General features: G+C 71.6%; 54 protein-coding genes and 2 pseudogenes. 29 read left to right on the top strand and 27 right to left on the bottom strand.

Annotated features, from left to right (window positions below):
• Positions 1-212 precede the first annotated feature (212 nt).
• Together ACFWVP_RS22510 and ACFWVP_RS22505 are read left to right on the top strand one after the other, a co-directional pair.
• Positions 213-1,178: a 5-dehydro-4-deoxyglucarate dehydratase gene (locus tag ACFWVP_RS22510; RefSeq protein ID WP_384499122.1), complete on the top strand. Its 966-nt coding sequence runs from the start codon at positions 213-215 to the stop codon at positions 1,176-1,178.
• Positions 1,175-2,356: a hypothetical protein gene (locus ACFWVP_RS22505; RefSeq protein ID WP_384499120.1), complete on the top strand. Its 1,182-nt coding sequence runs from the start codon at positions 1,175-1,177 to the stop codon at positions 2,354-2,356. The genes ACFWVP_RS22510 and ACFWVP_RS22505 overlap by 4 nt, the downstream gene beginning before the upstream one ends.
• Here the strand turns inward: ACFWVP_RS22505 and ACFWVP_RS22500 are convergent.
• Positions 2,339-3,100: a hypothetical protein gene (locus ACFWVP_RS22500; protein ID WP_384499118.1), complete on the bottom strand. Its 762-nt coding sequence runs from the start codon at positions 3,098-3,100 to the stop codon at positions 2,339-2,341. The genes ACFWVP_RS22505 and ACFWVP_RS22500 overlap by 18 nt on opposite strands.
• A gap of 90 nt (positions 3,101-3,190) precedes the next feature.
• On the opposite strand from ACFWVP_RS22500, the gene ACFWVP_RS22495 reads away from it, so the two are divergent.
• The 11 genes from ACFWVP_RS22495 to ACFWVP_RS22445 all read left to right on the top strand — a co-directional run bounded on the left by ACFWVP_RS22495 (position 3,191) and on the right by ACFWVP_RS22445 (position 14,945).
• Entirely contained in the window at positions 3,191-3,337 is a 147-nt protein-coding gene (locus ACFWVP_RS22495; protein ID WP_384499116.1) for a hypothetical protein, read from the top strand.
• Between the two features lie 243 nt (positions 3,338-3,580).
• Entirely contained in the window at positions 3,581-4,237 is a 657-nt protein-coding gene (locus tag ACFWVP_RS22490; protein ID WP_384499114.1) for a GntR family transcriptional regulator, read from the top strand.
• Positions 4,238-4,287: 50 nt separating this feature from the next.
• Entirely contained in the window at positions 4,288-5,190 is a 903-nt protein-coding gene (locus tag ACFWVP_RS22485) for a dihydrodipicolinate synthase family protein (protein ID WP_384499225.1), read from the top strand.
• Positions 5,187-6,926, top strand: coding sequence for an L-arabinonate dehydratase (araD, locus tag ACFWVP_RS22480; protein WP_384499112.1), 1,740 nt, complete (start codon positions 5,187-5,189; stop codon positions 6,924-6,926). Before ACFWVP_RS22485 ends, araD begins: the two co-directional genes overlap by 4 nt.
• A gap of 131 nt (positions 6,927-7,057) precedes the next feature.
• Positions 7,058-7,990: a carbohydrate ABC transporter permease gene (locus ACFWVP_RS22475; protein WP_384499110.1), complete on the top strand. Its 933-nt coding sequence runs from the start codon at positions 7,058-7,060 to the stop codon at positions 7,988-7,990.
• Positions 7,987-8,898, top strand: coding sequence for a carbohydrate ABC transporter permease (locus ACFWVP_RS22470; RefSeq protein WP_384499108.1), 912 nt, complete (start codon positions 7,987-7,989; stop codon positions 8,896-8,898). Before ACFWVP_RS22475 ends, ACFWVP_RS22470 begins: the two co-directional genes overlap by 4 nt.
• 97 nt (positions 8,899-8,995) lie before the next feature.
• Positions 8,996-10,165, top strand: coding sequence for a Gfo/Idh/MocA family protein (locus ACFWVP_RS22465; protein ID WP_384499106.1), 1,170 nt, complete (start codon positions 8,996-8,998; stop codon positions 10,163-10,165).
• Positions 10,162-10,986: a PmoA family protein gene (locus ACFWVP_RS22460; protein ID WP_384499104.1), complete on the top strand. Its 825-nt coding sequence runs from the start codon at positions 10,162-10,164 to the stop codon at positions 10,984-10,986. The genes ACFWVP_RS22465 and ACFWVP_RS22460 overlap by 4 nt, the downstream gene beginning before the upstream one ends.
• Positions 10,983-12,512 (top strand): family 43 glycosylhydrolase, encoded by a 1,530-nt coding sequence (locus tag ACFWVP_RS22455; protein WP_384499102.1) that lies wholly within the window; start codon positions 10,983-10,985, stop codon positions 12,510-12,512. The genes ACFWVP_RS22460 and ACFWVP_RS22455 overlap by 4 nt, the downstream gene beginning before the upstream one ends.
• Positions 12,513-12,618: 106 nt before the next feature.
• Positions 12,619-13,953, top strand: coding sequence for an ABC transporter substrate-binding protein (locus ACFWVP_RS22450; protein ID WP_384499100.1), 1,335 nt, complete (start codon positions 12,619-12,621; stop codon positions 13,951-13,953).
• A 164-nt stretch (positions 13,954-14,117) separates the two neighbouring features.
• Positions 14,118-14,945 (top strand): rhamnogalacturonan acetylesterase, encoded by an 828-nt coding sequence (locus ACFWVP_RS22445; protein WP_384499098.1) that lies wholly within the window; start codon positions 14,118-14,120, stop codon positions 14,943-14,945.
• Here the strand turns inward: ACFWVP_RS22445 and ACFWVP_RS22440 are convergent.
• The gene (locus tag ACFWVP_RS22440; RefSeq protein WP_384499096.1) at positions 14,923-15,060 is read right to left on the bottom strand and encodes a hypothetical protein; all 138 of its coding nucleotides are present in this window, start codon (positions 15,058-15,060) and stop codon (positions 14,923-14,925) included. The genes ACFWVP_RS22445 and ACFWVP_RS22440 overlap by 23 nt on opposite strands.
• Before the next feature lie 47 nt (positions 15,061-15,107).
• Between ACFWVP_RS22440 and ACFWVP_RS22435 the strand changes: the two genes are divergently transcribed.
• The 3 genes from ACFWVP_RS22435 (at position 15,108) to ACFWVP_RS22425 (ending at position 18,816) form a co-directional block, all read left to right on the top strand.
• Positions 15,108-16,439, top strand: a complete 1,332-nt coding sequence (locus tag ACFWVP_RS22435) for a polysaccharide lyase family 1 protein (protein ID WP_384499094.1) — start codon at positions 15,108-15,110, stop codon at positions 16,437-16,439.
• A 146-nt stretch (positions 16,440-16,585) separates the two neighbouring features.
• Complete coding sequence (locus tag ACFWVP_RS22430) at positions 16,586-17,689, top strand: pectinesterase family protein (RefSeq protein WP_384499092.1); 1,104 nt, start codon at positions 16,586-16,588, stop codon at positions 17,687-17,689.
• A complete protein-coding gene (locus ACFWVP_RS22425; protein ID WP_384499090.1) occupies positions 17,686-18,816 on the top strand; it encodes a dienelactone hydrolase family protein in 1,131 nt (376 codons plus the stop codon). Before ACFWVP_RS22430 ends, ACFWVP_RS22425 begins: the two co-directional genes overlap by 4 nt.
• A gap of 198 nt (positions 18,817-19,014) precedes the next feature.
• Here ACFWVP_RS22425 and ACFWVP_RS22420 read toward each other — a convergent pair whose 3' ends face one another.
• Together ACFWVP_RS22420 and ACFWVP_RS22415 are read right to left on the bottom strand one after the other, a co-directional pair.
• Positions 19,015-19,920 (bottom strand): serine hydrolase, encoded by a 906-nt coding sequence (locus ACFWVP_RS22420; RefSeq protein ID WP_384499224.1) that lies wholly within the window; start codon positions 19,918-19,920, stop codon positions 19,015-19,017.
• 5 nt (positions 19,921-19,925) lie between these two features.
• Positions 19,926-20,798, bottom strand: a complete 873-nt coding sequence (locus ACFWVP_RS22415) for a LysR family transcriptional regulator (protein ID WP_384499088.1) — start codon at positions 20,796-20,798, stop codon at positions 19,926-19,928.
• A 369-nt stretch (positions 20,799-21,167) separates the two neighbouring features.
• On the opposite strand from ACFWVP_RS22415, the gene ACFWVP_RS22410 reads away from it, so the two are divergent.
• Together ACFWVP_RS22410 and bla are read left to right on the top strand one after the other, a co-directional pair.
• Complete coding sequence (locus ACFWVP_RS22410; RefSeq protein ID WP_384499086.1) at positions 21,168-22,667, top strand: penicillin-binding transpeptidase domain-containing protein; 1,500 nt, start codon at positions 21,168-21,170, stop codon at positions 22,665-22,667.
• A 52-nt stretch (positions 22,668-22,719) separates the two neighbouring features.
• Positions 22,720-23,694 carry a class A beta-lactamase gene (gene bla / locus ACFWVP_RS22405; protein ID WP_384499084.1) on the top strand — a complete coding sequence of 325 codons (975 nt, stop codon included), beginning with the start codon at positions 22,720-22,722 and terminating at the stop codon, positions 23,692-23,694.
• Here the strand turns inward: bla and ACFWVP_RS22400 are convergent.
• The 9 genes and pseudogenes from ACFWVP_RS22400 to ACFWVP_RS22360 all read right to left on the bottom strand — a co-directional run bounded on the left by ACFWVP_RS22400 (position 23,681) and on the right by ACFWVP_RS22360 (position 30,961).
• Positions 23,681-24,523: a pectate lyase gene (locus ACFWVP_RS22400; RefSeq protein ID WP_384499082.1), complete on the bottom strand. Its 843-nt coding sequence runs from the start codon at positions 24,521-24,523 to the stop codon at positions 23,681-23,683. The two genes, bla and ACFWVP_RS22400, sit on opposite strands and share 14 nt — an antisense overlap.
• Before the next feature lie 118 nt (positions 24,524-24,641).
• Positions 24,642-25,343, bottom strand: a complete 702-nt coding sequence (locus tag ACFWVP_RS22395; RefSeq protein ID WP_384499080.1) for a hypothetical protein — start codon at positions 25,341-25,343, stop codon at positions 24,642-24,644.
• Entirely contained in the window at positions 25,343-25,915 is a 573-nt protein-coding gene (locus ACFWVP_RS22390) for a SigE family RNA polymerase sigma factor (RefSeq protein WP_384499078.1), read from the bottom strand. The genes ACFWVP_RS22395 and ACFWVP_RS22390 overlap by 1 nt, the downstream gene beginning before the upstream one ends.
• A gap of 436 nt (positions 25,916-26,351) precedes the next feature.
• Positions 26,352-26,584: pseudogene (locus ACFWVP_RS22385) on the bottom strand (penicillin-binding protein 2); the annotation flags it as partial.
• Between the two features lie 84 nt (positions 26,585-26,668).
• Positions 26,669-27,328 (bottom strand): response regulator, encoded by a 660-nt coding sequence (locus tag ACFWVP_RS22380; protein WP_384499077.1) that lies wholly within the window; start codon positions 27,326-27,328, stop codon positions 26,669-26,671.
• The gene (locus ACFWVP_RS22375; protein ID WP_384499075.1) at positions 27,325-28,572 is read right to left on the bottom strand and encodes a histidine kinase; all 1,248 of its coding nucleotides are present in this window, start codon (positions 28,570-28,572) and stop codon (positions 27,325-27,327) included. Before ACFWVP_RS22375 ends, ACFWVP_RS22380 begins: the two co-directional genes overlap by 4 nt.
• Entirely contained in the window at positions 28,569-29,588 is a 1,020-nt protein-coding gene (locus ACFWVP_RS22370) for a hypothetical protein (RefSeq protein WP_384499073.1), read from the bottom strand. The genes ACFWVP_RS22375 and ACFWVP_RS22370 overlap by 4 nt, the downstream gene beginning before the upstream one ends.
• A 125-nt stretch (positions 29,589-29,713) precedes the next feature.
• Complete coding sequence (locus ACFWVP_RS22365; protein ID WP_384499071.1) at positions 29,714-30,187, bottom strand: GNAT family N-acetyltransferase; 474 nt, start codon at positions 30,185-30,187, stop codon at positions 29,714-29,716.
• 3 nt (positions 30,188-30,190) lie between these two features.
• Positions 30,191-30,961 (bottom strand): IclR family transcriptional regulator, encoded by a 771-nt coding sequence (locus tag ACFWVP_RS22360; protein ID WP_329212353.1) that lies wholly within the window; start codon positions 30,959-30,961, stop codon positions 30,191-30,193.
• A gap of 165 nt (positions 30,962-31,126) precedes the next feature.
• Here ACFWVP_RS22360 and ACFWVP_RS22355 point away from each other — a divergent pair, with 165 nt between their 5' ends.
• The 3 genes from ACFWVP_RS22355 to ACFWVP_RS22345 all read left to right on the top strand — a co-directional run bounded on the left by ACFWVP_RS22355 (position 31,127) and on the right by ACFWVP_RS22345 (position 34,688).
• Positions 31,127-32,647 (top strand): aldehyde dehydrogenase (NADP(+)), encoded by a 1,521-nt coding sequence (locus tag ACFWVP_RS22355; protein WP_384499069.1) that lies wholly within the window; start codon positions 31,127-31,129, stop codon positions 32,645-32,647.
• The gene (locus ACFWVP_RS22350; protein WP_384499067.1) at positions 32,644-33,255 is read left to right on the top strand and encodes a DUF1349 domain-containing protein; all 612 of its coding nucleotides are present in this window, start codon (positions 32,644-32,646) and stop codon (positions 33,253-33,255) included. Before ACFWVP_RS22355 ends, ACFWVP_RS22350 begins: the two co-directional genes overlap by 4 nt.
• 458 nt (positions 33,256-33,713) lie before the next feature.
• Entirely contained in the window at positions 33,714-34,688 is a 975-nt protein-coding gene (locus ACFWVP_RS22345) for a polysaccharide lyase family 1 protein (RefSeq protein WP_384499065.1), read from the top strand.
• A 76-nt stretch (positions 34,689-34,764) separates the two neighbouring features.
• On the opposite strand, the gene ACFWVP_RS22340 is transcribed toward ACFWVP_RS22345, so the two are convergent.
• Positions 34,765-34,947, bottom strand: a complete 183-nt coding sequence (locus ACFWVP_RS22340; RefSeq protein WP_384499064.1) for a DUF397 domain-containing protein — start codon at positions 34,945-34,947, stop codon at positions 34,765-34,767.
• Positions 34,944-35,165, bottom strand: coding sequence for a Scr1 family TA system antitoxin-like transcriptional regulator (locus tag ACFWVP_RS22335; protein ID WP_384499062.1), 222 nt, complete (start codon positions 35,163-35,165; stop codon positions 34,944-34,946). The genes ACFWVP_RS22340 and ACFWVP_RS22335 overlap by 4 nt, the downstream gene beginning before the upstream one ends.
• 232 nt (positions 35,166-35,397) lie before the next feature.
• Here ACFWVP_RS22335 and ACFWVP_RS22330 point away from each other — a divergent pair, with 232 nt between their 5' ends.
• From ACFWVP_RS22330 to ACFWVP_RS22320, 3 genes are all read left to right on the top strand, one after another.
• Positions 35,398-36,387, top strand: a complete 990-nt coding sequence (locus ACFWVP_RS22330) for a hypothetical protein (protein ID WP_384499060.1) — start codon at positions 35,398-35,400, stop codon at positions 36,385-36,387.
• A 126-nt stretch (positions 36,388-36,513) separates the two neighbouring features.
• Positions 36,514-37,248 (top strand): DsbA family oxidoreductase, encoded by a 735-nt coding sequence (locus ACFWVP_RS22325; RefSeq protein ID WP_384499058.1) that lies wholly within the window; start codon positions 36,514-36,516, stop codon positions 37,246-37,248.
• Between the two features lie 69 nt (positions 37,249-37,317).
• On the top strand, positions 37,318-38,379 hold the full coding sequence (locus tag ACFWVP_RS22320; RefSeq protein WP_384499056.1) for an aminotransferase class V-fold PLP-dependent enzyme: 1,062 nt from the start codon (positions 37,318-37,320) through the stop codon (positions 38,377-38,379).
• 22 nt (positions 38,380-38,401) lie between these two features.
• On the opposite strand, the pseudogene ACFWVP_RS22315 reads toward ACFWVP_RS22320, so the two are convergent.
• From ACFWVP_RS22315 to ACFWVP_RS22295, 5 genes and pseudogenes are all read right to left on the bottom strand, one after another.
• A pseudogene (locus ACFWVP_RS22315) lies at positions 38,402-38,593 on the bottom strand (MarR family transcriptional regulator); the annotation flags it as partial.
• Positions 38,594-38,603: 10 nt separating this feature from the next.
• Entirely contained in the window at positions 38,604-39,638 is a 1,035-nt protein-coding gene (locus ACFWVP_RS22310) for a LacI family DNA-binding transcriptional regulator (RefSeq protein WP_384499055.1), read from the bottom strand.
• A 42-nt stretch (positions 39,639-39,680) separates the two neighbouring features.
• A complete protein-coding gene (locus ACFWVP_RS22305; protein WP_384499053.1) occupies positions 39,681-40,538 on the bottom strand; it encodes a carbohydrate ABC transporter permease in 858 nt (285 codons plus the stop codon).
• A complete protein-coding gene (locus ACFWVP_RS22300; protein WP_384499051.1) occupies positions 40,535-41,461 on the bottom strand; it encodes a carbohydrate ABC transporter permease in 927 nt (308 codons plus the stop codon). The genes ACFWVP_RS22305 and ACFWVP_RS22300 overlap by 4 nt, the downstream gene beginning before the upstream one ends.
• Positions 41,458-42,771: an extracellular solute-binding protein gene (locus ACFWVP_RS22295; RefSeq protein WP_384499050.1), complete on the bottom strand. Its 1,314-nt coding sequence runs from the start codon at positions 42,769-42,771 to the stop codon at positions 41,458-41,460. Before ACFWVP_RS22295 ends, ACFWVP_RS22300 begins: the two co-directional genes overlap by 4 nt.
• Before the next feature lie 187 nt (positions 42,772-42,958).
• Here ACFWVP_RS22295 and ACFWVP_RS22290 point away from each other — a divergent pair, with 187 nt between their 5' ends.
• Together ACFWVP_RS22290 and ACFWVP_RS22285 are read left to right on the top strand one after the other, a co-directional pair.
• Positions 42,959-45,004, top strand: coding sequence for a beta-galactosidase (locus ACFWVP_RS22290; RefSeq protein ID WP_384499048.1), 2,046 nt, complete (start codon positions 42,959-42,961; stop codon positions 45,002-45,004).
• Positions 45,005-45,109: 105 nt separating this feature from the next.
• Positions 45,110-46,669, top strand: a complete 1,560-nt coding sequence (locus ACFWVP_RS22285; protein ID WP_384499047.1) for an arabinogalactan endo-beta-1,4-galactanase — start codon at positions 45,110-45,112, stop codon at positions 46,667-46,669.
• A 182-nt stretch (positions 46,670-46,851) separates the two neighbouring features.
• On the opposite strand, the gene ACFWVP_RS22280 is transcribed toward ACFWVP_RS22285, so the two are convergent.
• Positions 46,852-47,859, bottom strand: a complete 1,008-nt coding sequence (locus ACFWVP_RS22280; protein WP_384499045.1) for a VOC family protein — start codon at positions 47,857-47,859, stop codon at positions 46,852-46,854.
• Between the two features lie 120 nt (positions 47,860-47,979).
• Positions 47,980-48,342 carry an ArsR/SmtB family transcription factor gene (locus tag ACFWVP_RS22275; RefSeq protein WP_384499044.1) on the bottom strand — a complete coding sequence of 121 codons (363 nt, stop codon included), beginning with the start codon at positions 48,340-48,342 and terminating at the stop codon, positions 47,980-47,982.
• A gap of 218 nt (positions 48,343-48,560) precedes the next feature.
• Here ACFWVP_RS22275 and ACFWVP_RS22270 point away from each other — a divergent pair, with 218 nt between their 5' ends.
• The gene (locus tag ACFWVP_RS22270; RefSeq protein ID WP_384499042.1) at positions 48,561-48,782 is read left to right on the top strand and encodes a superinfection immunity protein; all 222 of its coding nucleotides are present in this window, start codon (positions 48,561-48,563) and stop codon (positions 48,780-48,782) included.
• 63 nt (positions 48,783-48,845) lie between these two features.
• Here ACFWVP_RS22270 and thpD read toward each other — a convergent pair whose 3' ends face one another.
• From thpD to ACFWVP_RS22245, 5 genes are all read right to left on the bottom strand, one after another.
• A complete protein-coding gene (gene thpD, locus ACFWVP_RS22265; protein ID WP_384499041.1) occupies positions 48,846-49,739 on the bottom strand; it encodes an ectoine hydroxylase in 894 nt (297 codons plus the stop codon).
• Between the two features lie 3 nt (positions 49,740-49,742).
• Positions 49,743-50,141, bottom strand: a complete 399-nt coding sequence (locus tag ACFWVP_RS22260; protein ID WP_037691652.1) for an ectoine synthase — start codon at positions 50,139-50,141, stop codon at positions 49,743-49,745.
• A 64-nt stretch (positions 50,142-50,205) separates the two neighbouring features.
• Complete coding sequence (gene ectB, locus ACFWVP_RS22255) at positions 50,206-51,468, bottom strand: diaminobutyrate--2-oxoglutarate transaminase (RefSeq protein WP_384499040.1); 1,263 nt, start codon at positions 51,466-51,468, stop codon at positions 50,206-50,208.
• A gap of 74 nt (positions 51,469-51,542) precedes the next feature.
• A complete protein-coding gene (ectA, locus tag ACFWVP_RS22250; protein WP_384499038.1) occupies positions 51,543-52,007 on the bottom strand; it encodes a diaminobutyrate acetyltransferase in 465 nt (154 codons plus the stop codon).
• Positions 52,008-52,476: 469 nt separating this feature from the next.
• Entirely contained in the window at positions 52,477-53,583 is a 1,107-nt protein-coding gene (locus ACFWVP_RS22245) for a pyridoxal-phosphate-dependent aminotransferase family protein (protein WP_384499037.1), read from the bottom strand.
• Between the two features lie 104 nt (positions 53,584-53,687).
• Here ACFWVP_RS22245 and ACFWVP_RS22240 point away from each other — a divergent pair, with 104 nt between their 5' ends.
• Both ACFWVP_RS22240 and ACFWVP_RS22235 read left to right on the top strand, forming a co-directional pair.
• Positions 53,688-54,788, top strand: a complete 1,101-nt coding sequence (locus tag ACFWVP_RS22240) for an amidohydrolase family protein (RefSeq protein ID WP_384499033.1) — start codon at positions 53,688-53,690, stop codon at positions 54,786-54,788.
• Positions 54,789-55,163: 375 nt separating this feature from the next.
• Entirely contained in the window at positions 55,164-56,318 is a 1,155-nt protein-coding gene (locus ACFWVP_RS22235; protein WP_384499031.1) for an SCO1860 family LAETG-anchored protein, read from the top strand.
• Positions 56,319-56,378 lie beyond the last annotated feature (60 nt).

Here is a 56,378-nt window from a genome sequence, read left to right as displayed (position 1 = left end):
GATGCGTCGAATCCATGAGTGGCATTCACATGCATGGACAAGCTAAGAAGTTCCGGTGGATCACGTCAAGTGCCCACCGAAGCCAACCGCTCCGTGCGGGGGTCGGTGCTCCTGTCTTGACCTGCCCCGCGAGACTGGCCTAGCGTGGCAGCGTTCATAAATATGGACACCGATCAGAATTGTGCACGCCTGAATCTGCTCAGGGAGCGCCCGTGACCTCAGCCCCCCTTGCCGCCCGACTCACCGATGTCGCCGGGCCGCTCTTCTTCCCCGTCACCGCCTACGGGCCGGACGGCACCGTCGACCTCGACGCCTTCCGCACGCATGTGCGCAAGGGCATCGACGCCGGTGCCGCGGCGGTCTTCGCCTGCTGCGGCACCGGCGAGTTCCACGCGCTGACACCGCAGGAGTTCGGCGCCGTCGTCGCCGCGGCCGTCGAGGAGACCGCCGGGCAGGTACCCGTCGTCGCGGGCGCCGGTTACGGCACGGCGCTCGCCATCCAGTACGCGCGGCTCGCCGAGGACGCGGGCGCGGACGGCCTGCTGGCCATGCCCCCGTACCTCGTCGTCGCCGGACAGGAAGGGCTGCTGGGCCACTACATCGCGCTCGCAGCGGCCACCGGCCTGGAGACGATCGTCTACCAGCGCGACAACGCCGTCTTCACCCCGGAGACCGTCCTCGCCCTGGCGCGGACCCCGGGGATCATCGGCCTCAAGGACGGCTGCGGCGACCTCGACCTGATGCAGCGCATCGTCAGCGTCGTACGCGCCGGACTGCCGGGCGGCGACTTCCTGTACTTCAACGGGCTGCCCACCGCCGAGCTCACCGGCCTCGCCTACCGGGGCATCGGTGTCACGCTCTACTCCTCGGCCGTCTTCGCCTTCGCGCCCGACATCGCCCTGGCCTTCTACCGGGCGCTGGACTCCGGCGACGACGATCTCGTCAACGCGCTCCTCGACCACTTCTACCGGCCCCTCGTCGAACTGCGCGCCAAGGGCCACGGATACGCGGTGTCGCTCGTGAAGGCGGGCGTCCGGCTGGAGGGCCTGGACGTCGGCGAGGTACGCACCCCGCTCACCGAGCCCCCGGCCGAGCACATCGCGGAGCTGGCCCGGATCGTCGTGGAGGGCCGCGCCCTCCTGGAGAAGCACGGCCAGGAGCGGGGGGAACGCGCGTGAAGACCGCCGCCTTCCTCTACCCCTGGGACGTCGTCGGCGACCCGGACGCCGCCGCGCGCCTCGCGGACCTGGGCGTCCAGCAGGTGACGCTGGCCTCCGCCTACCACTCCACGCGCGCCCTGACCCCGCGCCACCCCTCCCGCAGGATCGTCACCGCCGAGCACGCCGCGGTGCTCTACCCGCCGGACCCGCGGCGCTGGGCGGGCCGGGTGCCGCGCCCGTACGCCCAGTCCTGGGTCCCGGGCGAGGACCCGTACGCCGAGGCCGCCGAGGCCCTGGCCGGCGCCGGGCTCCAGGTGCACTCCTGGGTGGTCCTCGCGCACAACTCCCGCCTGGGCGCCGAGCATCCGGACACCTCCGTGGTCAACGCCTACGGTGACCGCTACCCCTGGGCGCCGTGCATCGCGCGGCCCGCGGTCCACACGTACCTCGTGGACCTGGCCGCGGAGGCCGCCGTACGGCCCGGGGCCGCGGGCACCGAGCTGGAGTCCTGCGGCTGGTACGGCTTCGCCCATCTCCACGCCCACGACAAGACGTCGGGGGTCGGCCTCGGGGACGCGGCGCAGTACCTGATGTCGCTCTGCTTCTGCGCCGACTGCCGCGCCGGATACGCCGGCCAGGGGCTGGACGCGGACGAACTGCGTGCCGCGGTGCGCGGCGCCCTGGACCCCGTCTGGGCCGGAACCGGCTCCTCGGAGACCGGCTGGCCGGGGGTCGAGAAGCTGCTCGGCGCGGGCCTCGCCGGAGCCACCCGGAAGTGGCGCGACCAGGTCGCCAGGGGGCTCCAGGAGGCGGCCGTCCAAGCGGTCCGGAGGGCGGCGGGCGACCGGGACTTCCAGGTCCTGCTGCACGCCGATCCCGCCTCGTACCGGGCGGGCGCCAACGTCGGGGTGGACCCGGCGCACATCCTGTCCACGGCGGACGGCGTGGTACTGCCCTGCACCGGAGCCGACGCGGCCCGCGAGGCGGTGCTCGGTCCGTTCGCCGGGCTCACCGGTGTGCTGGCCGCCAACTTCGGCGTGGTCACGGGCATGGGCGGCAGCCCCGGCACGCTGGAGCGGGACGCCGCGCACGCGCGCTCGCTCGGCGCGACCGAACTGCGGCTCTACCACGCGGGACTGGCCTCAGGGCCGGACCTGGACGCAGTCGGCGACGCGCTCTCACGCATCGGCCGGTGACCGACCGCCGGCAGGGGCACCCGTCGGCCGCCCCTGCCGGCCCGCACCCACCCACACCGCGGTGACCAGCCCCGCCAGGGCCGCCGACGGCAGCAGCAGCCGTACGTCCGCCACCGAGACCGGGCCCGCCCCGAGAGTCGGGCCCAGCGCGTTCGGCACCATCGTCAGCGTGTGGGCCGCCGCGGCCGTGCGGCCCGGTGCCGCGTCCGGGGCCCCCGCCGCACCGCCGTCGGTACGGCGGCCGGCACGCACGGCGGACCGAGGCCGATCGCCGCGCCCGCCGCCAGGGCCACCGCCTCGTACGGCAGCGCCCGCGCCGCCACCAACAGGGTGAACAGGGCGGTCCCCGCCGCCGCGAAGACGCCTGCGGGCAACCGCCGTAGGAGCGGCCCCGCCGGCAGCCCGACGGTCACGGAACCCGCGCCCCGCGCCGCCCGCGTACAGCACCCCCGTGTACGCCGGGGAGCGGCCACGGCGCACACCAGCGGGCGCAGCGCCGGCGAACCGAGCAGCAGTCGTGTCCCCGCCGTAACGCCGTGACACCCGCGGGGCACCCGCCGGTTCCCGTACCCGCAGCCGTACGAACACGAGGACGGCAAGCGCGAACGCCAGTGCGCCCAACAGGACCACCGACACCGCGCCGTACCGGGCGATCAGCCCCGCGCCGGTCAGCGGGGCGAGCAGCTTCATGCCCTCGTTCACCGTCGTCCGCAGCCCGTCGAAGTCGCCCGGCAGTCCCGCCATGCCCAGGTTCGCCCAGGCCGGCAGCGGTCCGCGGGGCAGCCGGTCGGCGAGGGCGCCGAGGGCGGGGCCCGCCAGGAGCGGGGCCGCATCGTGAACACCGCCAAGGCCGCCGGAGTGTCCGAGCCCGTCGCGGGCCCGACGTGGATACCGGAGACCGGCCACATCGCGGACGTACCGGATCCCGAGACGGGCACCCCCGTCAGGCGCAGCGGCGCCTCGCGGTCACCCACCACCTGAGCGCACCGACACCGTCCACCCCGCACAGCCGTGACCTGCGCACTCCCCTCCGGAACGCGCCCGACGGGCTCATGCCGGCGACCAAGGGCACCTCGGCGCATCGGGCGGATGCCTGAGAACTACACACAAACATCTTTTGTCAGAAGCGTTGACGAAACATTCAGGACCGCTCTAGCTTCATCGCGTCGTACTTCGTACGTCATATATGAGACGCGATACGCGAGATGCGAGAGCCCTTCACCCATGACCTTTGCGCCTGCCCCGATTCCGTCCCGGACCCAGTACGTGCTGGAGGCGATCAAGCACGCCATCCTCACCGCACAGCTGAGACCGGGACAGGCGCTCGTCGAGACCGAACTGGCCGCGCAGTTCGGGGTGTCGAAGACCCCCGTACGCGAAGCGCTGAAGACGCTCGCCGGCACCGGGCTCGTGGTCATGAGCCAGTACAAGGGCGCCACCGTACGGCTCGTGGACGCCGCCATGGCCCGGGAGGTGTACGACGTGCGCCTGCTCCTGGAGCCCGAGGCGCTGCGCCGCTCCATCACCCGCAAGTCCTCGCTGGAGGCGGCACAGGAAGCGCTGGAGCGGGCCGACACGGCGATCGACAAGGCCGACAGGTCGCTGGCCAACCGGGACTTCCACCGGGCCCTCTACCTCCCCTGCGGCAACCCGCTGCTCTCCCGGATGCTCGACGAGATCCGCGACCAGGCCGCCCTCGTGTCGACCGTGGCCTGGGCGGCCAACCCGTCCTGGGAGCGCGAGGCGGCCGAGCACCGGGAGATCCTGCGGCTCGCCCTCACCGACGACGCGGAGGCCGCCGCCGGTGCTCTGCACGACCACATCGCATCGTTCGTACGCCGCTCGTTCCCCGACGACGAAGACGGGGGTGACACGGCGTGAAACACCAGCTGGACCTGAACCACCAGCACCTCGACGAAAGGCCAGTCCGCATGGACCTCTCCCCGCTGAAGGCGGCCCTCGCAGACGTTGTGGCGATCCCGGTGACCCCGTTCGCCGAGGACGGAAGCATCGACACCACGGTGCACCGCGCCCTGCTGCGAAGACTGCTCGACGGTGGAGTCCGCATCGTCACCCCGAACGGCAACACCGGGGAGTTCTACGCACTGACCCCCGACGAGCGGCGCACCGTCACCGAGCTGACCATCGACGAGGCGGGCGGCCGTGCCACCGTCCTGGTGGGCGTCGGCCACGACGTGCCGACCGCCGTCGCCGCGGCCGAGCACGCCAGGGAGGCCGGCGCGGAGATGGTGATGGTGCACCAGCCGGTGCACCCCTACGTCTCGCAGGACGGCTGGGTCGACTACCACCGTGCCATCGCCGAGGCCGTCCCGGAGCTCGGGGTCGTCCCCTACATCCGCAACCCGCTGCTCGCCGGTGAGCGTCTCGCCGAACTCGCCGACGACTGCCCCAACGTCATCGGTGTGAAGTACGCCGTCCCGGACGCCGCCCGCTTCGGCGCCTTCGCCCGGGACGCAGGCCTGGAGCGCTTCGTCTGGGTGGCCGGGCTCGCCGAGCTGTACGCCCCCTCCTACTTCGCCACCGGCGCCACCGGATTCACCTCCGGCCTCGTCAACGTCGCCCCCGGCGTCTCGCTGACGATGCTGGAGGCGCTGCGGGCCGGCGACTACGCGGCGGCGATGAAGGTCTGGGAGCAGATCCGCCGCTTCGAGGAACTGCGCGCCGACCGGCAGTCCGCCAACAACGTGACCGTCGTCAAGGAGGCCCTCGCCTCGCTCGGCCTCTGCCGTCGCGAGGTCCGCGCACCGAGCCGGATCCTGCCCGAGGCGCAGCGCGCCGAGGTCGCGAACCAGGTCGCCGGGTGGTCCATATGACCGGCACCGACGGCGCCCGCATCACCCCCGAGGAACTGCGCAGCCACCAGTGGTACGGGACGGACGGGCTCCGCTCGTTCAGCCACCGGGCCCGCACCCGGCAGCTCGGCTACCTCCCCGAGGAGCACCTCGGCAAGCCGGTCATCGCGATCCTCAACACCTGGTCCGACATCAACCCCTGTCACGTCCATCTGCGCGACCGCGCGCAGGCGGTCAAGCGGGGCGTCTGGCAGGCAGGCGGCTTCCCCCTCGAATTCCCGGTGTCGACGCTCTCGGAGACCTTCCAGAAGCCGACCCCGATGCTCTACCGCAACATGCTGGCGATGGAGACGGAAGAGCTGCTGCGCTCCTACCCCGTCGACGGAGCCGTGCTGCTGGGCGGCTGCGACAAGTCGACGCCCGCGCTCCTCATGGGCGCCGCCTCCGTCGACCTGCCGACCGTCTTCGTGCCGGCCGGGCCGATGCTGCCGGGTCACTGGCGCAACGAGGTCCTCGGCTCCGGCACGGACATGTGGAAGTACTGGGACGACAAGCGGGCCGGGCTGATCGGCGACTGCGAGATGGCCGAACTGGAGAACGGGCTCGCCCGGTCGCCCGGCCACTGCATGACGATGGGCACCGCGTCCACCCTGACGGCCGCCGCCGAGGCGCTGGGCGTCACGGTGCCGGGCGCCTCCTCCATCCCGGCCGTCGACTCCGGTCACGACCGGATGGCCGCGGAGTCGGGCATCCGCATCGTCGAACTGGTGTGGCAACAGCTGACGTTGTCGAAGATCCTCACCGCCGACGCGTACGACGACGCCGTCGCCACCGTCCTCGCGCTCGGCGGCTCCACCAACGCCGTCATCCACCTGATCGCGATGGCGGGCCGCTCCGGGGTGAAGCTCACCCTGGACGACTTCGACCGCATCGCCCGCACCGTTCCCGTCCTCGCCAACCTCCGCCCCGGCGGCAAGTACCTGATGGAGGACTTCCACTTCGCCGGCGGGCTGCCCGGATTCCTGGCCCGGCTCACCGACGTACTCCACCTGGACCGCCCCACCGTCACGCACACCACCCTGCGCGAACAGCTCGAAGGGGCGCTGGTGCACAACACCGACGTCATCCGGGAGCGGGACAACCCCCTGGCCGAGGAGGGCGGCGTGGCTGTGCTGCGCGGCAACCTCTGCCCCGACGGCGCGGTCATCAAGCACATCGCCGCCGAACCGCACCTGCTGCGCCACACCGGACCCGCGGTCGTCTTCGACGACTACAGGGAGATGCAGCGCACCATCAACGACCCGGCCCTGGCCCTCACCCCGGAACACGTGCTGGTCCTGCGCAACGCCGGCCCCAAGGGCGGTCCCGGCATGCCCGAGTACGGCATGCTGCCGATCCCCGACTACCTGCTCAAGCAGGGTGTACGGGACATGGTGCGGATCTCCGACGCCCGGATGAGCGGTACCAGTTACGGGGCCTGCGTGCTGCACATCGCGCCCGAGTCCTTCGTCGGCGGGCCCCTCGCCCTGGTCCGCACCGGTGACCTGATCACCCTGGACGTCGAGGCGCGACTGCTCCACCTCGACGTCCCCGACGACGAGCTGGAGCTGCGCCGGGCCCGGTGGACCCCGCCGCCCGCACGCTACGGGCGCGGCTACGGGGCGCTCTACCAGGACCAGATCACCCAGGCCGACACCGGATGCGACTTCGCGTTCCTGGCCCGGCAGGGAGAAGTGCCCGACCCGTACGCGGGCTGACGGCCCGAAGGAATTCCGCGCACCGCCTGTCCGGCGCACCGAACGGCATGCGGTAAGCGCTTGCGCACCACAGGCACCACGCACGGCACCCCCAGCACTTCCCAGCACTTCCCAGAGATCGGAGACGCGTCATGGCCCAATCCGCCGCCGTGGCCACACCGCCGCCCAAGGCGCCCAAGCGCCGCTCGGCGAGCCCCCGCCGACTGCCGTATCTGCTGATCGCGCCCGCGGGCCTGCTGATGGTCGGCTTCATCGCCTACCCGGTGATCAGCGTCTTCTACTACAGCCTGCAGAACTACAACGTCACCAAGCCGTGGCGGAACGGCTTCGCCGGACTCGACAACTTCAAGCGGATCTTCACCGAGGACGACCAGTTCTGGTCGACGCTCGGCTTCAGCGCCCAGTGGGTCTTCACGCAGGTCACCCTGCAGCTCGCGCTCGGCCTCGCCCTCGCCCTGATCGTCAACCAGACCTTCATCGGGCGCGGCATCTCCCGGGCCATGGTCTTCTCGCCCTGGGCCGTCTCCGGCGTACTGACCAGCACCATCTGGATCCTGCTCTACAACTCCTCGACCGGCTTCAGCCGCTACCTCGCGGACGCCGGGATCGGTGAGTACGGCACCTCGGTGCTCTCCGACACCGGGACGGTCTTCTGGGCGGCGACGATCTCCGAACTCTGGCGCGGTGTCCCCTTCTTCGCCATCCTCATCCTCGCCGACCTGCAGTCCATCTCCAAGGAGCTGTACGAGGCGGCGTCGGTCGACGGCGCGGGCCGGATGCGGCAGTTCTTCCACATCACCCTTCCGCACCTGCGGGACGCGATCATCCTCGCCACGCTGCTGCGCGGTGTCTGGGAGTTCAACAACGTCGACCTGCTCTACACCCTCACCGGAGGCGGACCGGCCGGCGAGACCACGACCTTGCCGCTGTACGTCGCCAACACAGGCATCGAGGGTCACGACTTCGGGTACGCCTCCGCGCTCACCACCGTCGCCTTCGTGATCCTCCTCTTCTGCTCGATCGTCTATCTGCGCCTGAGCAAGTTCGGAGGCGACCACAAGTGACTGCCGCACTCGTAGAGAAGAAGGAAGCCACGCGGCGGTCCGCGGGGCACAGCGCCCCGCCGCCCGCCTCGCGCCGCCCCAGCAAGCGCGAGCGTGCCTTCGACGACGTACCCCGCTGGCAGATCTACCTGCCGCTCGGGCTCTACCTGATCTTCACGCTCATCCCGTTCTACTGGATGTTCCTGTTCGCCGTGCGGCCCGCCGGCTCCACCTCGCTGGTGCCGTGGCCGATGACGGGGGAGCACTTCTCCAAGGTCTGGAACGAGCGCAGCTTCGCCCTCTTCTTCCAGAACAGCATGATCGTCGGCGTCGCGACGCTGATCGCCACGACGCTCGTCGCCCTGGCCGGCGGCTACGCCCTGGCCCGGTTCGACTTCAAGATCAAGGGCGCCTTCATGCTGGCGCTGCTCTGCTCGCAGTTCATCCCGGGCGCCCTGATGCTCGTCCCGCTCTTCGAGATCTTCAAGAACCTCCAGATGATCAACTCCCTGGGGAGTGTCGTCATCGCGGAGACCGTCTTCCAGCTCCCCCTGTCGATCATCCTGATCAGCGGCTTCATCAAGAACGTGCCGGTCTCCCTGGAGGAGGCCGCCTGGGTCGACGGATGCTCGCGCTTCAAGGCCTTCTGCGCGGTCGTCCTGCCGCTGCTGCGCCCCGGACTGATCGCCGTCGGCTCCTTCGCCTTCGTGCACAGCTGGAACCACTTCCTGTTCGCCCTGATGTTCCTCAGCGAGCAGGACAAGCAGACGATCCCGGTCGGCCTCAACACCCTGATCGGCGCCGACAGCGTCGACCTCGGCGCACTGGCCGCGGGTGGAGTCATCGCCGCCGTACCCGTGGTGATCGTCTTCGCCTTCATCCAGAAGTGGCTCATCACCGGCTTCAGCGCCGGCGCCGTGAAGGGCTGACGGACATGACCGCACACCTCCGCCCGCGCACGGCGCACCGCACGCCGTACCGCACCCCCGCGGAGTCCGCCCACGCGACCGGAACCCGGAGGACCCGATGAGCACGACACCGCTCCCCGTCGTCCTCGCCGGTGCCCGGGGCCACGGCCGCTGGCATCTCGCCAACCTCCGCCGGCTCCAGCACCAGGGCCTCGTCCGACTGGCCGGGATCTGCGAGCTGCACCCGCTGAGCGACGACGAACTCGGCGCCTTCGCCGGCGAGACGCCCGAGCAGTCCGCCGACTTCGGGGCGCTCCTGGACTCCACCGGCGCCCGCGCCGCCGTCATCTGCACCCCCATCCCGACCCACACCGAGCTGGCCCTGACCGCGGCGGCCCGCGGCGTCCACCTCCTCCTGGAGAAGCCGCCCGCCGCGACCTGGGCCGACTACGCCCGGATGGCCGACGGTGTACGGGAGGCGGGCGTCGCCTGCCAGGTCGGCTTCCAGTCCTTCGGCTCGCACGCGGTGCCCGCCATCAAGGAGCTCGTACGCTCCGGAGCCGTCGGAACCGTGCGCGGAGTCGGCGCCGCCGGGGCCTGGGTCCGCGACGACGCCTACTTCCGGCGGGCGCCCTGGGCCGGCCGCCGGAAGATCGGCGGGACCGACGTCGTCGACGGCGTCCTCACCAACCCGCTGGCGCACGCCGTGGCCACCGCGCTCGAACTCGCCGGCCGCGGAACGGCCCAGGACGTGGTGTCCATCGAGACCGAGCTGTTCCGGGCCCACGACATCGAGGCGGACGACACCAGCTGCGTCCGCGTCACCACCACCGGCGGTCTGCCCGTCACCGCCGCCGTCACCCTCTGCGCCGAGGAGGCCGGGGAGCCGTACGTCATCGTCCACGGCGACCGGGGCCGGATCACCTTCTGGTACAAGCAGGACCGCGTCCTGGTCCAGCGCGCCGGACACGGACCCGAGGAGACCGTGCACGGGCGGACCGACCTCCTGGAGAACCTCGTCGGCCACCTGACGCACGGCACCGACCTCCTCGTACCGCCGGAGCGCGCCGGCGCGTTCATGCGGGTCGTCGAAGCCGTACGCACCGCCCCCGAACCCACCGCGCTGCCCGGCACCGCCTGGCACACCCGGCCCGACGGGCCCGCCGGCGGGGTGCGGCGCGTCGTGAGCGGCATCGACGCCATGGTCGCCGCCGGGGCCGACACCCTCACCCTCTTCTCCGAACTAGGCGCCCCCTGGGCGCGACCCAGCGAGGTGAGCACCCCATGACCACCGCACTCCTCAGCTGCGCCGGCCGCCCCGTCGGCCGGTACGGCTACGGGCCGGACACGGACGGCCGCCCCTACCTCCACCCCGTCACCACCCTCGCCGGCATCCCCGTCACCGAGGAGCGTCCCGCCGACCACATCCACCACCTGGGTGCCTCCGTCGCCGTACCCGACGTGGCCGGCCACAACTTCTGGGGCGGACGCACCTACGTCCGCGGCCAGGGCCCCACCGCGCTCGACAACCACGGGACGCAGCGCCACCTCGGCTGGAAACTCCGTGACCCGGACGGCTTCGTGGAGGAGCTCAGCTGGGAGGCCGACGGCACCGAACTGCTGCGCGAGCACCGTACCGTCGCCGTCACCGAACTCTCCGACACCGCCTGGGCGCTGGACTTCTCCTTCTCCCTCACCAACCGCGGCGGCACGGACCTCTCCATCGGCAGCCCCGCCACCAACGGCCGCCCCGGCGCCGGATACGGCGGCTTCTTCTGGCGCGCGCCCAAGGAACCCGAAGCGCCCGCCGTCTTCAGCGGAACGCTCGACGGCGAGGCAGCGGTGCACGGCCGGACCGCCGACTGGCTGGCCCTGGCCGGGGACGGCTGGACCCTGGTCTTCGCCGGGGCGACCGAGGAGACCCGGCGCGACCCCTGGTTCGTGCGGACCACCGAATACCCGGGCGTCGGATCGTCCCTCGCCGCGGAGCGCCGGCTGCCCGTCGCCGCCGGAGCCACCGTCGTACGCCGTGTCGTCACCGTCGTCGCCGACGGCCGGCTGGACCGGGAGACCGCCGCCGCCCACGCCCGCAAGGTGGCGGCCGCATGAGCGGACCCTGGACGGCCGACCTCGGGAACGGGACGTACCGCAACCCCGTCCTGAACTCCGACTGGTCCGACCCGGACGTCGTGCGCGTCGGCGACGACTACTACCTCACCGCGTCCAGCTTCGGCCGGGTGCCCGGACTGCCCCTGCTGCACTCGCGCGACCTGGTCAACTGGAGCCTCATCGGCCACGCGCTGCAGCGCCTCGAACCCGCCGCCGACTTCGCCGTACCCCGCCACGACTGCGGGGTGTGGGCCCCCTCGCTGCGCCACCACGCCGGACGCTTCTGGATCTTCTGGGGCGACCCCGACCACGGCATCCAGCAGATCAACGCCGAGGACGTCCGCGGCCCGTGGAGCACTCCGCACCTCGTCAAGGCCGGCAAGGGACTCATCGACGCCTGCCCGCTGTGGGACGAGGAGACCGGCGAGGCCTACCTCGTGCACGCCTGGGCCAAGTCCCGCTCCGGGATCAAGAACCGGCTCACCGGACACCGTATGAGCGCCGACGGACGCGAGCTGCTCGACGAGGGCACGGTCCTCGTCGACGCCGACACGATCCCCGGCTGGTTCACGCTGGAGGGCCCCAAGCTCTACCGGCACGACGGCCACTTCTGGATCTTCGCCCCCGCCGGGGGAGTGGAGACCGGCTGGCAGGGAGCCCTCCGGTCGAAGGAGTTCACCGGCCCGTACGAGGAGCGCGTCGTGCTGGCCCAGGGCCGCACCGACGTCAACGGCCCCCACCAGGGCGGCTGGGTGCGGACCCCCGCCGGCGAGGACTGGTTCCTGCACTTCCAGGCGCGGGGGGCGTACGGGCGGGTCGTGCACCTCCAGCCGATGTGCTGGGACGCGGAGGGCTGGCCCGTCATCGGTGACGGCGGCGAACCCGTGCGCGTCCACACCAAACCGGCTGCTCCCGAGCAGCCCGTGGAGGCTCCGGCCGTCGGTGACGACTTCCCCGGCGGCCGGTACGGCAGGCAGTGGCAGTGGACGGCCACCCCCAGGCCCGGCTGGACGGTCGAGCACGCCGGGGACGGGCTGCGGCTCAGCTGCGTACGGACCGCGTACGCGCACGACCTGCGGGCCCTGCCCAACGTCCTGGTCCAGCGGCTGCCGGCCGAGGAGTTCACCGTCGAGGCGGACCTCGCGCTGAACACCGACGAGCCCGGCGCCAACGCCGGACTCGCCGTGCTGGGCGACGCCTTCAGCTGGATCGGGCTGGAAGCCGGCGCGGACGGTACGCCCCGGCTCGTGCACCGCTACGCCGAGGGCACCGCCGAACACGAGCGGGACGCCGCGCACCCCCGCGCCGCCCCCGGCGGAAGGGCACGGCTCCGCATCGAGGTCACCGCGGGCGCCCGCTGCCGCTTCTTCGCCGACACCGGCGACGGATTCCGGCCCTCCGGCCAGGTCTTCGCCGCCGCACCCTGGCGCTGGGTGGGCGCCCTGCTCGGCCTCTTCGCCACCGCGCCGGCCGGGACGGGCCCCGCCGGAACGGCCGACTTCACCGCCTTCCGTACCGGCGGCTGACCCCCACCCGCACCACCCACCGAACCACCGCCCCCCACGGCACGGACCGAACAGCACCTGCGACACCAGCGATTTCACCGACAGCACCGAGAGAGAAGAGCCGACGATGACTATCTCGAAGACGCAGCGAGGGCGCGCCACGGCAGCGGTTTCCCTGGTAGCGGCACTCGCCCTGACGGCCACCGCGTGCGGGGACGACGGCAGCGGCTCAGGCACGGAAGGCAGCGGAAAGGGCGAGATCACCTTCTGGGACAACAACGGCGGGCCACGCACCGCCATCTGGACCGAGATCATCAAGGACTTCGAGAAGAAGAACCCGGACATCAAGGTCAAGTACGTCCCCATCCCGATCGCCGACGTCCAGTCCAAGTACGACACCGCCATCGCGGGCGGCGGGCTGCCCGACGTGGGCGGTGTCAGCACCGCGTACCTCGCGAACATGGTGTCGCAGGAGGCGCTGGAGCCGATCAACAAGCGGCTGGAGAAGTCCCCGCTGAAGGGACAGCTCGTCGAGGGCATGGTCGAGAGCGTCAGAGCCGCGGCCGGCCGCGGCAACGACATGTACTCCATGCCCACCTCCGCGAACAACGGTGCGCTCTGGTACCGCACCGACCTGTTCGAGGCCGCGAAGCTGGAGGCCCCCACCACCTGGCCCAAGTTCTACGAGGCCGCCGACAAGCTCACCGACTCGAAGAACAACAAGTTCGGGTACACCATCCGCGGCGGGGCGGGCTCCATCGCCCAGGCCATGGACGCCGTCTACGGCCAGTCCGGGATCACGTCGTTCTGGGACGGTGACAAGACGACGCTCAACGACCCGAGGAACGTCGAGGCGCTGGAGAAGTACGCCGCGCTCTTCAAGAAGACGACGCCGGCCGCCGACGTCAACAACGACTTCACCAAGATGGTCGCCCAGTGGGACACCGGCACCATCGGCATGCTGAGCCACAACCTCGGCTCCTACCAGGACCACCTGAAGGCACTGGGTGAGGAGAAGTTCGCCGGCATCCCCGCGCCCATCGGTGAGGGCGGCACCCGCGTCCAGGTCTCCAACCCCGTCGACGGGCTGGGCCTGTTCCGGTCGGGCAAGAACAAGAACGCGGCCTGGAAGTTCATCGAGTTCGCGGCCTCGCACGAGGCGAACAGCAAGTGGAACGAGTCCGCGGGTGCCATCCCGGCCAACACCGAGGCGGCCAAGGACCCGTGGATCAACGAGAGCGAGCCGACCGCGCTCGCCGCGAAGGCCCTCACCGACGGCTCCACCAAGATCGTCGACCTGCCGTACTACCTGCCCGACTGGAACAACATCAGCAAGGCCGACAACGAGCCCGAGTTCCAGAAGCTGCTGCTCGGCAAGGTCACGGCCAAGGCGTTCCTGGACAAGATGGCCGATGAGCTGAACGCCTCCAACAAGGAGTGGCAGGAGCTCGGCAACGGCTGACCCGGCCGTTCCCCACAGCCACGACCCCCGGTGACCGGGGGACCGGCGGCGGTCCGGGTCGCGCCCCGCCGCCGGTCCCTCTCCCTCTCCCTCTCCCTCTCCCTCGTGTCTCGTTCCCGTACGTCCTTCAGCTCTGCATGTCCTTCGAGAGAGGCAGTCCCCCTGTGTCACTCACCCGCAGACAGACAGCGGCCGCGCTCGTGGCGCTGCCCCTCGCACTCTCGGCCGGCCCCGCGGTCGCGCACGGCGGCGGGGGCAGGCCCCGGCCCAGGACCCTGCACATCGCGGGCGACTCCACGGCCGCCCGGAAGTACTCCGACGCCGCACCCGAGACCGGCTGGGGCATGGCCCTGCCGTTCTTCCTCGGCCACCACCTCACCGTCGCCAACCACGCGGTGAACGGCCGGAGTTCCAAGAGCTTCATCGACGAAGGACGCCTCACCGCACTCCTGCGGGGCGTCCGCCCGGGTGATCTCCTCCTCGTCCAGTTCGGTCACAACGACGAGAAGACGGAGGACCCCGCCCGCGGCACCGATCCGTACACCACCTACCAGGAGTACCTCCGCCAGTACATCGAGGGCGCCCGTGCCCGGCGGGCGGAACCCGTACTGATCACCTCCGTCGAGCGGCGGCGCTTCGCCGCCGACGGCACCGCGAAGCCCACCCACGGGGAGTACCCCGCCGCGATGGCCGCCCTGGCCGCCGAGGAGGGCGTACCCCTGCTCGACGTCCAGGCGCTCTCCCTCGCCCGCTGGCAGGAACTCGGCCCGGACGGCACCGAGGCGTACTTCAACTGGCTGGAGCCCGGCGAGTCGCCCAACTACCCCGACGGCAAGCAGGACAACACCCACTTCAGGCCGGCGGGCGCGATCGACGTGGCCCGGACGACCGCCCGCGCGCTGCTGGACGGCGGGGTCCTCGCCCGGCGGGACCTGCGCCGCCTCGACGCACCGGTCCCCACCGAGTGGATCACCTGGCCGCAGCCCGTCTGACGCGCGGCACGAGCGGCACGCGCAGAACGAACACCACGCGCAGAACGAACACCACGCGCGGCACGAACACCACGCGCACCACGGTCCGAACGCGTACCGCCGGTGCGACGCGCACGCGCACCACCTTTCCTTCCTCCTCCGCACGACAGTTAAGGATTCGCCATGCCCGCACGCATGCGTCACGTCCGCTCCATCGCCGTGGTGCTGGGCTGCGCCTCGGTGGCCCTCGCCGTGAGCGTCCCCGCCCAGGCCGCCCAGCCGCGCCACGGCAAGGGGATCGAGAGAGCCGTACTCCCCGCCGGTGACGGCTGGGCCGCCGCCGACGGGTCCACCACGGGCGGCTCGCAGGCCACGCCCGACCACGTCTACACCGTGACCAACCGGGCCGAGCTCATCGCCGCGTTCCAGGACGCCGGCGACGCACCGAAGATCATCAGGATCGCCGGAACCGTCCACGGCAACTCCGACGTCAACGGCACCCCGATCGGCTGCGAGGCGTACCAGCAGGGCGGCTACACCCTGGAGAAGTACCTCGCCGCCTACGACCCCGAGGTCTGGGGCCGGGACGAGGTCCCGTCGGGGCCCCTGGAGGACGCCCGCGCGGCCTCCGCGAAACTGCAGGCGGCAGCCGTCAACGTGAACGTCCCTTCCAACACCACGCTCGTCGGCGTCGGCAAGGACGCCACCATCGTCGGTGCCAGCCTCCAGGTGAAGAACGTCTCCAACGTCATCGTCCGCAACATCTCCTTCGAGGACACCTACGACTGCTTCCCCCAGTGGGACCCCACCGACGGGGACGAGGGCGCCTGGAACTCCGAGTACGACAACCTCGTCGTCTACGGCTCCAGCCACGTCTGGGTCGACCACAACACCTTCAGCGACGGCGACCGCCCCGACGCCGACCAGCCCCACTACTTCGGGCAGGTCTACCAGCAGCACGACGGCCTCTTCGACATCGTGCGCGGCGCCGACCTCGTCACCGTCTCGTGGAACGTCCTCAAGGACCACGACAAGACCATGCTCATCGGAAACAGCGACGGCGCCGGGGCGAGCGACCGCGGCAAGCTCCGCGTCACCCTGCACCACAACCTCTTCAAGGACGTGAAGGAGCGCGCGCCCCGCGTCCGCTTCGGCCAGGTCGACTCGTACAACAACCACTTCGTCGCCACCAAGGGCAGCGCCTACGGCTACACGTACGGCATCGGCGCCGAGTCGAAGCTCGTCGCCGAGCACAACGCCTTCACCGTGCCCGCCGGCTTCGACAAGGCGACCATCCTCAAGAAGTGGTCCGAGTCCCCCCTCACCGCCGGGAACAACTACGTCAACGGGCGGAAGACCGACCTGATCGCCGTGCACAACGCGGGCGTGCCCACCGAGCAGCTCACCGAGGGCGCCGGCTGGACGCCCGTGCTGCGCGACAGGGTCGACCACCCGCTCGTCGTCCCCGTGCTCGTCGCCCTCAAGGCCGGAGCGGGCAGGACGTCGGGCCGCTGACACCGCGCCCCTGAACCGGCACCCCTGAACCGGCCGGAGCGGCACCGCACTCTCCACCACCCCGGAGAGCGCCGCTCCGGCCCTCCGCACCCGTGAAGGCCCGCACCTCCGTGAAGGCCCGCACCACCCCGTGAAGGAGTACCGCCGTGCTCAGCCGACGCAACGCCCTGTCCCTGCTCACAGGCGGGACCGCCGTCCTCGCCCTCGGCGCGCCCGCCGCACACGCCCACCCCGTACGCCCCCGCCCCTTCGGCCGCTACGGCTCACCGGCCCGCCGCCTCGACCCCCTGACCCTGTACGTCGACCCGCACGGCCGGGGCGACCACTCCGACGTGCAGTCGGCCGTCGACGCGGCCACCGGCACCGGCCACACCGTGGTGCTCGCCCCGGGCACCTACCGGGGCGCGGTCACCGTCGGCGCCGCCCGCACCGGCCTCACCCTGATCGGCGCGAGCGGCGACCCGCGCGACACCGTCGTCGTCCACAACCGCGCGGCGGGCACCCCCAAGCCCGACGGCTCCGGCACCTACGGCACCAGCGGCTCGGCCTCCGTCACCGTCCAGGCCGCCGGCTTCACCGCACACGACGTGACCTTCGCCAACGACTGGCTGCGCTCCGACAACCCCGGGTACACCGGCACCCAGGCCGTCGCGATCAAGGTCCAGGGCGACCGGTCGGCGTTCTACGGCTGCCGCTTCCTCGGCCACCAGGACACCCTGTACGCCGACTCCCTCTCGCTCACCGCGTTCGCCCGCCAGTACTACCGCGACTGCTACGTGGAGGGTGACGTCGACTTCGTCTTCGGCCGCGCCACCGCCGTCTACGACCGCTGCCACTTCCGCACCCTCACCCGCACCGACCTCGCCTCCGCCCCGTACGGTTTCGTCTTCGCACCCAGTACCGCCGGGGCCAACCCGCACGGCTACCTGGTCCTGCGTTCCCGTGTCACCAGCACCGCCCCCGACGCGTACTACAAACTGGCCCGCCCCTGGGTGCCCTCCTCGGACCTCACCGCCCGCCCCATGCTCACCGTCCGCGAGAGCCGGCTCGGCGCGGGCATCGACGCGGTCACGCCGTACGCCACCATGTCCTCGGGCTTCCCGTGGCAGGACCAGCGCTTCGCCGAGTACCGCAACACCGGACCCGGCGCGCGTGTCACCGCCCCCGCCGAACGCCCCCAGCTGAGCGCCTCGGAGGCCCGCTCGCACACCCCGGCCGCGTACCTCGGCGACTGGCGCCCGTACGCGTGAGCGACGGCATCACGGAACGGGTCCTCCCCGGGTTCTACGAGCAGCTCAGGGACGGGCTGACCTTCCCGCTCGCCCGGGAGAACTCCACGGCCCGGGACTTCCCGGCCTGGCGCGCCGCGGCGCGCGCCAAGGCCGCGGAGGCACTGCTGCAGCCATCCGGACCCGGCCCCGACCCCTTCGCCCCGGTGACCGTCGACGAGCGCCAGGCCCGCCGGTTCACCGCGCGGACCGTGGAGTTCGCCCTCAGCCGGTACGCCCGCGCCCGCGGCTCGCTGCTCCTGCCGCACGGCACCGGACCCTTCCCCGCGGTGCTGCTGCTGCACGACCACGGGTCCGAATTCTCCATCGGCCGGGAGAAGGTCGTACGCCCCTGGGCCGACCCCGCCCGGCTCCCGCGCGCCACGGCCTGGGCCGACGCCTACTACGGCGGCCGGTTCGTGGGCGACGAACTGGCCGCCCACGGCTATGCCGTGCTCGCCGTGGACACCCTCGGCTGGGGCGACAGAGGTCCGCTCGCCTACGCCGACCAGCAGGCCCTGGCCGCCAACCTCCTCCAGCTGGGCACCTCGCTGGCCGGGCTCACCGCCCATGAGGACATCCGGGCCGCCGCCTTCCTCGCCTCACTCCCCGAGGTCGACGAACGGCGGGTCGGAGCACTGGGGTTCTCCATGGGGGCCTACCGCGCCTGGCAGCTGTCCGCCCTCTGTGACGGCGTCCGGGCCGCTGCCGCCGTCTGCTGGATGACGGGCCTCAAGGACATGCTCGTCCCCGGCAACAACACCCTGCGCGGCCAGTCGGCGTACTTCACCCTCCACCCGGGACTCCACCGGCACCTCGACATCCCGGACGTGGCGTCCCTCGCCGCCCCCAAGCCCGCCCTGTTCCACGCGGGCGGACAGGACCCGCTGTTCCCGGCGGCCGGGGTGGCGGGCGCCTTCGCGAAGCTGCGAGCCGTCTGGGACGAGCGGGGGGCGGGCGACCGGCTCACCACCACGGTGTGGCCGGAGCACGGCCACGTCTTCGCGGCGGACATGCAGGACGCGGTGTACGCCTGGCTGGACACATGGCTCGGCGCCCCCACCGGAAACCTGCCAGGTGAGGGCGTTTCGACTGCCGCGGCCCGGTAGGGCTTCGCCAGGTGGTGCCGTATGTCTGCCGAGGGGCGGGTTGCCGACAGGCGGGGCAGGTACCGGTCCAGGTGGCTGACAGGTGTCGGGGGACGGACGGCGGGTGCGGGTCCGTCGGCGCGGCAGTCGGCAGTCGGCGGCGTGGCGCGGGCGTGGCCCGATGCCCGGCGCATCCCCCGCCACGGCGGCTCGCCTCCGTCATGTGCCCTGGCGTCCCCGTAGTTCCTCCACAGCGGCCCGGGCCGCAGCGCCGATGACCGCGTCGGCGCGTGGGAGCTTGTTGTCGGACCGGGCTGCCTGGGTGAAGACAACGGCGGTGTAGGCGGTGCCGTCGGCGAGCTCTACGACGCCCGCTTCGTGGCGCAGTGAGCCGAAGGTGCCGGTCTTGCCGTAGACGGTGACGTCGTCGTAAGGGAATCCGGACCCGAGCCGGTGTGCCCAGGGCTGTTGGCGCATCACCCCGCGCATGAAGGCGCAGTGTTCCTCGGAGGCGGCCTGTCCGGTCCAGATCGCTCGCAGGAGCCGCGCCATGTCCGATGGTGTGGTGGAGGCCTTGTACGCGGGGTCGTAGACGCCTGGCGGCACGACGGTGTCGTTGTCCGCCACGCGCGCCAGGGCCGCGTCCAGGGAGTGGGCGCCTGTTTCGGCGACCAGTCGGCTGAACGTGTTGACGACGCCTCCGTGGATTCGGGTGTCGGGCAGGCCCAGGCCGAGGCACACGGAGTCGACCACGTCCGGGCCGACCGCGCGGAGTACGGCGTCGGCCGAGGTGTTGTCCGAGATGGTCATCATCAGCACCACCAAGTCGCGCAGCGACATGGTGACGGCGTCGCGCAGGATCGAGACGCCGGTCGGCCCGGGAACGCGCTCCCCGGGTTCCAGCGTCACCGTTCGCACCGGGTCGATCAGCCCCGCATCCGCGAGCCGGCAGAAGGCGACCATCACAGGAATTTTGTACACCGAGCCCATGGGCAGCTGTTCGTCGGGATCGACGGTCACCCGTGCCGACGGCCGGCGCAGTTCCGCCACGTGCAGCCAACCGCGGACACCCGCGTCGTCGAACATGCCGCGGATGGTGCTCTCCACGCCCTTGCCTCGCAGCATCCCGCTCACGGTGTCACCTTCCGGGTCAGCGCGTCCTCCAGCAGTCGCGCTGTCCTGGCGGCCTCCTCCGCCCCGGGACGACGCGGGTCCCAGGCCACCCGAAGGCGCAGTGGCAGCGGTGGGTCCGTGGTCGGTCGCCGTTCGACGCCGGAGGCGGTGAGCGTGTCGTCCGCCGTGACCAGCACTGCCTGACCGGCCGCGACGAGTGCGAGGCCCGCACGCTCGTCGGAGACCACCACAGTCTCCACTCGCCGGCCGCGGCTGGCCAGGGTGTCGATGAACAGGTCATGGGCCGCTGGGGCCTCGGCGCGGGGACGTACGGCAACGGGCAGACGCGGCGCACGTGCGTCACGTACATCCCCGCGATCGGAGGGGGCGAGGATCCAGGTCGGCAGAAGGATCACGCGCCCGGCGGCGAGACCGTGCAGCACGGAGGGGTGCCGGATCACGGCGATGTCCAGCCGCCCGGCAGCGACGTCGCCGAGCAACACGGACGTCGACGCCGTCACCATACCGATCCGCGTCCGCTCGCCCGCGCGGACCGGTGCGGCCGCCACGCCCGCCGCGAGGGGCGTCGGCACTTCGGGAGCCAGCCCGAGCCGCAGCCGTCGGCCGTCGGCCTGTTCGCGAGCCCCGGTCTCACGGAGTGCCACGAGCGCGGCCAGTGCTTTGCGGGCGTGTGGAAGCAGCTGAGTCCCCTCCTCGGTGAGGGAGACTCCTCTGTCACGGTCGAACAGACGGACACCGAGCAGCGTCTCCAGTCGCCGCAGGCCCTGGGACAGAGGCGGCTGGGTGATGCCCACCCGCTGCGCCGCAGCTCCGAAGTGTTCCTCCTCCGCCACCGCGACAAAGATTTCCAGATGTCGTTCCGTCAGCACTCTGCATCCCCTGGCCTGTACTGATACGGGCTGTGAATCGTGTAGTCGCCGAGATCGTATTCGACATGCAGCCCGGCAGCGGGCTTGACTCCCGACGGGAACCGGTTTCGGCCGCGCCGGCATGAGCTGCTGCCGAGCCGAGGTGCCCCGCCCACGCCGAGACCGCATCCGGCCGACCATCCGGTGCGGACCGCACGACCCGAGACGGAGATCACCTTGAGGCGTACTCACAGCCCGAACAGTTCCGCCCCGCGCCGCCGGTCGCGAAGCGTGCGGCGACCACCGCTCGTGGTCCTGTCCGTTCTCGTGCTGGCAGGAGGCGGGTATGCCGCATTCGGTCTCCGGGGCGGCGACGCGAAGGAAGACGACATGGACGTGGCGGCCGCCCGCGAGCCCCTGGCCGCGTTCCTCGCCGCATGGGCCGGGCACGACGCGCGGAAGGCGGCAGGCTATACCGACACCCCCGACGACGCCGCGTCGCTCCTCACGTCGGTCCTGACCAATCTCGAGCCCTCCAAGACCACCATCGTCGAGGGCAAGGGGGTGAGGAAAGGCGAGGGGGAGGTTCACTTCGCCTTCACGGTGACCATGGCGGTACCGAGCGCCGGAGAGGTCATCTGGCGCTCCGGCGCACAGGTGGTCGACTCATCGGGCACCTGGAAGGTCGAGTTCACTTCGCCGGTGATCCACCCGGAACTGAAGCCGGGGCAGACCCTTGCGCTCAAGAGCACGAACACCAGGGGGAAGGTGCTCGACTCCAAGGATGACCCGCTCCGCGCGGAGAGTCTCACCGGAACCGTCGACCCCGTCAGCGGCAAGGGCACGTCCGGCCTGGAGGCCCGCTACGACGACCTCCTCTCCGGGGGCAGGACCGCGGCAAAGTCCGTCGTGGTCGCGGACCGGCAGAGCGGACGCGCCGTCAAGGACCTCACCCCTGCCGCGGGGGTCGAGGGCCGCCCGGTGCGCACCACCATCGATCCTCGTGTCCAGGCGGCGGCGGCCGACGCCCTGACCGGGGTCGAGGTCAATGCGGCGATCGTCGCGATCGATCCGCGCAACGGGCGCGTACTCGCCGCCGCCAACCGTCCCGACGGTTTCAACCGCGCCCTCGAAGGGCGCTATCCGCCCGGTTCCGTCTTCAAGGTCGTGACCGCAGCGGCTCTTCTGGAGGGCGGAACGGAACCCGGCGACTTGGCGGCCTGCCCGAAGTTCGCGCGTGTCGACGGGCAACGTTTCGAGAACCAGAAGCAGTTCGAACTCCCCACCGGTTCGACCTTCACGGACGTCTTCGCCCAGTCCTGCAACACCTACTTCGTCAACGCCCGCGACCGGCTCTCCGACACCGAACTGAGGGACACGGCACAGGCATTCGGCATAGGCGGCAGCTGGGACGTGGGCACGACCACCTACGACGGCAGCGTTCCCGTCTCCACGAGCGACAACGACAAGGCCGCCGCGACCATCGGCCAGGCACGCGTTCAGGCATCACCGCTGGTCATGGCGTCCATCGCGGCCACCGTCAAAAGCGGGACCTTTCACCAGCCGGTACTGGTGCCGGACGCGGTGAAGAAGAAGCACCAGGCACCGAAGACGCTGGACCCCGAGGTCGCAGGCCGGCTCCGCGCCATGCTGCGCACCACCGTGACCGCCGGTTCCGCCCGCGCCCTCAAGGACCTTCCCGGCCAACCGCACGCGAAGACCGGAACCGCCGAATTCGGCAGCGAGGCCCCTCCGCGCACCCACGCCTGGATGATCGGTTACCAGGGCGCCACCGACCTCGCGTGGGCGGTGCTCCTCGAGGACGGCGGTTCGGGTGGCGCTGACGCGGGCCCGGTCGCCGCGCGGTTCCTGAGCAACCTCGCCCGGTGAGCAGGGACCGGCCTGTCCGAACGACCGCTACAGAAGGAAACGTCCGCACCTCATGCACCGTCGAACGCATGTCTCCCGTCGTGCAGCCCTTTCCGCGCTGGCCGGGGCCGTGGCCCTGCCTCTCGGCGGGTGTACCGCCACCCCGGACGGTAGCGCTCCTACGGCATCCGGTCCGACTCCGCCCGCCGCGAAGTCCTCCGCGTCAGCACAGCCCGCCGATTCCCCTCCGGAGCGCGCGTTCGCCGAACTGGAGCGGAAGTTCGACGCGCGGCTGGGGGTCTACGCGCTCGACACCGGCAGCGGCCGGACCGTCACCCACCGGTCCGACGAACGCTTCGCCTACGCCTCCACCTGCAAGGCACTGCTCGCCGGCGCCGTACTCGACAGGAACTCCCCGCGGCAGATGGACCGGCTCGTGCGTTACGGCCGCGACGAACTCATCAGCAACTCGCCGATCACCGAGCAGCACCTCGCCACCGGCCTGACCCTGCGTGAGCTGTGCGACGCAGCCGTCCGCTACAGCGACAACGCCGCGGCCAACCTCCTCTTCCGTGAACTCGGCGGCCCCCAGGGCCTCCAGGACGCCCTGCGCGCGCTGGGTGACAGCATCACCCGTTGTGACCGCTACGAGACCGCGCTCAGTGACGCGGTCCCAGGGGACCTCCGCGACACCAGCACGCCCCGCGCCCTCGCCGAAAATCTGCGCGCGTACGTCCTCGGCGCCACCCTCCCGGCGGACAAGCGGGCCGTACTGACCGACTGGCTCAGGCGCAACACGACCGGCGACCGCACCATCCGGGCCGGCACTCCCGACGGGTGGCAGGTCGCGGACAAGACCGGCTCCGGGGGCTACGGCACCCGCAACGACATCGCGGTCATCTGGCCACCCCGAGCCGCTCCCGTCGTCGTGGCCGTCCTCTCGCGCCGCGACACCAGGGACGCCGAACGCGACGACACCCTCATCGCTCACGCTGCCGAGGCCGCACTCCGCGCGGTTGCCCAGACGAGAGACCCTAGTCGTAGCTGAGGTCCGACGCGGTGTAGCGGCAGTACGTGCCGTCCGGGCCGCTGCCGGTCTCCTTCGGCTCGGCGCCCGTGTTGTTGCCCGTGTAGCGGATACAGGGCTTGATCTTCTTGCCGCTGTCGCCGTGGAAGCGGACCGAGCGCAGCGCCGCCGTGTCCCCGTAGTTGGTGTTGATACCGACCAGGGACTTGCCCGGCGCCGTCACGTCCACGTCGTTGACGATGATCTCGCGCCTGTACTGCTTGGAGCAGTTGCCGCAGGACCGGACGAGCTTGCCGAAGTCCGCGACCTGGAACTTCGTGATGACGAGCTTGCCGGCCCCGTTGAACTGGAAGACCTTGTCGGAGGCCTTCCGGGCGCCGCCGCCGTACACCGTGTACACGGAGCTCGTCGACGTGCCCTTGAAGGACGCGGCGTCCTCGCCGACGTCCTCCCACCACACGTTCTGGAGCGTGCAGCTGCCGGAGCAGTGGATGCCGTCCGCCGCGGGCGAGCCCAGGATGACGTTCTTGAGCGTCGCCCCGTCCTTCAGCCTGAAGATCGGGTCCTGGCCCTCGTCCTGGCCCCCGTCACCGAGGTCGCCGCTCCCGAAGAAGCGCTTCAGCCCGCCGTCGTACGTCCCCGAGACCTCGACGGTCGACGAGACGGCCTGGCTGCCCTTGGCCGTGGGCCAGGCGGGCACCGCGGCGACGGCCGCGCCGGCCGGCTGGAGCATCACGTTGGTGGCCAGGGCCGCGCCGGTGAGACCCAGCGCCGCCGTCAGTGCCGCGGCCGTACGGCGGCGTCCGGGGCGACGCCGGTGGGTGGGCCGGAGTGCGGCTCGTTCCCTCATGGTCGGTGATCCGTTCCTAGGGGGTGGGGGAGTGTTTCGTCTTCCTGTCGCCACCGCACCGTGAAAGGGTTGCCGCCGTTCCGGATCTTTTTCGGGCCCCCGGCTGAGCGGAACGAGCTCAGCGGGACTCGGAGAAGTCGCCGCCCACCGCCGCCGGTTCACCGGCGGCACGGGCCCGCGCCGTGTAGTCGTCCCGCCCGGCGTCGCGGGTGCCCTCCGCGTGGTTGTACTGGCCGGCAAAGGTGTGCGTACCCACGGGCACGCTCCGCCCCGGCTTCGACGTCCACCGGTAGACGAGGAAACCGTCCTCCTCACGCGCCGACGCCGTGAAGTCCTTCCCCGGCAGCGAGCGCCAGGCGCCGGTGGTGTTCACCCCGCCGTTCAGCGCGATCCGGAGCTCCACGGTGAGCTCCGAGAGCGGCTGGGTTGTCTTGACCGTCACATTGCTCTGCGCCCAGTACGCGTTGCTGTGCGGATCCAGCGAACCGTCAGACCAGAGCGGACCCTCCCCCGCGGGCAGCGACCCGCCCCGGGCCGGGTCCTGCGAGGCCGGGGCGGGCCGGACGGCCACCTGCCGGCCGCCCTCCGGCTCCCCGGGCCCCGTCGAGGCCGCCGCGAACGCACCGGCCGCCAGCACCCCGCACACCGCCGCCGTGGCACCCGCGACCCGCAGCCAGGGCTTCGGCGTGCGCGGGGCGCGCGGGACGCGGGACGGCGGCTCCTCGGCCATGCCGCGCTCGATCCGGGCCAGCATCCGTGCCCGGTCGGGGCGGTGCGAAGCGGCGGCGGTGTGCAGCCGCTCACGCAGGTCCTCGTCCATCAGTGCCTTCCTCCGGTGCGCTGCGCCGCGACGGCCACCTGTACCCGTTCGGCCGGTGCCTCGGGCCCGAGCAGCCGTTGCAGCTCCGCCATCCCGCGCGAGGTCTGGCTCTTCACCGTACCGACAGATATGCCCAGCACGAGCGCGGTGTCCCGTTCGGACAGGTCGAAGGCATGGCGCAGCACCACGCAGGCCCGCTTGCGGAACGGCAGCCGGCGCAGGGCCCCCTGGACGTCCACCACCGCCGACACGTCCGGGTCGTCCACCGCGTACCCGTCCCCGGCCCCGCGCGGTGCCCAGAACAGCGCGATCCTGCGGCGCTCACGCACGGCGCTGCGGATGCGCGTGCGCGCCAGGTTGGCGACGACCCCCCGGGCGTACGCCACCGGGTGGTCGGCATCCCTGACCCGGTCCCAGCGGTGCCACAGCGCCATCAGCGCGTCGGCCGCCAGATCGTCCGCCGCGTCGGCCTCACCCGTCAGGAGATGGGCCAGCCTGGCGAGTTCGGCGTAGTGCGCCTCGAAGAACGCGTGGAACTCGGCGGCGGCGGCATCGTCCAGGACTGTGCCCACGGGTACCTCTTCTCTGCACGTGGATCCCTGCACGCTCGAACGGGTTGTGTACGTTCACACTCCCGCCCGCGGGGACGAGAGCGTACCAACGAGCACCCCGGAAGCGTTTCGACGCGGGTGCGTATCCCAGTAAGGCGCAACACGGCGAAAAACTGAACCGCTCCTAGCCGGTGTGCCTGAGTGAGTCCTGGACCCACTGGTGCGTTCTGGGCGCATCCCGAACGGTTCTGGGTGCGCTGGGTCGCCGCTTTCGCGTCCCGCTCGGTGACACGCCTCCGGGGGCGTGGTCCGTTGCGGGTGGGCGGGTTCCCCCACGCCCTCGTCCACCATGATCGGCCTGGACGGTCCGATGCCCCGCACGATCACTCCGGTCGTGTGGGGGCGGTGCCGTCCGACCCCGAAACGTTCGTTCCCACCCTCACCCACCGCACCACTCGGTCCGCTCGTAGCGGAGATCTCCGCCCCCCGTCTCCTTCGAACCGGTGACCGGTCATCCGGCCCGATGATGTCGCCGAGCGGCTGCGCGTACCGCGCGATCGTGTTCCGCCGGTTGTGTTCGTCGTCTGCGAGCGCCCGGGCCTCGTACCCCTGCACCCACGTCGCCCGCACCAGCAGGGCGAGGACCATGAGCAGGCAGAAGACCGAAGCGCGCCTGATTGTCTTGTTCATCCCGCTGGAGGGACGAACGGGGGCGTTCCCGTTCGTGTCCCTTCTCACCCGGTTCTCAGTTCCGGGAACGGGTCGGCCGCGAGGTCAGCCGGGTGTGATGAACCCCGACTCGTACGCCGCGATGACCGCCTGCGTACGGTCCCGGGCGCCGGTCTTCGCGAGCACCGCCGCCACATGCGTCTTCACGGTGGCCGGTCCCACCGCCAGCCGCCGGGCGATCTCCGCGTTGGTCAGGCCCGCCGCCACCAGCCGCAGCACATCCGCCTCCCGCCCGGTCAGCCGCGCCACCCAGGCCGGCGCCGCGGCCTGCCGCTTCCCGTACTCGGCGGCCAGCCCGCGCACCGCGGCGGGGAACAGCAGCGAGTCGCTGCGCGCCACCAGCCGCACCGCCTGGACCAGGTCCTCGGCCGCCGCCCGCTTCAGCAGGAAGCCCGCCGCCCCGGCCCGCAGGGCCTCGTACACGTAGGAGTCGTGTTCGAAGGTGGTGACGACGACGACGCGGGGCGGATCGTCCATCGTGGCGAGGATCCGCTCGGTGGCGCGGATCCCGTCGACCTCCGGCATCCGTACGTCCATGAGGACCACGTCGGGCCGCAGCTCACGCACCACGGACACCGCCTCGGCACCCGTGGCCGCCTCGCCGACCACCTCCAGGCCCGCCTCCGCGTCCAGGATCACGCGCAGCGCCGTACGGACCATGCGTTCGTCGTCGGCGAGGACGATGCGGATCGTGCCGTCGTTCATCGGTGCTCCTGTCCGGGGTGGTGCAGCGGGAGGCGGGCACAGAGCCGCCACCTGCCGTCGTCGTCCGGCCCCGAGCGGGCGCTGCCGCCCAGCAGTACGGCCCGTTCGGTGATGCCGCGGAGTCCTCGCCCGCCCCCGGGGCGGACCGCCGCCGGGTGACCGGGCAGCGGATTGTCCAGCGTGAGCTCCAGCGCGTGCTCGTCCACGGTGATCCGGAGCTCCGCCCGCGTACCGCTGCCCCCGTGCCGCAGCGCGTTGCTCAGGCCCTCCTGCGCGATCCGGTACGCCTCCCTGGACACGGCCCGCGGCACCAGCTCAGGGTCACCCTTCACCGTGTACTCCACCGGGATCCCGCAGCGCGCCAGCAGCTCGTCCAGGCCGTCGAGCGTGGGTCCGTCCGGCGCCTCGTCGTCCTCGCCGCGGCGCAACAGGCCCAGTACGGCGTCGAGTTCGCCGACCGTGCGGCGCGTCGTCTCCTCGATGGCCTCCAGCGCCTCCCGTACGAACGCGGGGTCGCTGTCCAGCACCCGGCGGGCCGCACCCGCCTGGAGCGTGACCGCGCTCAGCGCGTGGCCGACCGAGTCGTGCAGCTCCCGGGCGAGCCGGTTGCGTACCGCCAGACCGGCCGCCCGGCGCTCCGCGGCGGCCAGCCGGTCGTCGGGTGTCGGCCCGAGCAGCACCGGCGCCCGACGGGCCAGCAGGGCCCCGGCAGCGGCGGCGCAGCCGGCCAGCGCCACCAGCATCGCGAGCCCGGCGAACGGGGCCAGGGCGAGGATCCACGGCTTGTCCAGCACAACGGGCAGGCCCAGCGTCCGTGACTCGCGCGCCGCCGGGACGAACGGCAGCGTCATCACGCCCACCGCGAAGGGGGGCAGCACGAGCGTCAGTGCGCTGACGACGCCGCCGAGCGCCACGTGCAGGGTGAGCCAGCCCGAGGCCCTGACCCGCGCCTGCCGGGTCCTCGCGGGGCCGTCGGCGAGCATCCCCGCCGGGATCCCGCACAGGGAACGGGCCGCCGCCACCGACAGGGGGCGCGCGAGCGGGAAGAGGCCGGTGACCGCGGCCATCGGCAGCGCGTACGCGAACGCGGTGAACTGTCCGAAGGGGGAGGAGAACACGCCCGGACCGGAGCTGTACGAGCCGACGATGACCATGCCCACCAGGAAGTACGGCATGAGCAGCGCGCCACCGATGATCAGGTGCAGCCAGCGCAGCCGGGCCCGGCGCCCGAGGAGCAGGGTCACGCGTGGGAACCGGCCGTCTTCGCCGCCGCCGCGCGCTCCGCGAAGAAGTACGCGCCCGAGGTGACGACCAGCAGTCCGACCAGCATCTGCACAGCGTAGGTCAGTTCCATTCCGGGCGTCGCCCGGTCGGCCATCTCCTCGACACCGGCCAGCGAGGCGATGCTCAGCCAGCCGCCCGAGCAGCCCACCGCTCCGGAACCGGCCCAGGCCAGCGCGAGCGGCACCTTGAGGGAGAGCCCGCCGGTGCGGCGGAAGGCGAGCAGCAGGAGCCCCGCGACGGTGGCGGCGACGAACAGCGCGTCGAGCGCCTGGAGCGCGTAGAAGTCGTCGGTACGGCCCGCGATCCGGCTCCCGTTGAGTCCCACGGTCGAACCCGACGCCCACAGCAGGTGCATCGTGGCGGGTACGACGGCGAGCAGCGAGGCGGCGACGGCGGCGACGCGCAGGGCGGGCGCGGTGGGGCTCGGCGGCAGATCGCGCAGGGCGCCCTGCCAGAGGTGGCCCCAGCGGTCCCGTGCGTACAGGGCGAACAGGGCGCCGAGCGCGAGGCCCTGGACGATGAAGCCGGGGTAGACGAGGGCGAAGACCCAGCCTTCGAGGAAGGAGGGCGTGTCGGCGCCCGGCCCCGAACCGTTGAGGGCGCCGACCAGCAGCTGCAGGGGGAAGCCGCCCATGATCGGCAGGAGCAGCCCGCTCGCGGTCCACATCGGCAGGACGAGCAGCCAGGCCCGGACGCGCAGACCCCAGGCCTGGGTGAGCAGCAGGGCGAGGACGATCACGCTGCCGTCCATCAGCACCGTGCCGCCGTTGGCCACCGCCATCGTGGTGGGGTTGTCGAGCAGGGGGCTGCCCTCCGGGATCCCGACCTGACTGCCCGCGATCCAGGCGACCTTGAGCGACAGATAGGGCAGGCAGGAGACGATCGCGAGGAAGCGGAGCAGGACGCGGGCCCGGCCGCCTGTACGGACGGGCGGCGGGGTGCCGTGGGTGCGGGGTGCGAGCGGAGTCTGTGTCATGACACCCACGCTGCCGCGCCGAGCCCGCCCGCACGTCCTGCCCGGCGACGATCCGCCTCCGCCGCACGGCGGAGGGCCCCTCGGCCGTGGGGGCGGTGGCGGGTCCTTCGTGCCCGGCCTCCGGGTCAGACGTCCAGCCGCAGCAGGAGCTCGTCGGTCTCCTCGCCGCGGGCCTGGGCGTAGCCCCGGTCCGTGCCGGTCACGGTGAATCCGCACTTCTCCAGCACCCGCGCCGAGCCCGCGTTGTCCGCCGCCGCCCGCGCGTGCAGCGGCCGCTCCGGTACGGCGTCGAGGAGCGCCCGCAGCGCGGCGGTCGCCAGGCCCTTGCCCCAGTGCGCCCTGTCCACCCAGTAGGTGACCTCACGCTCGGCCGGGGACCCGTACACCCCGACGCTGCCGACCACGGCACCGTCGGCGAGCACCGTGCGCATGATCACCGTGTCCGAGGCGCGGATACGCTGCCAGTGGGCGTCGAACATGGCCCGGTTCGACGGGTCCGCACTGGTGAAGGCGGCCATCCTGGTCGCCTCCGGGTCGCTCATGAACGTGAAGAACAGCGGCAGGTCGGCGTCGCGGACCTCACGCAGCGAGACGTGCACCGGTCAGAGCCTCCGGGTCGCGAGGGTCAGCCGGTCGCGGGCGTCGAACAGGGCGTCCTTGACCATCTGTTCGTGCGCCGGAGTGAGCCGGGCGACCGGCACCGAGCAGCTGATCGCGTCGCGCGCCGGAGTGCGGTACGGGATCGCGACGCCGAAGCAGCGCAGTCCCAGCGTGTTCTCCTCGCGGTCCACCGCGTACCCCTGCTCGCGGATGAGACGCAGTTCCTCGATCAGCTTCTCGCGGTCGGTCAGGGTGTGCTCCGTCAGCGCGGGCAGCGTCTCGGGCAGCATCTTGCGGACCTGCTCGTCGCTGTGGGTGGCCAGCAGCGCCTTGCCGAGCGAGGTGGAGTGGGCGGGCAGCCGGCGGCCGACGCGGGTGAACGGGCGCAGGTAGTGCTGGGACTGCCGGGTGGCGAGGTACACCACGTTCGTCCCGTCCAGGCGGGCCAGGTGGATGGTCTCCGTGGTGTCGTCGGAGAGCCGGTCCAGGGTGGGACGGGCGGCGGCGACGACCTCGTCCCCGTCGATGTACGAGGTGCCGACGAGCAGGGCCCGGACCCCGATCCCGTACCGCGTGCCCGTCGCGTCCGTCTCGACCCAGCCCAGCTCCACGAGCGTGCGCAACAGCATGTAGAGGCTGGACTTGGGGTAGCCGACGGCCTCCTGCACGGCGGCCAGCGAGTGCATACCGGGGCGCCCCGCGAAGTATTCGAGGAGCTCCACCGTCCGTACCGCAGACTTGACCTGTGTCCCACCGGACTCGGCAACCGACATCGCCCTATGCCCCTTCCAGCCTTCGTGTACTACCTGCGCGACGCTGCGACTTCTTGCCAACACGGAACGCCCGGAAATAGAGTCCCTTGCGTATTCACTATCAGGAACTCTGTTCAGAATACCGAACAACCCCTGATGTGTGGCAGTGGACCGGAAGGAAACACGGTGGCAGCAGCACCAGTCTGGAGCGTCGACCCCCGAACCGGGAACCCGCGTGAGCAGGTTGCGGTGGAGGCTACAGCGGAGGAGGTCGACCGCGCGGTCCGGGCCGCGCATGCGGTACGCGACTCGCTGGCCGACCGCACGGTGCGCGCGGCGTTCCTGCGGACCGCGGCCGATCTGCTCGCCGGGGCGGGTGAGCGCGTGATCGAGGCCGCGGACGCGGAGACCGCCCTCGGCCCAGCCCGTCTGACCGGCGAACTCGCCCGTACGGCGGCGCAGTTGAGGGCCTTCGCCGAGGTCGTCGAGGAGGGTGCCTTCCTCGACATCCACATCGACCACGAGGACGGCGGCCGGATCCCGCCGTGGCCGGACCTGCGCCGCTACAAGATCCCGCTCGGTGTGGTCGCCGTCTACGCGGCGAGCAACTTCCCCCTCGCCTTCTCCGTCCCCGGCGGCGACACCGCGAGCGCGCTCGCCGCGGGCTGCCCGGTCGTCGTCAAGGCGCACCCCGACCACCCCGCCACGTCCGAGCTCTGCGCCTCGCTCCTGCGCAGGGCCGCGGCGCAGAACGGTCTGCCCGAGGACGTGGTGGCCGTCGTGCACGGCTTCGACGCGGGCGTCGAGCTGGTCAAGCACCCCCTTGTCAGCGCGGCCGGGTTCACCGGTTCGATCCGTGGCGGCCGGGCGCTCTTCGACGCGGCGGCGGCCCGCCCCGTCCCGATCCCCTTCCACGGCGAGCTCGGCTCCCTCAACCCCGTCGTCGTCACCGCGGCGGCCGCCGCCGAACGCGGCGACCAGATCGGCACCGGGCTCGGCGGCTCCATGACCATGGGCGCCGGACAGTTCTGCACCAAGCCCGGCTTCGTCTTCGCCCCGTCCGGCGAGGCCGGCGACCGGCTGCTGAAGTCCCTCACCGAGGCCGTCAGCGACACCGGCGCCGGGGTCATGCTCGACCACCGGATGCGGGACGCCTTCGTCGCCGGAGTGGCCGAGCGGGCCGCGCTCCCGGACGTGGAGGCCCCCGTCACTCCCGGCGCGGGCAGCGAGCACACCGTCGCCGCGGGCTTCCTCACCGTCCCCGCGCGGCGACTCGCCGAGGAAGGCCCGCACGACGCGCTGCTGGAGGAGTGCTTCGGCCCCGTCACCGTCGTCGCGCGCTACGACTCCGAGGCCGAGATCACCACCGTCCTCTCCCGCCTCCCCGGCAACCTCACCGCCACCCTCCAGATCGCCACCGAGGAGGCCGACGGCAGCGCCGCCGGTCTGCTGTCGGCGCTCACCCCGCTGGCCGGACGCGTCCTGGTCAACGGCTGGCCGACCGGCGTCGCCGTCGCCCCCGCCCAGCACCACGGAGGCCCCTACCCGGCCACCACCTCCACCTCCACATCGGTCGGCGCCACGGCGATCGAGCGCTGGCTGCGTCCGGTCAGCTACCAGTCGACGCCCGACGCCCTGCTGCCACCGGAGCTGCGCGAGGGCAACCCGCAGGGCCTGCCCCGCCGGGTCGACGGGCGGCGCGCGTGAACGAGCGACTTCCCGAACTGCCCTTCGCCCTGGAGGCGTTCGGCCCCGAGGGTGACTGGACGTACGAAGCCGGTGTGCTCACCGGCCGGGCGGGCGCCCGGCAGGACCGTTTCGTCCCGCCGGACGGCGACTCCCTGGAGTCGGCCTCCGACGCCCCGCGCCTGCTGGGCGCCGTGCCGGAGGGCGACTTCCGGCTGTCCGCCCGGGTGAAGGTGGGCTTCGCGGCGGCCTTCGACGCGGGCGTCCTCTACCTGCACGTCGGTGAGAGGGACTGGGCGAAGCTCTGCTTCGAGCTGTCCCCGGCCCGCCCCACCATCTGCACGGTCGTCACCCGCGGCCACTCCGACGACGCCAACTCCTCCGAGGTGGAGGGCGACACCGTCTGGCTGCGGCTCAGCCGCACGGGCGACGCGTTCGCCTTCCACGCCTCGGCCGACGGCGAGAAGTGGACCTTCGTCCGCGTCTTCACCCTCGGTACGCGGCAGGAGCGCGCCTCGGTCATGGCCGGCTTCCTGGTCCAGTCGCCCACGGGAGAAGGGTGCGAGGTGTCGTTCGACCACATCGAGTACCGGCCCGCCGGCCTCGGCGACCTGCGCGACGGCGGCTGACCGCGTACACCTGACCCACGCGACGGGGCCCGGATCCGAGAGGATTCCGGGCCCTTCGTCCGTGGCGCAGGCGCACCGGAGGGACCGGCCGCCGGGGCCGCACCGGCGTCACCCCACCCCTGTACCCCGGCGCCCCGGCCCACGCCGTCGAGGTCGTCGACGACGGCCCCGGTCCGACACCCCAGCGGGGACGGCGGGTCCTCGACCGCCTCCGCCTCGACGATCGCCGGCGCCATCGCCTCGACGATCGCCGAGGCCCACGGGGCCCGCCTGGAACTCGACACCGGTCCTGCTCCCGGCAGCCGGCGATCGATGACGGGACGGCAGCCTCCGGGTCACATACCAAAGCGCCGCGCCACATATCTGAATTTCTCATCCCGGTCCGGCAACCTTGCGTGCCCCGGGCGGCGACCCCTGGGTGCACTCGTACCTCGTCGTACCGAGAAAGGGATCCCCCCATGCGCACCCAACTCCGCAGCCGCCGCGGCCGCATCGCGGCAATGGCCGCCGTCGCGACCGTCGCATCCCTCACCGTCGCCGCGCTCCCCAACGCCGCGGGCGCCGCCGAGTCGAGCCCCATCGGGTTCGGCGCGGGCACCACGGGCGGCGGCAGCGCCGCCGCGACGACCGTCAGCACCCTCGCCGCGTTCAGGACGGCCGTCACCAGCGACTCCGCCAAGACCGTCAGGGTGAGTGGGCTCATCTCGCTGAGCGGTCAGGTCGACATCGGCTCCAACACCACGGTGCTCGGCGTCGGTTCGTCGTCCGGGTTCACCGGCGGCGGCCTGCGCCTCAAGAGCGAGACGAACATCGTCATCCGCAACCTGAACATCAGCAAGCCGCTCGCCCCCTCCGACGGCATCACGGTCCAGAACTCCACGAAGGTCTGGATCGACCACAACTCCTTCTTCGCGGACCGCGACCACGACAAGGACCACTACGACGGTCTGCTGGACATCACGCACGCCTCGGACAACGTCACCGTGTCCTGGAACACCTTCAAGAACCACTACAAGGGAAGCCTCGTCGGGCACAGCGACAACAACGAGAGCGAGGACAAGGGCCATCTGCGCGTGACGTACCACCACAACCACTTCCAGAACATCTACTCCCGGATCCCCAGCCTCCGCTTCGGTACCGGCCACTTCTACGACAACTACGTCGAGGGCGCGGACACCGCCGTGCACTCCCGCATGGGCGCGCAACTACTGGTCGAGAACAACGTCTTCCGCAACACGAAGATCGCGATCACGACCAGCCGCAGCAGCGACGAGGACGGCTACGTGGTCCAGCGGGGCAACGACCTCGGCGGAGCGGCCACCGAGATCTCGCAGACCGGCTCGTTCACCACCCCGCCGTACTCCTACACGGCCGAGCCCGCCTCGTCCGTCCCCGCGTCGGTGACCGCGGGCGCCGGAGCCGGCAAGCTCTGACCTCCGTGTGAACGAGGGGTGCGCGGCCCGGACGCGGACCGCGCACCCCCTGGCCGCCGCATCCGTCGTCGCGCGGTCACCCCTCCGCGGCGTACCGCACGAAGTGCGCCCAGCGGGTGGGGGAGATGCTCAGGTGGGGGCGGGTGACGTCCTTGGAGTCGCGCACGAGGACGGCGTGCGGGGCGGAGGCGACCCCGACGCACTCTCCCCCGTCGCCGGCGCTGTAGGTGCTCTTGAACCAGTTGAGTTCGGTGTTCATCGCTCTCCCGGCAACTCCTCGATCAGCGCCAGGGACTCGTGCGGACTGAGGGCCTGACCGCGGATGCTTCCGTATCGTGCGGCCGGAATACGTACCTCTTCGGCATCGGTGATCAGCCGGTTTGTGCTCTGTACCTCAAGGGAGGCGAGTTGTTGGCGCCCTTTGGGGGTGAGCGGGATGAACGGCCCCTCCAGCGCGGAGTGGTCCTCGCATGTCATCGGAAGTACCTGAATCGTCGTGCTGCGCAGCTTTGCGAGGTGCTGCAAGTGTGCCCTCGCCGTGGCATGGGGCGTACGTCCGTTCCCGCCCTCCGGGAAGACGGTCTGGGCGGAGATCGGAGGGAAACCGACGGTGTGACCGAAAGGCGGGCGCCTACGGGCGTGGATCATCGGAAGGTGTGTCGGGAGCGTCGGTTAGGGTGCGCGGACGATATTCGGACGTGGGCGGTTCGTGGCCGCCGTCGAGAACTTCGAAGGCGCTGTACGGGCTCAGGACGCCGACGCGGCGGAGCCCGCCTTCGATCGGCTGACACACCGTTTCGGGAAGGCGACGGACACCGAGCTGCGGGCGGCGGCGCCTCGGCTCGCCGCCCTGCTCGAAGGGGTGCCGCCCGGTCCGCGTGCGGTGGTGGCGGTGATGATCGGGGCATGCGTCGAGCGGGGCGCGGATCCGCCGGCGTGCGCGCCCGCCGTGTTCGCGAGCGCCCTGGACGCCTTCGAGCAGGCTGCAGTCTTCTGCGAGCGGTGGGCGGCCGCGGGCCGCGGCGAGCTGCCCGCTCTCGAGGGCGAGGGTCTCGAAGAGGCCGACTTCGAACGGATCGGCTTCGAGCCCGTCATGGCCTGGCAGGCGCTCCCTCAGTTCGAGATGGCCTGTGTCGCGATGCTCAACTCGCCGCGGGTGCGCCGTGAGGTCCCTGGGCGCGAGGGGCTGAGGGCCGCCGTCGCCCAGGTCGCGGAGCTGTCCGACGAGCCGTTCCGGTGTCTCGCGTACGCCCTCGCCGTTCTCGACGACGAGCCGCTCGTCGCGCTCGACCGCACCACCGGCACCGGCTTCGCGCTGCGCGCCTCCGGCATCGGCGACAACTTCCAGCTGCACACGCTCCTTGCCGATGCCCTGATCGGCCGGGGCCTCGTACAGGGCGAGGCGCCGTCCGCCGAAGCCGTCGCCTGCTGCCGCGACCGGCCCGGGATGGTGCCGACAACCGGCTCCTTCAATCCGGTCGGCGCCGACGGCGAGTGGATCTGGAACGAAGGCAACCTGTCGGACATCCCGGTCGTGGACGGCGTCCGGCTCGTCGTGCTCGACCCTCCGCCGTACCGGAGAAGCTGGGACGCCGGTCGCTTCTTCCCCAAGATGACCGGCGAGCTCGTGTACGAGCGTGCCCTCAGACCGGAGGAGTCGGCGGCCCTGCTCACCCGGGTAGCCACGCCCGTCCGCTGAGAGGCGGCGTCCCGCCTTCGGCGAGCGGTCCGGGGCGGCGGGGAATCAGCCGCGCCGGTTGAACGTTTAACGGGCGGCGGAGGTCGGCTCCGCACCCGTACGGCAGAGCTGGAGAGAAGAAGAGTCATGCGCGTCGAGATCTGGAGCGACATCGCCTGCCCCTGGTGCTACATCGGGAAGGCCCGCTTCGAGAAGGGCCTGGCCGAATTCGCCCACCGCGACGAGGTCGAGGTGGTGCACCGTTCCTTCGAGCTCGACCCCGGGCGTGCCAAGGGCGACACCGAGCCGGTGATCGACATGCTGGCACAGAAGTACGGGCGCACTCCCGAGGAGGCCCGCGGCATGGAGGCCAACGTCGCGGCGAACGCGCAGGCCGAGGGGCTCGGCTACCGCGCGGAGGGCCGTGACCACGGCAGCACCTTCGACATCCACCGGCTGCTGCACCTGGCCAAGGCGCGCGGGCTCCACGACGAGATGCTGAGCCTGGCCTACCGGGCGAACTTCGCCGAGGACCGCTCGGTCTTCGACGACGCGGTGCTGGCCGACCTCGCCGTGGAGGCGGGGCTGGACGCCGAAGAGGTCCGTGCGGTGCTGGCCGACCCCGACGCGTACGCCGACGACGTGCGGACCGACGAGCGCGAGGCGGCCGAACTGGGCGCCAACGCGGTGCCGTTCTTCGTGTTCGACCGGCGGTACGGGATCTCCGGCGGCCAGCCGTCGGAGGTCTTCGTCCAGGCACTGGAACAGGCGTGGAAGGACCGCCCGGTCAGCACCCTGACGAACCTCGGCGGCGACGCGGCGGCCTGCGACGCGGACGGGGCCTGCGAGGTCCCCCGGGGCACGTCCGACCGGCACGCATAAGAACTCCTTGGGTTCACCCCTTAACTCTTCGTGATTGACGGAGGGGCAAGGGGCGGCCAGGCTGGACGCATGGAGACGTCTACGATCCACCTGGCCACAGCCGCCGAGTTCGCACCGGAGACCACATACCTCAACACGTCCAGCTGCGGTCTGCTGCCCCGCCGGACCGTCGAGGCCGTCAAGGAGCTTGCCGACGACAACGCCACGGGCCGCCGGCCCGGCGCGGGCAGCTTCGAGGCGGTGGACGGCGCGCGGGCCGGTTTCGCCCGGCTCGCCGGTGTCGGCCCCGACCGGGTCGCCACCGGCGGCTCCGTCGCCGCGCATGTGGGACTCGTCGCGGCCTCGCTGGAGCCGGGCGCCGAAGTCCTCGTGCCAGAAGGCGAGTTCAGCTCGGTCGTCAGCCCGTTCGCGGTCCGCGGCGACCTGAAGATGCGCTACGTCCCGCTGGAGGAGCTGGCCGCTTCCGTACGCCCGGAGACCGCACTCATCGCCTTCTCGGCAGTCCAGTCGGCCGACGGCAGGATCGCCGACCTGGACGCGATCCGGGCGGCGGCGGGGGCGCACGGCGCCCGGACCCTGCTCGACGCCACCCAGTCGGCCGGCTGGCTGCCGCTGGACGCCGGGGCGTACGACTACACGGTCACCGGCGGCTTCAAATTCCTGCTGTGCCCCCGGGGCGCGTCGTTCCTGACGGTGACCGAGGAGGCGCAGGAGGGGCTGCCCGTGGTGTACGCGGGCTGGGTTTCGGCGGAGGACCGCTGGAACAGCACGTACGGACCCGTCCGGCAGCTGGCGGTCGCGGCCCGGCGGTTCGACGAACCGGCCGCCTTCCTCGCGTACCACGGGGCGGAACGGTCCCTGGAGCTGCTGGCGGAGATCGGGGTCGACGCGCTGCACGCCCATGCCACCGGGCTGGCCGCCCGCTTCCGCGCCGGGCTGGCCGGCATCGGGCACGAGGCGGTCCCGGGGGAGTCCGCGGTCGTCGCCGTGCCCGGACTCGGCAGTCGTGAACCCGAGTTGGCGCGGGCGGGCGTCATGGTCTCGGACCGGGCCGGGAACCTGCGGGCGGCCTTCCACCTGTACAACACCGAGGCCGACGTGGACCGCGCGCTGGACGTGCTCTCCGGCTGAGCCGGGCGAAGGACCCCGGTGGTCACGTGGCGCCGGGGCGCCCGTTTGTCTCCTGGCGGAGACTCGCCTCGACCTTGGCGAGCAGCCGGGCCGGCTCCGCACGCTCCTCCGCGTCCAGCCCCGCGAGGGTGTGCTCCTCCAGGCCGGACCAGGCGTCGCGCACGGAGGCTCGCAGCCCGCAGCTGTCCTCGGTGGCCTCGACCGGTACGGCCCGCCCGGTGGCGCTACGCCGAGTCCCGGCGGACCAGTTCGGTGGGCAGGATGACCGCGGACGGGTCCTCCCCGCCGATCTGGGCCAGCAGCACCCGCACCATCTCGGAGCTGATCCGGTCCCACGGCTGGCGGACCGTCGTCAGCTCCGGGCGGGCGGCGAGCGCCGCCGGGGAGTCGTCGAAGCCGCCGACCGCGATGTCCTGCGGCACCCGCCGGCCCGCCTTCTCCAGCGCGGTCAGCACCCCCTGCGCCATCAGGTCGGACGCGACGAACACCGCGTCGACGTCCGGCGCCCGTTCCAGCAGCAGCGAGGCCGCCGCCTCGCCGCCCGCACGGCTGTAGTCACCCGGCACGACCAGTGCCTCGTCGTAGGGGAGCCCGCACTCGGCGAGCGTCGCCCGGTAGCCCGCCAGCCGCTCCACACCGCCCGGGGTGTCCAGCGGCCCGGCGACCGTGGCGATCCGGCGGCGCCCCGACCCGTACAGGAAACGCACCATGTCCCGTGCGCCGCCCAGGTCGTCCGCCGCCACATAGCTGACCTTCGATCCCTGACCCAGCGGCTTCCCGCAGGCCACCAGCGGTACGCCGGCGTCGTGCAGCTGGGCGGCCACCGGGTCGCCGGAGTGGCTGGAGACCAGCAGCACCCCGTCCACGTGCCCGGCGATGTACCGCATGTTCCGGCGGCGTTCCGCCTCCGTCCCCGCGATCATCAGCAGCAGCGGGACGTCGTGCGCGGCGAGCGCCGTGGTGCAGCCGCGCAGCAGCACGTTGAAGTTCGGGTCCTCGAAGAACCGCTCCTGCGGCTCGGTCAGCAGGAACGCCACCGAGTCGGAACGGCCGGTGATCAGGGACCGGGCGTGCCGGTTCACGGTGTAACCGGTCCGGCGTATGGCGGACTGCACCGCGTCGAGCGCGGACGGGCTGACGTTGTGACCGCCGTTGAGCACCCGGGAGACCGTGCCCCGGGAGACTCCTGCCTCCCGGGCGACGTCGTGGATCGTCGGCGGCCGGCGTCGCCCCGTGCCGTTCTGTTCTGTGCGGCTCATGGTGCTCGATCTTTCATCAAAGGAAGCCCTGGTGAGGAGCTGTCAGGACTTTACGGCGCCGGAGAGCAGGTCGAGGCTCCAGAACCGCTGGATCACGAGGAACAGGGCGATGAGCGGGATGATCGCCAGCAGTGCCCCGGTGATGACGAGCGTGTAGAGCGCCGGGGTGTTCGCACCCTGCTGCAACAGCGTGTAGAGCCCCAGGGTCACCGGGAACTTCTCGTCGTCGCCGAGCATGATGTAAGGCAGCAGGAAGTTGTTCCAGACCGCCACGAACTGGAACAGGAACACCGTCACGAGCCCCGGCACCATCATCGGCAGCGCGATGGTCCGGAAGATCCGCCACTCGCCTCCGCCGTCCATCCGCCCGGCCTCGATCACATCGGCCGGCACGGCCGCCGAGGCGTAGATCCGGGCCAGGTAGACGCCGTACGGGGAGAGCAGCACCGGCAGCAGCACCGACAGGTACGAGTCGGTCATGTCGGCCTTGGCCAGCAGCAGGTACTGCGGTACGGCGAGGATCACCGGCGGCATCAGCACCCCGGCGAGCAGGATGTTGAAGACGGCCTCCTTCCCGCGGAAGCGGTACACGGCCAGCGCGTACCCCGAGACCGCGGACACCGCGGTGGACAGCAGGGCGCCCACCCCGGCGTAGAAGGCCGAGTTGGCCATCCACCTCCAGTACACGCCGTCCCGGTACGCCGTCAGGTCGGCGACGTTGTCGGTGAAACCGGAACCGGGCAGGAAGGTGAAGGTGGAGAACAGCTCGCTGCCGGACTTCGTCGACGCGACCAGCACCCAGACGACGGGCAGCAGGCAGTACAGGGCGCCGAGGAGCAGCGCGGCCGTCGGGACGAGCGGGAACCGCCGGGGGCCGGTGGCCAGGGACTGCGTACTCATCGGGAGTCTCCCTGCTTCGTACGGGAGTTGGCGGCCTTGAGGAAGCCGAAGGACAGGGCCAGGGTGGCCAGGGCGATGATGACCGCCTGCGCCGCCGCCGCGTAGATGTCGTTGTTGACGAAGGCGTCCTGGTAGACCTTCATCAGCGGGCTCCAGGTGGTGGAGAGCGAGTTGGTCAGCGGCTTCAGGGTGGTGGGCTCGCTGAACACCTGGAGCGTCGCGATGATGGAGAAGAAGAAGGTCAGGATCAGCGAGGGCGCCACCATCGGGATCTTGATGCGCAGGGCGATCTGCAGCTGCGAGCAGCCGTCCAGCCGCGCGGCCTCGAAGATCTCGGCGGGGATCGCCCGCAGCGACGTGTAGATCACGATCATGTTGAAGCCCGTGCCGCCCCACACCGCGATGTTGGCCAGGGACAGGTACAGCGGGCCGCCGTCCAGGAGGTCCGGCTGCGGCAGCCCCGCCTTGTCGAGCAGGTAGAGGAACGGGCTGACGTCGGGCAGGTACAGGAAGCCCCACATCAGCGCGGCGATGACACCCGGGATCGCGTACGGCAGGAAGATCGCCAGCCGGGTGAAGGCGCGCAGCCGGACCCGCTCGGTGTCCAGCAGCAGGGCGAACAGCAGGGCGAGTCCGAGCATCACGGGGACGACGATCGCGCCGTACCCGAGGATGCGCAGCGCCCCGTTCAGCAGCTCCGAGTCGGAGGGCGCGTCGGTGTAGTTGGCCAGGCCCGCCCAGATCTCGTCACGGGCGCCCTTGCCCAGGCCGAGCCCCTTCACTTCCGTCCGGCGGAAGCTGAGGTAGAACGCGTACCCGATGGGCAGGGCGAAGAAGAGCAGGAAGAGGACGGTTGCGGGGACCAGGAAGGCGTACGGGGCGCTCTTGACCCCGTACGGCCTCCTGCGGGGTGCGCGTGTCACTCGGAGACCCCGAAGCCCTGCTTCTCGAGGTCGGCGACGGTGGCGTCCTGCATCGCGGTCAGTGCGGCACCGAAGTCCGACCTGTCCTTGGCGGCCTTCGCGAAGTTGTCCTTGAAGGCGGTGTACGCGACGTTCACGTTCGGGCCCCACGCGGCGGGCGCGGTGCCCTGGGCGATCTTGGCGGCCTCGGTGTAGAAGTCCGGCTGGTTGGAGAAGTAGTCAGGCGCCTGGGAGAGCGCCCCACCGGTCTGGGCGGCCGTCGCGGCGGGGTAGATGCCGCTCTCCTTGACGAGGGCGGCGAGCGCCGCCGGGTCCGTGTTCAGCCACTTCGCGAAGGTGGCCGCCGCCTTCTTGTGCTTGGAGTCGTTGGTGACCGCGGTGGAGGAACCGCCCCAGCTGCCGGTGGCGTTCTCGCCGGCCGTCCACTGGGGGAGCGGGGCCATCGCCCACTTGCCCTTCGTCTCGGGCGCCGCCGTGGTCAGGGTGCCCGGCGCCCAGACGGCGCTGACCCAGGCGACCTGCTTGCCGGTGTTGAGCGCCTTGTTCCAGGCCGGGGTGTACATCGGCTGGTTGTCGATGGCGCCCTCCTTGACCAGACCGCCCCAGAAGTCGGCGACCTTCCGCGTGGCGGGGTCGTCGATCGCGACCTTCCACTTGTCGCCACCGGTGGTCCACCACTGCGCCCCGGCCTGCTGGGCGAGGCCGGCGAACAGGCCCGAGTCGTTGGAGGAGAAGGTCGTGAGGTCCTTGTCCGGCGCCTTCTTCTTCAGCGCGCGGGCGGTCTCGGCGAACTCGTCCCAGGTGGTGGGCACGGTCAGGCCGTACTGCTCGAAGAGGTCCTGGCGGTAGTAGAACATCAGCGGGCCCGAGTCCTGCGGCAGGGCGTACAGGGCGTCGGAGCCCAGCGTCGCCTGCTGCCAGATCCCGTCGGCGAACTGGCTCTTCGCGTCGCCGGCCTCGCCGGATATGTCGGCGAGGACGTCGTTGGAGACCAGGGTGGGGAGTGCCTGGTACTCGGCCTGGACCAGGTCCGGGGCCTTGTGCGCCTTCGCCGCCGTGATGATCTTGGTGACGAGGTCGTCGCCCGACGCCTGCTTCTTCACCGTGACCGTGATGCCGGCCTCCTTGCCCGGGCCCTTGTTCCAGATGTCCGCGACCTTGTCCAGGCCGGGGGCCCAGGCCCAGTAGGTCAGCGAGGCGGGTCCGGAAGCGGCCTGCTCCTCGCCCCCGTCGTCCGACGAGCCGCAGCCCGTCAGCAGGACGGCGGCGAGAGTGGCGGCGGTGGTCACCGCGACGGTGCGGTTCTTCATGGTTCTCCCCTGACGAGACGGGCGAGCGCATCGGCCCCGTGGCCGAAAGGACGCTGTGAGCGTTCACAGTAGAGAAACGAAACCGACACTTGTCAATGGTTGTTGCTGTGCGGTTATGTTGGCCCTGCGCCGCCGAGAGTGTGTGTGCACGTTCCCAGAAGTTGTCCAAAAGAGCCAGGAGCCGTCCATGCCGCACTCAGAACCCGCTCCCGCCCCGGTCGGCCTGCACAAGCTGGCGTTCGGCGGCGACTACAACCCCGAGCAGTGGCCGGAAGAGGTCTGGCACGAGGACGTACGCCTGATGCGGGAAGCCGGCGTCACCATGGTCAGCGTCGGAATCTTCTCCTGGGCCCTGCTGGAACCCGAACCCGGCAGCTACGACTTCGGATGGCTCGACCGCCTGCTGGACCTGCTGCACGTCAACGGCATCCGCGCCGACCTCGGCACCCCCACCGTCGCCCCGCCCGCCTGGTTCTACCGAGCCCACCCCGAGGCCCTCCCGCTCAGCCGCGACGGAGTGCGCTACGCCTTCGGATCACGCGGCGCGATCTGCCACAGTTCGGCCCCCTACCGCGCGGCGGCCGCCAACATCACCGAGCAGCTCGCCCGCCGGTACGCGAGCCACCCGGCCCTGGCGATGTGGCACGTCCACAACGAGTACGGGGTCCCCGTCAGCGCGTGCTACTGCGACAACTGCGCCGTCCACTTCCGGCACTGGCTCACCGCCCGGCACGGCTCCGTCGACGCGGTCAACGAGGCCTGGGGGACGGCCTTCTGGGGCCAGCGCTACCGCACCCTCGACGAGATCGACCCGCCGCGCACCACGCCCACGGTCGGCAACCCCGCCCAGCAGCTGGACTACGCCCGCTTCGCGGACGCCACCATGCGCGAGAACTTCACCGCCGAACGCGACATCCTGCACCGGCTGGCCCCCGGCGTCCCCGTCACCACCAACTTCATGACCGCCCTCAGCCAGTGCGACTCCGTCGACTACTGGGCCTGGGGCCGTGAGGTCGACCTCGTCACCAACGACCACTACCTGATCACCGACGGCCGCCGGACCCACGTCAACCTCGCCATGGCCGCCGACCTCACCCGCTCGGTCGCGGGCGGCGCGCCCTGGCTGCTCCTGGAACACTCCACCAGCGGCGTCAACTGGCAGCCCCGCAACCCGGCCAAGCGCCCCGGAGAGATGGCCCGCAACAGCCTCTCCCACGTGGCCCGCGGCTCCGAGGGCGCGATGTTCTTCCAGTGGCGGCAGTCCCGGCGCGGCGCCGAGAAGTTCCACTCCGCGATGGTCCCGCACGCCGGGACCGACTCCCGGGTGTGGCGCGAGGTGAGCGCGCTCGGCACGGACCTCGGCCTGCTGGACGGCATCCGGGGCACCCGTACCGTCGCCGACGCCGCGATGCTCTGGGACTGGCAGTCCTGGTGGGCGCAGTCCCTGGAGTGGCGCCCCAGCGAGGACCACGACGCCCGCGAGCGCGCCGACACGTTCTACGCCTCGCTGTACGACCAGCACCTCACCGTCGACTTCGCCCACCCGGAGGCGGACCTCTCCGCGTACCCCCTGGTCGTCGTCCCCGCCCTCTACCTCGCCACCGAGGAGACCGGCCAGAACCTCCGGCGGTACGTCGAGAACGGCGGCACCCTCGTCGTCTCGTACTTCTCCGGAATCGTCGACGCGGACGACGCCGTGCACCCCGGCCCCTACCCCGGTGTGCTGCGGGACGTCCTGGGCCTGACGATCGAGGAGTTCTCCCCCCTCGGCCAGGGCGACACGGTCCGCCTGATCACCCCCGAGGGCGCGCCCGAAGGACCGGACCTGACCGGTGACGTCTGGACGGACGTGGTCATCCCGCGCGGCGCCGAGACCGTCTGGTCGTACGCCGACGGCATCCCGGCCGGCCGCCCCGCCGTCACCCGCAACCGGCTCGGCAGGGGCACCGCCTGGTACGTCTCCACCCGGCTCTCCGGACCCCACCTGGGCACCGTCCTGGACCGCGCCCGCGCCGACGCCGGCATCGCACCGCGCACCGGCCTCGCCCACGACGTCGAGGTCGTGCGGCGCGCCGGGGAGAGCGGCACGTACCTCTTCGCGATCAACCACAGCGACGCCGACACCGAGGTGGCACTCGACGCCCCCGGCACCGAACTCCTCACCGGCGAGCCCGCCGCGGACCGTCTCGCCGTTCCGGCGGGCGCGGTGCGCGTCGTACGGCTCGACGGCTGAGGCGCACCCCCGCACCACACCCCCGCACCACACCCCCGCACCACCCCGCCACACCATCAGGCACCATCCCCGTTACCCCGCACAACGGTCGAAGGGACATCGACGATGTACGGAACGACGCACACCCGCAGAAGAGCCGCAGGAACGGTGGCCGCACTGTCCGGCCTGCTGTTCGCCGCACTCCCCGCCCAGGCCGCCCACGCGGCCACCACCCCCGCGAACCCAGGCTTCGAGTCCGGGGCCACCGGCTGGTCGACGTACTCGGCCGGAGGCCAGAACACCGCCTCCTTCACCGAGGCGGGCGGCCGCACGGGCAGCACCAGGCTCAGCCACTGGTCCGCCTCGGCGTACAAGGTCGAGACCTACCAGTACCTCTCCGGCCTCACCGACGGCACGTACACCCTCAGCGCCTGGGTGCGGTCCGGCGGCGGCCAGAACTCCGCCTACATAGCCCTGCGCAACTGCGGCGCCGCCGAGCAGCGCACCGACCTGCCGCCGACCGCCGACGGCGGCTGGATCCGGCTCGTCACCTCCGTCAAGGTGACCGGCGGCGCCTGCACGATCAGCCTCAACTCCGACGCGCACGCGGGGGAGTGGGCCAACTTCGACGACATCACGTTCACCCCCGGTTCCACCGGACTGAGCGTCAGGGGCGGAGACCTCTCCACCCTCCCGAAGAACGAGGCCCACGGCGCCACGTACCGCGACGCGAACGGCACGGCCGGGGACGCGGTGACCATCCTCAAGAACTCCGGGATGAACTACGTCCGCCTCAAGGTCTGGGTCGACCCGGCCGACGGCTACAACAACAAGGCCCGCGTCCTGGCCATGGCCAAGCGCGCCAAGGCCCTCGGCATGAAGACGCTCATCGACTTCCACTACTCCGACGCCTGGGCCGACCCGGGCAAGCAGAACAAGCCCGCCGCCTGGGTCGGACACAGCTACACGCAGCTCCGCACGGACGTCTACAAGCACACGTACGACGTGCTGAACGCGCTCAAGGCCCAGGGCACCACCGCCGACATGGTGCAGATCGGCAACGAGATCAACGGCGGAATGCTCTGGCCCGAGGGGTCCACGGACAACTGGACCCAGCTGGCCGGCCTCCTGACCTCCGGGGCGAACGCCGCCAAGGCCGTCTCCTCCGGTACGAAGGTGGCGCTGCACCTCGCCGAGGGCGGCGACAACGCGGGCACCCGCTGGTGGTTCGACAACGCCGTGTCGCGGGCTGTCCCCTTCGACGTCGTCGCCCTCTCCTACTACGGCTACTGGCACGGCTCGCTGTCCGAGCTCCAGACCAACCTCGACGACGCCGCCTCCCGGTACGGGAAGCCGGTGCTCGTCGCCGAGACCGCGTACGCCCACACCCTCGCGGACGACGACGGCCTGGAGAACAACGTGGCCACCGCCGGCCAGCTCGTCGCGGGCTACCCGGCGACCCCGGCCGGACAGGCGGCCAACCTCCGGGACGTCATGAACGTCGTCGAGGCCGTCCCGAACGGCCGCGGGCTCGGCGCCGTCTACTGGGAGCCGGCCTGGACCGCCGTCACCGGCAGCGGCTGGGACCCGGCCGACCCGTCGTCCGGCAACGCCTGGGAGAACCAGGCGGTGTTCGACTACAACGGGAAGCTGCTCCCGGCGGCGAGCTGGTTCTCCCACCGGTAGCGGCTGGGGTCTTCCGTCCGGATTCAGGCCGGGTCTGGGAGCGGGGTCCGGTGCGTGCTGCCGCAAGGCCGAGGCGGGAGCCCACGCGGAGCGGTCCGGGCCTCCCCTGCTCGGGCGAAGCCGAGAGCTCGGGGGAGTGTGTGCCAGGGCACGCGAGCCCGGCATGATCCGGGCGAGAGGCCCTAGAGGGGCGCGCCGTGCCACTTCCACGAGGTGACACGGTCGCGGCCCGGCAGATCGGCGCGGCCGGTGGACCAGAGCAGGACGGTCCACCGGTCCGCGTCGTCCGGCGCGTCGGGGAAGAGCCGGGCCAGCACCCGGTCGCACAGGTCCGCGGGCGGCCTCCACGACACGGACAGGCTCTCGGCGACGTCATGGGTGTGCACAAGAATCTCCACGACGCCCATCGCGGCGAATCCCTCCGGGTCGGCGAGCCCGTGCACATGGTGCGAGCGGACGTCCGGCGGTGTCGTCCGTACCATCGCCGTGAGCAGGGCGCCGCTCGCCTCCAGGGTCTCCAGCAGCCCGGCGGACCCGGCCGCCGGGTCCGCGAAGATCGAGTTCGCCGGCCCGCCCTCGCGCTCCGCCGCGTACCGGTAGGCCACCTCGGTGCCGGTCGGCGGCTTCCGCGGCCCCAGCTGGACCGCGTACGCGAACAGGTCGTCGCTGAGGTGCTCCAGCGTCTCCCAGCAGTCCCACGCCAAGGACCCGGCCGGCACCCGCCAGTCGTCCGCCGGGGACTTCGCGAGGGTGTCGGCCGCGAGACGTACGGCGAAGGCCACGTCGTCCGCGGTGACCGGCATCCGGGTCCCGCTCAGCGCCGCGCGTTCGGCGGCGCCGCACTCCACACAGAACTCGTTGCCCTCGGGATCGGCCATCGTCGCCCACCCCCGCCCGTCGGTCCTGCGATGGTCGCCGACCAGCGTGGCGCCGAGAGCGAGCAGCCGCTCGACCTCCGCGTCCCGCCCGCGGTCCTCGGGCCGCAGGTCGAGGTGGATCCGGTTCTTCGTGCTCTTGGGTTCGGGCACCGTGACGAACAGCAGCGCCGCCCCCGGGGTCTCGACGAGTGCCTCGGGATCGCCGGGCCCGTCCTCGTCGGACACGGACGCGCCGAGCGCCTCGGCCCAGAAGAGTGCCAGTTCATAGGCGTCGGAGCAGTCGACGGTGATGTGCTGTACGAGCGAAGTCATGGGCGCCACTGTCTCCGCGGACCCGGGCCGAGGTCCAGCGAGTTGAAGCCCGGGCCCCGGTCTCCGGCGTCGCGCGGAGATGGACGAACCCGACAACTACCGTGCTGGCACGGTCCGGCGTCAAGGGTTCTGTGCCCGCACCAGCATGTCGCCGGCGGCCGTGCGGTAGTAGAGCACGGACCGCCCCGCACGGCGGCGGCCCACCAGCCCGGCGTCCAGGAGCACCCTGAGATGGCGGCCCACCGAGCCGAGACCCTGGCCGGTGATCGCGACCAGGTGTGTGGTGCTCATGGGGCTGTCCAGGAGCACCAGCACACCCGCCCGGCCGGAACCGATCAGCCTGGCCAGCCCCTCCGGAGCGACCGCACCCCCCGGTTTTGCGAGTGTGCCCGAGCACGGGTACACCACGGCGTTGCGGTGCACCGTGCCGTGGGAGTCCGGCCGGTCCGTGGAGATCCACCCCTTGCGCGGTGTGACCGGCACGAGCAGCAGCTGTGATCCCGCCGGCCGCCGGGTCGGGAAGGCGCGGCCCTCACACCCGGTCTCCGGCGCATGGGCCCGGCGGCCGGAGCCGCGCGGGCCGGAGCCGACACCGGCCGCGAGCCCACCCGCACGAACAAGGGCGCACGCACGTGACGGGCCGACAGGAAGGATGCGGCGCGGGCCGGTCGGGCCGGACGAGACGTATATAGGGTGACAGGATGATCTCGCACATCAGTCCTCTGGAACTGCTCGTCCTGGTGCCGTTGACGCTCCTCATCCTCTGCGTGCCGTCGTTCATCGCCTACCGCAGGCGGGTGGAGCGCCCGGGGCTGGTCGTCATGGTCAGCGTGATCGGTGCCTTCACGGGCCTGTTCTGGTTCGTGGCCCTGGTCATGGCGCTGTCGATGCGCACCCGCGTCCCGTCCCCGGCTCAGCCGTGAACCGGAACGCCGAAGGGGCGGGACGCGTCGCGCGTCCCGCCCCTTCCGGCCGTCGTACGCGGCCTACTTCACCGGTGTGAAGTCACGCGCCCCGATGAACTCGGGCCGGCGGATCGGAGCCGCGAAGGGCTCCTGCGCCGTGTTCTCCACGCTGTTGAACACAATGAAGACGTTGCTGCGCGGATACGGGGTGATGTTGTCCCCCGAGCCGTGCATCGCGTTGCAGTCGAACCAGGTCGCCGAACCCGCCTTGCCCGTGAACAGCTTGATGCCGTGGCGGTCGGCCATCTTCGTCAGCGCCTCGTCGGACGGGGTGCCGGCGTCCTGCATCTGCAGGGACTTCTTGTAGTTGTCCTTCGGCGTCTCGCCCGCACAGCCGAGGAACGACTTGTGCGAACCGGGCATGATCATCAGCCCGCCGTTGGTGTCGTGGTTCTCGGTCAGCGCGATCGAGACGGACACCGTCCGCATGTTCGGCAGACCGTCCTCGGCGTGCCAGGTCTCGAAGTCCGAGTGCCAGTAGAAGCCCGAAGCCCCGAAGCCCGGCTTCACGTTGATCCGGGACTGGTGGACGTACACGTCCGACCCCAGGATCTGACGGGCCCGGCCCACCACGCGCTCGTCGCTGACGAGCCGCGCGAAGACCTCGCTCAGCCGGTGGACCTCGAAGACGGAACGTACGCTCTGCGACTTCGGCTCGATGATCGAGCGCTCGTCGGCTCGGACCGCCGGATCGGCGATCAGGCGTTCCAGCTCCGCGTGGTAGCCGGCCGCCTCCTCCGGCGTGACGATCTGGTCGACGGTGAGGAAGCCGTTCTCCTCGAAGCCCTGGAGATCCTTCGCGGAAACCGGCCCCGGCGCGCCCGGCGCGGACCAGATGACCGGGTCCTGGCGGGGGGTGGTCATCTCGGCGGCGCCGCGCGAGGGGTACAGGTCGGCGCGTGCATCGGTGGTCATGGTTCAGCCCTCCTCTGTCAGCAGCGGGTAGACACCGTTCTCGTCATGGTCCTCCCGTCCGGTGACGGGAGGGTTGAAGACACACACGCAGCGGAAGTCGGTCTTCGGCCGCAGCGTGTGGTGCTCGTGGCCGTTCAGCAGGTACATCGTTCCCGGGGAGATCCAGTGCTTCTCGCCGGTCTCGTCGTTGGTGAGCTCGGCCTCGCCCTCGGTGCACAGCACGGCCTCGATGTGGTTCGCGTACCACATGGACGTCTCCGTGCCCGCGTACAGCACGGTCTCGTGGAGGGAGAAGCCCACCTTCTCCTTGGCGAGCACGATGCGCTTGCTCTCCCAGGTCCCGGAGGCTGCCTTCACATGCCGGTCGGTGTTCTCGATGTCACTGAACGATCGGACGATCACGGTGAGATGGTGCCTTTCTCTTCTGTACTGCTCAGGTCTGCCTGCCCCGGGGGGCGTACCCCGGTCAGGCGGTCTCGCGGACGGAACGGGCCAGCGTGCGCAGGCCCTCGTCCAGCTCTTCGGGGGTGACGGTCAGTGGCGGGAGCAGCTTCACGACCTCGCTCTGCGGGCCGGAGGTCTCCAGCAGCAGGCCCAGCTCGAAGGCGCGCGCGCAGACGGCGGCGGCGCGGGCCGGGTCGGCGAACTCCATGCCCCAGACCAGGCCCCGGCCACGGAACTGCGCGGTCGGCTCCTCGGCGCAGATCGCCAGGAGCGTCTGCTCGACCTGCTCACCGCGGGCCAGGGTCTGCTTCTCCATCTGGCCGTCGGCCCAGTAGGCGTCGAGCGCGGCGGCGGCGGTGACGAAGGCGGGGTTGTTGCCGCGGAAGGTCCCGTTGTGCTCGCCCGGCTCCCAGATGTCCAGCTCGCCCTTGAAGAGGCAGAGCGACATCGGCAGTCCGTAGCCGCTGATGGACTTGGACAGCGTGACGATGTCCGGCACGATGCCGGCCTCCTCGAAGGAGAAGAAGCCACCGGTACGGCCGCAGCCCATCTGGATGTCGTCGACGATCAGGAGCATGTCCTGGCGGTGGCACAGGTCCTGGAGGGCACGGAGCCACTCGGCGCGCGCGACGTTGATGCCGCCCTCGCCCTGAACGGTCTCCACGATCACGGCCGCCGGCTTGTTGAGCCCGGACCCCTGGTCCTCCAGGAGCCGCTCGAACCAGAGGAAGTCGGGGACCGTGCCGTCGAAGTAGTTGTCGAACGGCATCGGGGTGCCGTGCACCAGCGGGACGCCTGCGCCGGCCCGCTTGAAGGCGTTGCCGGTCACGGCGAGCGAGCCGAGCGACATGCCGTGGAAGGCGTTGGTGAACGAGACGACGGACTCGCGCCCCTTGACCTTGCGGGCGAGCTTCAGCGCCGACTCGACGGCGTTGGTGCCGGTCGGGCCGGGGAACATCACCTTGTACGGCAGGTCACGGGGGCGCAGGATCACGTTCTCGAACGTCTCCAGGAAGGCGCGTTTGGCCGTCGTGGCCATGTCCAGGCCGTGGGTGATGCCGTCACGCTCGATGTAGTCGATCAGTGCGCGTTTCAGCACCGGGTTGTTGTGGCCGTAGTTGAGCGATCCGGCACCGGCGAAGAAGTCGAGGTACGAGTGTCCGTCCTCGTCCGTCAGCCGGGCGCCCTGGGCCCGGTCGAAGACCGCGGGCCAGCTGCGGCAGTAGCTCCGTACCTCGGACTCCAGGGTCTCGAAGACACTCAGGGCGGGCGGGGTGATGGTCACAGCGAATCTCCTGGTCGAGGGGGGTGTGACGGGCGGCGGGTGAGGCGTGCCCCGGGCGGGGGCGGGGTCGTGCCCTACGCGTGGAGCGGACCGATGCGGTACAGCACTTCCGGCAGGTGCGTTCCCTCGGGGAACAGCTCGCCGTCGAAGAGCACCTCGCGCTCCAGCGGCGCGTCGTGGCGCTGCGCGAAGGAGGTGAACAGCCGGTCGGACGCGGTGTTGTCCGGGGTGACGGTCGTCTCGACCGATGCCAGGCCCTGGTCGGCGGCGACCCGCGTGGTCAGCGCGTCCAGCAGGGTGGCGGCCAGGCCCTTCCCGCGGTGGGCGCTGTCGACGGCCACCTGCCAGACGACGAGCGTCCCGGGCCGGTCCGGGCGGATGTAGCCCGTCACGAAGGCGATGGGCCCGCCGGTCTCGTCGCGGGCGACCACGGAGGTCGCCGCGAAGTCACGGCACCACAGCAGGTAGCTGTACGAGGAGTTGAGGTCCAGGACCTCGGAATCGCGGGCTATGCGCCAGATCGCGGCTCCGTCCTCCACTCGCGGGGTGTCGATACTGAGGAATTCGCTTCGGGCACGTGCAAAATCTGCTGGTGCGGCGGTCATGCGAATTGAATTTACCCAGCAAAAATCTAAATTGCATCGACGCAAGGGGTTGGGTGGGAGGGGCTGCTGTGTTATCACGCGTGCGCGGACCAGGCTGGAGCGGGTGGCGTTTTCGTACTATTTGGCCTGGATTTATCCGGCATAACGGGTGCCATATGGGGTCGGTCACATACGTGTAACTCTTGTGACACCTGTTCGGATTGAGTACGGCGAGCGCGTCGGAACTGAGGTGTTTAGGGGTGAGAAAAGTGGGAAGAAGAATGCGGGGAGCTGCTCGGGATAAAGCAGCTCCCCGCTTTGTTGAATTATCGGACCGATTGCGTTCGGGTCGCGGGTGGGATTGCTGCCCGATTGCGGCCGGAGTCCGGTCCGGATGATTGCGGTCCGATTGCGGTCCGGTAATTCAGTCGTTCGGCCAGGTTTCCGAAACGGCGTTGCGGGCCGCCTCGAAGTCGGCCTCACGGCCGGTCTCGGAGAGCGCGGCCCCCAGGGCGGCCAGGGAGGCGTGCACGGCGCCCCGCGTGGCGTCCACGCCGTAGTGGTTGACCCTGATCATCTCCGTGGACAGCGCTCCGCCGCCCGCGATCAGCGGCAGCGAGGGGTCGCCCGCGAGGGCCTTCGCGACCAGCGCCGAGGCGTCCGCCCCCACTGGCACGCGCAGCGTCGTGGCGACCGGCGCCGCGTCACGGGCGTTATGGACGTACGGCTCCAGTCCGGCTCCGAGGGCCACCGCCCCGGCCCGGGTCGCCGCCGCGGCCGAGGAGTGCCGCGCCGTCAGGGTGTCCAGGCCCTCCGCCTCGATCCGCTCCACGCAGGCCTCCAGTGCCAGCATCTCCAGCTGGGCCGGGGCGTGCGGCAGCGCCCTGCGGCCCGTGTCGATCCAGCGGGCCTTCCAGTCGAGGAGGGACAGGTAGGAGTGGCGCGGGGCCTGCGGGTTGGCGGCCATCCGCTCCCACGCCCGCTCGCTCACCGACACCGCGGACACCCCGGCGGGGCCACCCATCGCCTTCTGTGCGCCGATGACGCACAGGTCCACGCCCCAGACGTCCGGCAGCAGCGGCTCCGCGCCCACCGACGCCACGGCGTCCAGCATGAACAGCGCGCCGTGCGCCCGGACCACCTCGCCGATCTCGGCGACCGGGTTGGTGTTGCCGGTCGCCGCCTCCGCGTGCACCAGCGACACGAAGTCGATCTCAGGGTGCGCGGCCAGTGCCCGCTCGACCTGCTCGGCGGTGACGGCCGAGTGGAAGGGCACGGCGAGGTCGACGACCTCGGCCCCGCAGTCCCGCAGCCAGTTGCCGAAGGTCCGGCCGTACGGCCCCGTGACGATGTTCAGCGCGGTCGAACCGGGCCGGGCGCCGCCCCGGATGCAGCCTTCGAGGGGCAACAGCGCCTCGCCCTGCATGATGACGACGTCCTGCCCGGTGGCGAGGAGGCCGGCCACCCGCCGCTCGATCGCCGCGAAACGCGCGGCGGTGAGTGGGGCGAGGTCGAGGAAGGGGTGCGTCACGGTGGTGCTCTCTTCGGGTCGGTCGGTCCGCGGTCAGCGCTTGCGTCCGAGGGTACCCAGCACCTCCCGGAGCCCTCGGCGGGCCGCCTCGTACAGTGCTGTGCATGAGTGATCACGAGGTGGCGCGGGTGCTGCGGATCGAGGGACGGGTGCTCGCCGGCCCCGACGACGTGCGGGACGGTCTCTGGGCCGTCGACGGGCGGATCACCTACGAGCGGCCGCCGGGCGCCGACGACGCCCTGACCCTCACCGGCTGGGCACTGCCCGGGCTCGTCGACGCGCACTGCCACGTCGGCCTCGACCGCCACGGGCCCGTCGACGCGGCCACCAGCGAGAAGCAGGCCCTCACCGACCGGGAGGCCGGGACCCTGCTCATCAGGGACGCCGGTTCCCCCTCCGACACCCGGTGGATCGACGACCGCGAGGACCTGCCGAAGATCATCAGAGCGGGCCGGCACATCGCCAGGACCCGCCGGTACATCAGGAACTACGCCCATGAGATCGAGCCGGGCGACCTGGTGGCGTACGTCGCCCGGGAGGCGCGGCGCGGCGACGGCTGGGTGAAGCTGGTGGGGGACTGGATCGACCGGGACGCCGGGGACCTGACGGCCTGCTGGCCCCGGGGCGAGGTCGAGGCGGCCATCGCCGAGGCGCACCGGCTGGGCGCCCGGGTCACCGCGCACTGCTTCGCCGAGGTCGCCCTGCGCGACCTGGTGGAGGCCGGGATCGACTGCGTCGAGCACGCGACGGGGCTGACCGAGGACACCATCCCGCTCTTCGCGGAGCGCGGCGTCGCGATCGTCCCGACCCTGGTCAACATCGCCACGTTCCCGGACCTCGCGGCGGGCGGCGAGGCCAAGTTCCCCCGGTGGTCCGCCCACATGCGGCAGCTGTACGAGCGCCGCTACGACACCGTGCGCGCGGCGTACGACGCGGGGATCCCGGTCTTCGTCGGCACGGACGCCGGCGGCTCGCTGGCCCACGGCCTGGTGGCGGCGGAGGTCGCCGAGCTGGTGAAGGCGGGCATCCCGCCCCTGGAGGCGCTCTCCGCGACGGCCTGGGGCGCGCGGCGCTGGCTGGGCAGGCCCGTGCTGGAGGAGGGTGCCCCGGCGGACCTGGTGGTGTACGACGAGGATCCGCGGGCGGACGTACGGGTGCTGGCCGCCCCACGGAGGGTGGTGCTCGACGGGCGGGTGGTCGGCTGACCGCCCGAGGCGTCCGGCCGGCGGTCCATGGGCGTCCGGCTGACCGCCCGTGGGCGTCCGGTTGACCGGCAGTGTCCCCGGCGGTCAACGCTCGTTGGAGCACTTCTGTGCGCGATCCGGTGGCCGTACGGACGCGCTCTCCACGCTCGGCGATACGGGTGACTGCTAGGCGCGTACGGGTGACACCAAGGAACTCCTGTGCCGGAAGATTCGAATACACACGCTAAAACCCCCCTTTGGAGTGAACTGACGCCAGGTATCCGTCAGTTCACCCTCTGTGCGTAAAGATTCACGGAGTCGAGGCCATCGGTGCCCGCGATGTCCCCCATTGGACGGCGCCGGCGGCTCCATGTCTCTTGTGGGGGTTCCACCATCTTGAACAGCAAGACCTTCCGTCCGGCCGCCCTGGCGGTCGCCGCCGCCGTTCCCGTCGCCCTGCTGGTCGTCGTCCCCGCCCAGGCCGCCACCGCGACGGCCCCGGCCACCCCGGCCGGCAGCCACGGAAAGGCGACCGCGGTCGTGCTCCGCGCCGGGCTCGACGTGGCGCTCCTGGACAAGGCGGTCCACGTGCCGCTCGACGCCGCGCTCAACGAGGTGCGGGCACCGGCGAGCGCGGAGAGGACCGCGCTGAGTGTGGAGGTCGACGGGGCCGAGAGGGGGCGGCCGGTCCGGCTGCTGAAGGCCGACGTCGCCACGGCGGACGCCACGGTCGACACGCGCAGGGCCGAGGGGCACACCAACCTCGTCAAGGCCAGGGTGCACGTCCCCGGCCTCCCGCTGCTCCCCCTGATCGAGGTCGAGAAGGTCACCTCCAGAGCGCTGTGCGAGGTGGGCAGGAAGCCGGTCGCCGAGTCGGAGGTGCTGGGGCGTGTGAAGGTGCTCGGCAGGAAGATCCGGCTGACCTCCGGCGGCACGACGAACGTCGAGGTGCCGGGCGTCGGGGAGGTGACCCTCGACCTGTCGAAGACCCACACCACCACCCGTACGGCCGCGGCGACCGCGCTCCGGCTGCGGGTGTCGGTGAATCCGCTCGACCTCGACGTCGCCGATGTCCGGGGCGAGATCACCCTGGCCGGGGCGACCTGCGAGATGCCGAAGGGCGGCGGCTCCCACAGCGGCGGTTCGGGTGACGGGGGCGCGGACAACGGCGGCTCCACCGGCGGAGGTTCCGACGGCGGCTCGACCGACGGCGGCTCGGACAGCGGCGGTTCGACCGACGGCGGCACCGACGCGGGCACGTCCGGCACCGGCGGATCCACGGCCGGATCCACCGCGGGATCCGGTGACACGGGCGGCAGCGGTGACACGTCCGGCGGTGACACGTCCGGCAAGGACGACGGCGGCGGCAAGGACGACGACGGCGGTGACGTGAAGACCCAGACGGGCGCCGAGGCGGCGGCACCCGCCGGCGGCGACCTCGCCGAGACCGGCTCCAGCTCCTCGACCCCGTACATCGCGGGAGGTGCGGCCCTCCTGCTGGCGGTCGGCGCCGGGGCCACCGTCGTCGCCCGCAGGCGCGGCCGGAACTGATCACGCCCGAGGGGGCAGGCGGCGGGCGGGGAGCGGTGCTCGCACGAGTGACCACCGCTC

This window comes from Streptomyces sp. NPDC058637 (assembly GCF_042717325.1).
Lineage (GTDB): Bacteria > Actinomycetota > Actinomycetes > Streptomycetales > Streptomycetaceae > Streptomyces.
The sequence above is the reverse complement of the archived record's forward strand: the minus strand, read 5'-3'. Positions and strand labels throughout refer to the sequence as shown.

Bases quoted from the DNA above. Each gene is read 5' to 3' on its own strand.
- ACFWVP_RS22465 (WP_384499106.1), top strand. From the start codon at position 8,996: ATGAGCACGACACCGCTCCCCGTCGTCCTCGCCGGTGCCCGGGGCCAC.
- thpD (WP_384499041.1), bottom strand. From the start codon at position 49,739: ATGACCACCGATGCACGCGCCGACCTGTACCCCTCGCGCGGCGCCGCC.
- ACFWVP_RS22310 (WP_384499055.1), bottom strand. From the start codon at position 39,638: ATGAGCCGCACAGAACAGAACGGCACGGGGCGACGCCGGCCGCCGACG.
- ACFWVP_RS22305 (WP_384499053.1), bottom strand. From the start codon at position 40,538: ATGAGTACGCAGTCCCTGGCCACCGGCCCCCGGCGGTTCCCGCTCGTC.
- ACFWVP_RS22370 (WP_384499073.1), bottom strand. From the start codon at position 29,588: ATGACACAGACTCCGCTCGCACCCCGCACCCACGGCACCCCGCCGCCC.
- ACFWVP_RS22325 (WP_384499058.1), top strand. From the start codon at position 36,514: ATGCGCGTCGAGATCTGGAGCGACATCGCCTGCCCCTGGTGCTACATC.
- ACFWVP_RS22450 (WP_384499100.1), top strand. From the start codon at position 12,619: ATGACTATCTCGAAGACGCAGCGAGGGCGCGCCACGGCAGCGGTTTCC.
- ACFWVP_RS22475 (WP_384499110.1), top strand. From the start codon at position 7,058: ATGGCCCAATCCGCCGCCGTGGCCACACCGCCGCCCAAGGCGCCCAAG.
- ACFWVP_RS22335 (WP_384499062.1), bottom strand. From the start codon at position 35,165: ATGACATGCGAGGACCACTCCGCGCTGGAGGGGCCGTTCATCCCGCTC.
- ACFWVP_RS22410 (WP_384499086.1), top strand. From the start codon at position 21,168: ATGGACGTGGCGGCCGCCCGCGAGCCCCTGGCCGCGTTCCTCGCCGCA.
- ACFWVP_RS22295 (WP_384499050.1), bottom strand. From the start codon at position 42,771: ATGAAGAACCGCACCGTCGCGGTGACCACCGCCGCCACTCTCGCCGCC.
- ACFWVP_RS22435 (WP_384499094.1), top strand. From the start codon at position 15,108: ATGCCCGCACGCATGCGTCACGTCCGCTCCATCGCCGTGGTGCTGGGC.
- ACFWVP_RS22290 (WP_384499048.1), top strand. From the start codon at position 42,959: ATGCCGCACTCAGAACCCGCTCCCGCCCCGGTCGGCCTGCACAAGCTG.
- ACFWVP_RS22485 (WP_384499225.1), top strand. From the start codon at position 4,288: ATGGACCTCTCCCCGCTGAAGGCGGCCCTCGCAGACGTTGTGGCGATC.
- ACFWVP_RS22340 (WP_384499064.1), bottom strand. From the start codon at position 34,947: ATGAACACCGAACTCAACTGGTTCAAGAGCACCTACAGCGCCGGCGAC.
- ACFWVP_RS22240 (WP_384499033.1), top strand. From the start codon at position 53,688: ATGAGTGATCACGAGGTGGCGCGGGTGCTGCGGATCGAGGGACGGGTG.
- ACFWVP_RS22285 (WP_384499047.1), top strand. From the start codon at position 45,110: ATGTACGGAACGACGCACACCCGCAGAAGAGCCGCAGGAACGGTGGCC.
- ACFWVP_RS22490 (WP_384499114.1), top strand. From the start codon at position 3,581: ATGACCTTTGCGCCTGCCCCGATTCCGTCCCGGACCCAGTACGTGCTG.
- ACFWVP_RS22455 (WP_384499102.1), top strand. From the start codon at position 10,983: ATGAGCGGACCCTGGACGGCCGACCTCGGGAACGGGACGTACCGCAAC.
- ACFWVP_RS22400 (WP_384499082.1), bottom strand. From the start codon at position 24,523: ATGAGGGAACGAGCCGCACTCCGGCCCACCCACCGGCGTCGCCCCGGA.
- ACFWVP_RS22500 (WP_384499118.1), bottom strand. From the start codon at position 3,100: ATGGCGGGACTGCCGGGCGACTTCGACGGGCTGCGGACGACGGTGAAC.
- araD (WP_384499112.1), top strand. From the start codon at position 5,187: ATGACCGGCACCGACGGCGCCCGCATCACCCCCGAGGAACTGCGCAGC.
- ACFWVP_RS22395 (WP_384499080.1), bottom strand. From the start codon at position 25,343: ATGGACGAGGACCTGCGTGAGCGGCTGCACACCGCCGCCGCTTCGCAC.
- ACFWVP_RS22270 (WP_384499042.1), top strand. From the start codon at position 48,561: ATGATCTCGCACATCAGTCCTCTGGAACTGCTCGTCCTGGTGCCGTTG.
- ACFWVP_RS22345 (WP_384499065.1), top strand. From the start codon at position 33,714: ATGCGCACCCAACTCCGCAGCCGCCGCGGCCGCATCGCGGCAATGGCC.
- bla (WP_384499084.1), top strand. From the start codon at position 22,720: ATGCACCGTCGAACGCATGTCTCCCGTCGTGCAGCCCTTTCCGCGCTG.
- ACFWVP_RS22380 (WP_384499077.1), bottom strand. From the start codon at position 27,328: ATGAACGACGGCACGATCCGCATCGTCCTCGCCGACGACGAACGCATG.
- ACFWVP_RS22360 (WP_329212353.1), bottom strand. From the start codon at position 30,961: ATGTCGGTTGCCGAGTCCGGTGGGACACAGGTCAAGTCTGCGGTACGG.
- ACFWVP_RS22280 (WP_384499045.1), bottom strand. From the start codon at position 47,859: ATGACTTCGCTCGTACAGCACATCACCGTCGACTGCTCCGACGCCTAT.
- ACFWVP_RS22320 (WP_384499056.1), top strand. From the start codon at position 37,318: ATGGAGACGTCTACGATCCACCTGGCCACAGCCGCCGAGTTCGCACCG.
- ACFWVP_RS22420 (WP_384499224.1), bottom strand. From the start codon at position 19,920: ATGCTGCGAGGCAAGGGCGTGGAGAGCACCATCCGCGGCATGTTCGAC.
- ACFWVP_RS22460 (WP_384499104.1), top strand. From the start codon at position 10,162: ATGACCACCGCACTCCTCAGCTGCGCCGGCCGCCCCGTCGGCCGGTAC.